At 63.0% G+C, this 56858-nt stretch carries 55 protein-coding genes (2 of these 55 running past the window's edge); 24 read left to right on the top strand and 31 right to left on the bottom strand.

Annotated features, from left to right (window positions below; translation table 11 throughout):
- On the top strand, window positions 1-358 hold the 3' end of the coding sequence (locus tag AC3RCP_RS06620; RefSeq protein ID WP_101336923.1) for a cation:proton antiporter. It extends 1448 nt beyond the left edge of the window; 358 of the gene's 1806 nt are visible here — the last part of the coding sequence; the start codon falls outside the window, past its left edge; it ends in the stop codon at window positions 356-358.
- 69 nt (window positions 359-427) lie between these two features.
- On the opposite strand, the gene AC3RCP_RS06615 is transcribed toward AC3RCP_RS06620, so the two are convergent.
- The 6 genes from AC3RCP_RS06615 to ffh all read right to left on the bottom strand — a co-directional run bounded on the left by AC3RCP_RS06615 (window position 428) and on the right by ffh (window position 4502).
- On the bottom strand, window positions 428-841 hold the full coding sequence (locus AC3RCP_RS06615) for an acyl-CoA thioesterase (protein ID WP_007927676.1): 414 nt from the start codon (window positions 839-841) through the stop codon (window positions 428-430).
- Between the two features lie 91 nt (window positions 842-932).
- Window positions 933-1283 carry a 50S ribosomal protein L19 gene (gene rplS / locus AC3RCP_RS06610; protein WP_009047143.1) on the bottom strand — a complete coding sequence of 117 codons (351 nt, stop codon included), beginning with the start codon at window positions 1281-1283 and terminating at the stop codon, window positions 933-935.
- A gap of 45 nt (window positions 1284-1328) precedes the next feature.
- A complete protein-coding gene (gene trmD, locus AC3RCP_RS06605; protein ID WP_053260045.1) occupies window positions 1329-2081 on the bottom strand; it encodes a tRNA (guanosine(37)-N1)-methyltransferase TrmD in 753 nt (250 codons plus the stop codon).
- Between the two features lie 2 nt (window positions 2082-2083).
- Entirely contained in the window at window positions 2084-2620 is a 537-nt protein-coding gene (rimM, locus tag AC3RCP_RS06600; protein ID WP_007927679.1) for a ribosome maturation factor RimM, read from the bottom strand.
- Window positions 2621-2625: 5 nt separating this feature from the next.
- Window positions 2626-2877 carry a 30S ribosomal protein S16 gene (gene rpsP / locus AC3RCP_RS06595; protein WP_007927680.1) on the bottom strand — a complete coding sequence of 84 codons (252 nt, stop codon included), beginning with the start codon at window positions 2875-2877 and terminating at the stop codon, window positions 2626-2628.
- A gap of 248 nt (window positions 2878-3125) precedes the next feature.
- A complete protein-coding gene (gene ffh / locus AC3RCP_RS06590) occupies window positions 3126-4502 on the bottom strand; it encodes a signal recognition particle protein (protein WP_492569348.1) in 1377 nt (458 codons plus the stop codon).
- 198 nt (window positions 4503-4700) lie between these two features.
- On the opposite strand from ffh, the gene AC3RCP_RS06585 reads away from it, so the two are divergent.
- The 3 genes from AC3RCP_RS06585 (at window position 4701) to AC3RCP_RS06575 (ending at window position 8456) form a co-directional block, all read left to right on the top strand.
- Window positions 4701-5513 (top strand): cytochrome C assembly family protein, encoded by an 813-nt coding sequence (locus AC3RCP_RS06585; RefSeq protein WP_007927682.1) that lies wholly within the window; start codon window positions 4701-4703, stop codon window positions 5511-5513.
- A gap of 12 nt (window positions 5514-5525) precedes the next feature.
- Window positions 5526-6764, top strand: coding sequence for a transporter associated domain-containing protein (locus AC3RCP_RS06580; protein WP_101336922.1), 1239 nt, complete (start codon window positions 5526-5528; stop codon window positions 6762-6764).
- A 375-nt stretch (window positions 6765-7139) separates the two neighbouring features.
- Complete coding sequence (locus AC3RCP_RS06575) at window positions 7140-8456, top strand: MFS transporter (protein WP_101336921.1); 1317 nt, start codon at window positions 7140-7142, stop codon at window positions 8454-8456.
- A 93-nt stretch (window positions 8457-8549) separates the two neighbouring features.
- Here AC3RCP_RS06575 and purT read toward each other — a convergent pair whose 3' ends face one another.
- From purT to AC3RCP_RS06550, 5 genes are all read right to left on the bottom strand, one after another.
- Entirely contained in the window at window positions 8550-9731 is a 1182-nt protein-coding gene (purT, locus tag AC3RCP_RS06570; protein ID WP_101336920.1) for a formate-dependent phosphoribosylglycinamide formyltransferase, read from the bottom strand.
- 103 nt (window positions 9732-9834) lie between these two features.
- Window positions 9835-10302, bottom strand: coding sequence for a VUT family protein (locus AC3RCP_RS06565; protein WP_053259746.1), 468 nt, complete (start codon window positions 10300-10302; stop codon window positions 9835-9837).
- A gap of 86 nt (window positions 10303-10388) precedes the next feature.
- Entirely contained in the window at window positions 10389-10601 is a 213-nt protein-coding gene (locus AC3RCP_RS06560; RefSeq protein WP_007927703.1) for a DUF1289 domain-containing protein, read from the bottom strand.
- Window positions 10598-11122, bottom strand: a complete 525-nt coding sequence (locus AC3RCP_RS06555) for a gamma carbonic anhydrase family protein (RefSeq protein ID WP_007927713.1) — start codon at window positions 11120-11122, stop codon at window positions 10598-10600. Before AC3RCP_RS06555 ends, AC3RCP_RS06560 begins: the two co-directional genes overlap by 4 nt.
- A gap of 66 nt (window positions 11123-11188) precedes the next feature.
- Window positions 11189-11788 (bottom strand): CoA pyrophosphatase, encoded by a 600-nt coding sequence (locus AC3RCP_RS06550; protein WP_492569344.1) that lies wholly within the window; start codon window positions 11786-11788, stop codon window positions 11189-11191.
- A gap of 147 nt (window positions 11789-11935) precedes the next feature.
- Between AC3RCP_RS06550 and AC3RCP_RS06545 the strand changes: the two genes are divergently transcribed.
- From AC3RCP_RS06545 to nagE, 7 genes are all read left to right on the top strand, one after another.
- A complete protein-coding gene (locus AC3RCP_RS06545) occupies window positions 11936-12487 on the top strand; it encodes an NUDIX hydrolase (RefSeq protein ID WP_007927716.1) in 552 nt (183 codons plus the stop codon).
- 47 nt (window positions 12488-12534) lie between these two features.
- The gene (locus tag AC3RCP_RS06540) at window positions 12535-13038 is read left to right on the top strand and encodes a L,D-transpeptidase family protein (RefSeq protein WP_007927719.1); all 504 of its coding nucleotides are present in this window, start codon (window positions 12535-12537) and stop codon (window positions 13036-13038) included.
- Window positions 13039-13333: 295 nt separating this feature from the next.
- Window positions 13334-14065, top strand: coding sequence for a GntR family transcriptional regulator (locus tag AC3RCP_RS06535; RefSeq protein ID WP_009042314.1), 732 nt, complete (start codon window positions 13334-13336; stop codon window positions 14063-14065).
- Between the two features lie 44 nt (window positions 14066-14109).
- The gene (gene nagA / locus AC3RCP_RS06530; protein ID WP_087091336.1) at window positions 14110-15216 is read left to right on the top strand and encodes an N-acetylglucosamine-6-phosphate deacetylase; all 1107 of its coding nucleotides are present in this window, start codon (window positions 14110-14112) and stop codon (window positions 15214-15216) included.
- Complete coding sequence (locus AC3RCP_RS06525) at window positions 15197-16219, top strand: SIS domain-containing protein (RefSeq protein ID WP_101336919.1); 1023 nt, start codon at window positions 15197-15199, stop codon at window positions 16217-16219. Before nagA ends, AC3RCP_RS06525 begins: the two co-directional genes overlap by 20 nt.
- Window positions 16220-16249: 30 nt before the next feature.
- Window positions 16250-18772 (top strand): phosphoenolpyruvate--protein phosphotransferase, encoded by a 2523-nt coding sequence (ptsP, locus tag AC3RCP_RS06520; RefSeq protein ID WP_492569342.1) that lies wholly within the window; start codon window positions 16250-16252, stop codon window positions 18770-18772.
- Window positions 18773-18798: 26 nt separating this feature from the next.
- Window positions 18799-20517 carry an N-acetylglucosamine-specific PTS transporter subunit IIBC gene (nagE, locus tag AC3RCP_RS06515; RefSeq protein WP_101336917.1) on the top strand — a complete coding sequence of 573 codons (1719 nt, stop codon included), beginning with the start codon at window positions 18799-18801 and terminating at the stop codon, window positions 20515-20517.
- 78 nt (window positions 20518-20595) lie between these two features.
- Here nagE and AC3RCP_RS06510 read toward each other — a convergent pair whose 3' ends face one another.
- Window positions 20596-20907, bottom strand: coding sequence for a YqfO family protein (locus AC3RCP_RS06510; RefSeq protein WP_101336916.1), 312 nt, complete (start codon window positions 20905-20907; stop codon window positions 20596-20598).
- A gap of 5 nt (window positions 20908-20912) precedes the next feature.
- Entirely contained in the window at window positions 20913-24809 is a 3897-nt protein-coding gene (gene purL / locus AC3RCP_RS06505; RefSeq protein WP_457275694.1) for a phosphoribosylformylglycinamidine synthase, read from the bottom strand.
- 287 nt (window positions 24810-25096) lie between these two features.
- On the opposite strand from purL, the gene mltF reads away from it, so the two are divergent.
- On the top strand, window positions 25097-26557 hold the full coding sequence (gene mltF, locus AC3RCP_RS06500; protein ID WP_101336914.1) for a membrane-bound lytic murein transglycosylase MltF: 1461 nt from the start codon (window positions 25097-25099) through the stop codon (window positions 26555-26557).
- Between the two features lie 121 nt (window positions 26558-26678).
- On the opposite strand, the gene pdxJ is transcribed toward mltF, so the two are convergent.
- The 8 genes from pdxJ to lptF all read right to left on the bottom strand — a co-directional run bounded on the left by pdxJ (window position 26679) and on the right by lptF (window position 35162).
- Window positions 26679-27422 carry a pyridoxine 5'-phosphate synthase gene (pdxJ, locus tag AC3RCP_RS06495; protein ID WP_492569339.1) on the bottom strand — a complete coding sequence of 248 codons (744 nt, stop codon included), beginning with the start codon at window positions 27420-27422 and terminating at the stop codon, window positions 26679-26681.
- Between the two features lie 127 nt (window positions 27423-27549).
- Complete coding sequence (gene recO, locus AC3RCP_RS06490; protein WP_007932161.1) at window positions 27550-28239, bottom strand: DNA repair protein RecO; 690 nt, start codon at window positions 28237-28239, stop codon at window positions 27550-27552.
- A 124-nt stretch (window positions 28240-28363) separates the two neighbouring features.
- A complete protein-coding gene (gene era, locus AC3RCP_RS06485) occupies window positions 28364-29266 on the bottom strand; it encodes a GTPase Era (RefSeq protein WP_007932155.1) in 903 nt (300 codons plus the stop codon).
- Window positions 29259-29948 carry a ribonuclease III gene (gene rnc / locus AC3RCP_RS06480; protein ID WP_009042306.1) on the bottom strand — a complete coding sequence of 230 codons (690 nt, stop codon included), beginning with the start codon at window positions 29946-29948 and terminating at the stop codon, window positions 29259-29261. Before rnc ends, era begins: the two co-directional genes overlap by 8 nt.
- A gap of 213 nt (window positions 29949-30161) precedes the next feature.
- The gene (lepB, locus tag AC3RCP_RS06475; protein WP_007932153.1) at window positions 30162-31016 is read right to left on the bottom strand and encodes a signal peptidase I; all 855 of its coding nucleotides are present in this window, start codon (window positions 31014-31016) and stop codon (window positions 30162-30164) included.
- Window positions 31017-31021: 5 nt separating this feature from the next.
- Window positions 31022-32821, bottom strand: a complete 1800-nt coding sequence (gene lepA / locus AC3RCP_RS06470) for a translation elongation factor 4 (protein ID WP_007932152.1) — start codon at window positions 32819-32821, stop codon at window positions 31022-31024.
- A 168-nt stretch (window positions 32822-32989) separates the two neighbouring features.
- Window positions 32990-34051, bottom strand: a complete 1062-nt coding sequence (gene lptG, locus AC3RCP_RS06465; protein ID WP_007932151.1) for an LPS export ABC transporter permease LptG — start codon at window positions 34049-34051, stop codon at window positions 32990-32992.
- On the bottom strand, window positions 34044-35162 hold the full coding sequence (gene lptF, locus AC3RCP_RS06460; RefSeq protein WP_101336913.1) for an LPS export ABC transporter permease LptF: 1119 nt from the start codon (window positions 35160-35162) through the stop codon (window positions 34044-34046). The genes lptG and lptF overlap by 8 nt, the downstream gene beginning before the upstream one ends.
- A 311-nt stretch (window positions 35163-35473) precedes the next feature.
- Between lptF and AC3RCP_RS06455 the strand changes: the two genes are divergently transcribed.
- The 5 genes from AC3RCP_RS06455 to rlmF all read left to right on the top strand — a co-directional run bounded on the left by AC3RCP_RS06455 (window position 35474) and on the right by rlmF (window position 42155).
- A complete protein-coding gene (locus tag AC3RCP_RS06455; protein WP_101336912.1) occupies window positions 35474-36964 on the top strand; it encodes a leucyl aminopeptidase in 1491 nt (496 codons plus the stop codon).
- Window positions 36965-37021: 57 nt separating this feature from the next.
- The gene (locus AC3RCP_RS06450; RefSeq protein ID WP_007932146.1) at window positions 37022-37450 is read left to right on the top strand and encodes a DNA polymerase III subunit chi; all 429 of its coding nucleotides are present in this window, start codon (window positions 37022-37024) and stop codon (window positions 37448-37450) included.
- Window positions 37451-37457: 7 nt separating this feature from the next.
- On the top strand, window positions 37458-37928 hold the full coding sequence (locus AC3RCP_RS06445) for a DNA polymerase III subunit chi (RefSeq protein ID WP_492569335.1): 471 nt from the start codon (window positions 37458-37460) through the stop codon (window positions 37926-37928).
- A gap of 124 nt (window positions 37929-38052) precedes the next feature.
- The gene (locus tag AC3RCP_RS06440) at window positions 38053-40899 is read left to right on the top strand and encodes a valine--tRNA ligase (RefSeq protein ID WP_492569334.1); all 2847 of its coding nucleotides are present in this window, start codon (window positions 38053-38055) and stop codon (window positions 40897-40899) included.
- Window positions 40900-41129: 230 nt separating this feature from the next.
- Window positions 41130-42155, top strand: coding sequence for a 23S rRNA (adenine(1618)-N(6))-methyltransferase RlmF (rlmF, locus tag AC3RCP_RS06435; RefSeq protein ID WP_101336909.1), 1026 nt, complete (start codon window positions 41130-41132; stop codon window positions 42153-42155).
- Window positions 42156-42257: 102 nt separating this feature from the next.
- Here rlmF and AC3RCP_RS06430 read toward each other — a convergent pair whose 3' ends face one another.
- Window positions 42258-42539, bottom strand: a complete 282-nt coding sequence (locus AC3RCP_RS06430) for an HU family DNA-binding protein (RefSeq protein ID WP_007932138.1) — start codon at window positions 42537-42539, stop codon at window positions 42258-42260.
- Window positions 42540-42934: 395 nt separating this feature from the next.
- Here AC3RCP_RS06430 and yejK point away from each other — a divergent pair, with 395 nt between their 5' ends.
- Complete coding sequence (gene yejK, locus AC3RCP_RS06425; protein ID WP_007932136.1) at window positions 42935-43939, top strand: nucleoid-associated protein YejK; 1005 nt, start codon at window positions 42935-42937, stop codon at window positions 43937-43939.
- Window positions 43939-44292 carry a glutaredoxin family protein gene (locus tag AC3RCP_RS06420; protein WP_097136958.1) on the top strand — a complete coding sequence of 118 codons (354 nt, stop codon included), beginning with the start codon at window positions 43939-43941 and terminating at the stop codon, window positions 44290-44292. The genes yejK and AC3RCP_RS06420 overlap by 1 nt, the downstream gene beginning before the upstream one ends.
- 80 nt (window positions 44293-44372) lie before the next feature.
- On the opposite strand, the gene AC3RCP_RS06415 is transcribed toward AC3RCP_RS06420, so the two are convergent.
- From AC3RCP_RS06415 to AC3RCP_RS06395, 5 genes are all read right to left on the bottom strand, one after another.
- Window positions 44373-45308 carry a glutathione S-transferase family protein gene (locus AC3RCP_RS06415; RefSeq protein WP_101336908.1) on the bottom strand — a complete coding sequence of 312 codons (936 nt, stop codon included), beginning with the start codon at window positions 45306-45308 and terminating at the stop codon, window positions 44373-44375.
- Between the two features lie 83 nt (window positions 45309-45391).
- Complete coding sequence (locus AC3RCP_RS06410) at window positions 45392-45715, bottom strand: GIY-YIG nuclease family protein (RefSeq protein WP_101336907.1); 324 nt, start codon at window positions 45713-45715, stop codon at window positions 45392-45394.
- Window positions 45716-45766: 51 nt separating this feature from the next.
- Window positions 45767-46237 (bottom strand): nuclear transport factor 2 family protein, encoded by a 471-nt coding sequence (locus AC3RCP_RS06405; RefSeq protein WP_101336906.1) that lies wholly within the window; start codon window positions 46235-46237, stop codon window positions 45767-45769.
- A gap of 99 nt (window positions 46238-46336) precedes the next feature.
- Complete coding sequence (locus AC3RCP_RS06400) at window positions 46337-47656, bottom strand: CynX/NimT family MFS transporter (RefSeq protein ID WP_101336905.1); 1320 nt, start codon at window positions 47654-47656, stop codon at window positions 46337-46339.
- Complete coding sequence (locus AC3RCP_RS06395) at window positions 47646-48305, bottom strand: FadR/GntR family transcriptional regulator (RefSeq protein WP_087091321.1); 660 nt, start codon at window positions 48303-48305, stop codon at window positions 47646-47648. Before AC3RCP_RS06395 ends, AC3RCP_RS06400 begins: the two co-directional genes overlap by 11 nt.
- A 165-nt stretch (window positions 48306-48470) precedes the next feature.
- Here AC3RCP_RS06395 and AC3RCP_RS06390 point away from each other — a divergent pair, with 165 nt between their 5' ends.
- Together AC3RCP_RS06390 and AC3RCP_RS06385 are read left to right on the top strand one after the other, a co-directional pair.
- Window positions 48471-48782, top strand: a complete 312-nt coding sequence (locus tag AC3RCP_RS06390; protein ID WP_009042289.1) for a type II toxin-antitoxin system MqsR family toxin — start codon at window positions 48471-48473, stop codon at window positions 48780-48782.
- Window positions 48779-49252 carry a type II toxin-antitoxin system MqsA family antitoxin gene (locus tag AC3RCP_RS06385; protein WP_101336904.1) on the top strand — a complete coding sequence of 158 codons (474 nt, stop codon included), beginning with the start codon at window positions 48779-48781 and terminating at the stop codon, window positions 49250-49252. The genes AC3RCP_RS06390 and AC3RCP_RS06385 overlap by 4 nt, the downstream gene beginning before the upstream one ends.
- A 60-nt stretch (window positions 49253-49312) precedes the next feature.
- Here the strand turns inward: AC3RCP_RS06385 and AC3RCP_RS06380 are convergent, their stop codons facing one another.
- From AC3RCP_RS06380 to AC3RCP_RS06365, 4 genes are all read right to left on the bottom strand, one after another.
- Window positions 49313-50077 carry an amino acid ABC transporter ATP-binding protein gene (locus AC3RCP_RS06380; protein ID WP_007932116.1) on the bottom strand — a complete coding sequence of 255 codons (765 nt, stop codon included), beginning with the start codon at window positions 50075-50077 and terminating at the stop codon, window positions 49313-49315.
- Window positions 50078-50087: 10 nt separating this feature from the next.
- A complete protein-coding gene (locus tag AC3RCP_RS06375) occupies window positions 50088-51185 on the bottom strand; it encodes an amino acid ABC transporter permease (RefSeq protein ID WP_007932114.1) in 1098 nt (365 codons plus the stop codon).
- 10 nt (window positions 51186-51195) lie between these two features.
- Window positions 51196-52377: an amino acid ABC transporter permease gene (locus AC3RCP_RS06370; RefSeq protein ID WP_492569329.1), complete on the bottom strand. Its 1182-nt coding sequence runs from the start codon at window positions 52375-52377 to the stop codon at window positions 51196-51198.
- A 66-nt stretch (window positions 52378-52443) separates the two neighbouring features.
- On the bottom strand, window positions 52444-53475 hold the full coding sequence (locus AC3RCP_RS06365; RefSeq protein WP_007932108.1) for an amino acid ABC transporter substrate-binding protein: 1032 nt from the start codon (window positions 53473-53475) through the stop codon (window positions 52444-52446).
- 467 nt (window positions 53476-53942) lie between these two features.
- Here AC3RCP_RS06365 and AC3RCP_RS06360 point away from each other — a divergent pair, with 467 nt between their 5' ends.
- From AC3RCP_RS06360 to AC3RCP_RS06350, 3 genes are all read left to right on the top strand, one after another.
- Entirely contained in the window at window positions 53943-54599 is a 657-nt protein-coding gene (locus AC3RCP_RS06360; RefSeq protein WP_087091316.1) for an alpha/beta hydrolase, read from the top strand.
- Between the two features lie 95 nt (window positions 54600-54694).
- Window positions 54695-56173, top strand: a complete 1479-nt coding sequence (gene rhlB, locus AC3RCP_RS06355; RefSeq protein WP_101336901.1) for an ATP-dependent RNA helicase RhlB — start codon at window positions 54695-54697, stop codon at window positions 56171-56173.
- Between the two features lie 216 nt (window positions 56174-56389).
- Window positions 56390-56858: the 5' end (the start) of an ornithine cyclodeaminase family protein gene (locus AC3RCP_RS06350; protein WP_492569326.1), read on the top strand. It continues 485 nt past the right edge of the window; 469 of the gene's 954 nt are visible here — the first part of the coding sequence; it begins with the start codon at window positions 56390-56392; the stop codon falls past the right edge of the window.

Raw genomic sequence — 56858 nt, 5'->3', positions numbered from 1 at the left:
GCGTTTTCGCCACGACTTCGGCCATCAGCGCCTGTTCGGCCTGGCCAACAGCCAGGAAAGCCGGCGCACCGACAAGCACCGGGCCAGCCATGAACATCGCGGGCACCTACTGGGTAACGAGACGCTGTCCTACAGCAAACTGGCCAGCCTGCTGGGACAGGGTGCGGAGCTGTACAGCACCAACCTGACCGAAGGTTTTGGCTGGGAGGATTACCAGGCGCTGCATGGTGAGCGGGCGACCCTGCTGTTCGCTCGCGACAACAGCGGCTGGGTGCATGTGCTGACGCCAGGCAGCGCCCTCAAGCCCTCCGCGGGCTGGACCCTGGTGGCGTTGATTCAGAAGGATACGGCGGCCTGATAGCCCATCGCGGGCAAGCCTCGCTCCTACAGAACGGTGAAATCCCGCAAGAGCGAGGCTTGCTCGCGATCAGTCGACAAACCCCGGCAGCACCGGTACCGGGCGCTTGTCGTCATCGATGGCGACAAAGCTGAACAGGCCGTGGATGGCCTTCTCTCGCCCATCGCAGCTCATGCTCTCGACGAACACCTCAACCTCGACCTTGAGGCTGGTATTGCCGACCTTCACCACCCGTCCCACCAGCTCGACGATGGATCCGGCGGCAATCGGGTGATTGAAGTCGATACGGTCGGTGGACACGGTCACCAGCGGCAGCCGGCAGAAACGGGTCGCGGCGATGAACGACACTTCGTCCATCCAGGCCAGCGCCGTGCCGCCGAACAGGGTGTTGTGGTGGTTGGTGGTCGACGGGAATACCGCCTTGGTCACGCGGGTCACCGACAGCTCGGTCCGGCGTTGGATTTCTTGCTCGCGGGGGCTCATGGTTCTACTGCCTGAAACACAATTTGGGGATAAATGACGGGCAACAAAAAAGCAGCCCGTAGGCTGCTTTTTTCTGCATCGGAAGCTGGACTTAAGCCAGTTTTTCCTTGATGCGAGCTGCTTTACCCGACAGGTCGCGCAGGTAGTACAGCTTGGCTTTACGTACGTCACCGCGACGCTTGACAGCCATGCTGTCGATTTGCGGGCTGTAGGTCTGGAAAGTACGCTCTACGCCAACACCGTTGGAGATTTTACGAACGGTGAATGCACTGTTCACGCCGCGGTTACGCTTGGCGATTACAACGCCTTCGAACGCTTGCAGACGGGAACGATCGCCTTCCTTCACTTTCACCTGAACGACAATGGTGTCGCCCGGGGCAAAGGCTGGGATCTCTTTGGTCATCTGCTCTGCTTCGAGTGCAAGAATGATTTTGTTGGTCATGCTGTGCTCCTAAGGTAAATCGTCAGATCTACCATCGATACGTTGTTAACTATCGTCCCGCTCGCGGATGTATTCCTCGAGCAGCTTCTTCTCTTCTCCAGAAAGCGAGCGGCTTTCCAGAAGATCGGCGCGTCGTTCATAGGTCCGACCAAGGGACTGCTGTAAACGCCAACGCCGGATGTGTGCGTGGTTGCCACTCAGCAACACGTCGGGAACACGCTGATCCGCATACACCTCCGGTCGGGTGTAGTGCGGGCAATCCAGCAGACCATCCGTGAAGGAATCCTCCTCCGCGGAATCCGCATGCCCTAAAGCTCCGGGCAGCAGTCGCGTAACCGCATCAATCAGGACCATCGCCGGCAGCTCGCCACCGGAGAGTACATAGTCGCCAATCGACCACTCTTCATCGACATGAGCTTCAATAAAACGCTCGTCAATGCCTTCATAACGACCGGCAATCAGGATCAATGCATCCTCATTCGCCAACTCGCGTACCGCCGACTGAGTCAGTCTGCGGCCTTGGGGCGACAGGTAAATCACCTTCGCGCCCTCCCCGGCTGCCTGCCTGGCCTGAACCAGAGCATCTTCCAGGGGCTTGATCTTCATCACCATGCCCGGGCCACCGCCAAATGGGCGATCGTCCACAGTGTGATGTCGATCCGTGGTGTAGTCTCGCGGATTCCAACAGGTCAGCTGCAAGAGCCCCTGTTTCACCGCGCGGCTGGTTATGCCGTAGTCGCTGATGGCGGAAAACATCTCGGGAAACAAACTGATCACTTCTACGCGCAGGCTAGCCACGTTCAGAAGTCCGCGTCCCAATCCACCTTCATCTCGCCCGCTGCCAGGTCGACGGCCAACACGCATTGCTCGGTATAGGGCAACAGGCGTTCGCGATCATCCAGGCTGCCAGCGCAAGGCTTGACCACCATTACATCGTTCGAGCCGGTCTCCAGCAGGTGATCGATCTTCCCGAACAGTTGTCCGTGAGTGTCGATGACCTTGAGACCTTGCAGCTGGTACCAGTAGTACTCGCCGTCGGTCAGTTCAGGGAACAGGTTGCGCGGCACGCAGATCTCATAACCAGCCAGAAGACGCGCTTCTTCACGATCATCGAGACCTTTGAGCTTTGCGACCAGGAATTTTTCATTCCCGCGTCCGCTGACCAGCTCAACCTGTTTCACGCTACCTTCGCGCTTGAGCGTCCAGGTTTTGTAATCCAACAGGTTTTTAATCGGATCAGTAAAGGAATAAACCTTCACTTCGCCGCGAACGCCGTGAACAGAGTAGATTTTGCCGATAACGATCAAATCATCAGCAGGAGCAGGCGTCGCGTTCATAGGGTTCAGGCTGCAGCCTTAGCCGATTCCTTCAACAGCTGAGCAACGCGCTCAGACGGTTGTGCACCAACGCTCAGCCAGTAGGCTACGCGCTCTTGGTTCACGGACAGGCGGACTTCTTGACCACGAGCGATCGGGTTGAAGAAGCCAACTTGTTCTTTGTGCGAACCGTCGCGTGGGTTGCGGCTGTCGGTCACGGTCAAGTGGTAAAACGGGCGCTTTTTGGAGCCGCCAAGGGCAAGACGGATTGTTAGCATGTGAACATCGTTCCTGTAGTCGGTGCTGCAAATCTAAATGCACAGCGGGCATGGGTGCCCGAAAGGCCGCATATTCTAAGGAATATCCGGACTTTTGCAAATGACTTTTTCCGGCGCCTACCGGCTGCCATCCAGATTTGCTATAGGGCCGTTGGCAACAACGGCAAGTCAGCTCCCGCCAAGCGCGGGTTTGCTGGAGGTCCCGCGTCCCCGCGGGAAACGCCGGCATGGCTGCCGGCGTGGATTCTTCAGATCTTCGGCATGCCGCCGCCGGGCAACATTCCGCCCATGCCGCGCATCATTTTCGCCATCCCGCCCTTGGCGGAGAATTTCTTCATCATCTTCTGCATCTGCTTGTGCTGCTTGATCAAGCGACCGATGTCCTGCACCTGGGTGCCGGAACCCATGGCGATCCGACGCTTGCGCGAACCGCTGATCAGCTCAGGGTCGCGGCGCTCCGCCGGGGTCATGGAGTTGATGATGGCTTCCATCTGCTTGAACTGCTTCTCGGCCGCGCCCTGGGCATTGCCCATTTGCGCCAGGTTCACGCCACCGATATTCGGCAGCTTGTCCATCAGGCCACCGAGGCCGCCCATGTTCTTCATCTGTTGCAGCTGGTCGCGGAAGTCTTCGAGGTCGAAGCCTTTGCCTTTTTTCAGCTTTTTCGCCAGCTTGTCGGCTTTTTCCTTGTCGAGGGTCTGTTCGGCCTGCTCGATCAGGCTGAGCACGTCGCCCATGCCGAGGATGCGCGAAGCGATACGCTCAGGGTGGAACGGTTCGAGCGCTTCGCTCTTCTCGCCCATACCGATGAACTTGATCGGCTTGCCGGTGATCGCACGCACCGACAGCGCGGCACCGCCACGGGCATCGCCGTCGACCTTGGTCAGGATCACGCCGGTCAGCGGCAGTGCGTCGCCAAAGGCCTTGGCCGTGTTGGCGGCGTCCTGGCCGGTCATGGCGTCGACCACGAACAGGGTTTCCACCGGCTTGACCGCCGCGTGCAACGCTTGGATCTCGTCCATCATGTCGGCGTCGATGTGCAGACGACCGGCGGTGTCGACGATGACCACGTCAATGAACTTGAGCTTGGCTTCTTTAATAGCCGCTTCGGCGATCGCGACCGGCTTCTGGCTCAGGTCGGACGGGAAGAAGGTCACGTCAATGTCGTTGGCCAGGGTCTCGAGCTGCTTGATCGCCGCCGGACGGTAAACGTCGGCGGATACCACCATCACGCTCTTCTTCTTGCGCTCTTTAAGGAAGCGCGCGAGCTTGCCGGCGGTGGTGGTCTTACCGGCGCCCTGCAAACCGGCCATCAGCACGACGGCAGGCGGCACGGCGCTCAGGTTCAAATCTTCGTTGGCCGCGCCCATCAGGCTTTCGAGTTCGGCCTGGACGATCTTCACGAATGCCTGGCCCGGGGTCAGGCTGCGCGACACTTCAGTGCCGACCGCACGTTCCTTCACCGAGTTGACGAAGTCCTTGACCACCGGCAGGGCGACGTCGGCTTCGAGCAACGCCATGCGCACTTCACGCAGGGTGTCTTTAATGTTGTCCTCGGTCAGCTTGGCCTTGCCGGTGACATGGCGCAGCGTCTGCGAGAGACGGTCGGTTAGGTTTTCAAACATGCGCGATCCTTTCAGGCCCTAAGTAGACCGAGGTAATGGCGGCTCGGGGCCCCTATATAAAGAGGTGCTCCGTGGGCAGGTCGCGGATTATAGCGAAGACTGCGTGCGACGCACAGCCGCCGTCTGGTTGCACGGTCTTTCGTGTGATGGCGGTTCTATGCCAAACTCAACGACTTTCGGGCTTGCCTAACAGGATTTATGCTCCCCTTGTCACCCAGCTTGCTAACCACCCTCGCCGCCGCCTGTCTCTATGCCGCTGCGACCCTCTATCAAGGCACTCGTCTGGCTCAAGCCGCCAAGACGAACAAGCGCCTGCTGGTCTCGCTCGGCATCCTTGCCCTGCTCGCCCACAGCGCCAGCCTCCTGACCCACCTGATGACGCCCGTGGGCCTGGGCCTGGACTTCTTCAGCGCCGCCAGCCTGATCGCCGCCGCGGTGATTGCCCTGACCCTGCTGGCCTGCTCGCGCATTCCGGTGGAGAACCTGCTGGTCCTGCTGTTTCCGCTGGGGGCGCTGACCGTGCTGCTGGCGCAGTTCGTGCCCACCGGCACGGTGCCGGTGATCGACGAAGAGCCAGGCATCCTCGCCCATATCCTGCTGTCGATCCTCGCCTACGGCATGTTCACCATCGCCGTGTTCCAGGCCCTGTTGCTGCTGGTGCAGGACCACCAACTCAAGCACAAGCACCCGTCCGGGCTGATCAAGAACTTTCCGCCGCTGCAGACCATGGAAAGCCTGCTGTTCGGCTTCCTCTGGGCCGGCTGGACCCTGCTTTCGCTGTCGCTGATCTCCGGCTGGCTGTTCGTCGAGAACCTGTTCGCCCAGCACCTGGTGCACAAGACCCTGCTGGCCTGCCTGGCCTGGGTGGTGTTCAGCGTGCTGCTGTGGGGCCGCAACCGCCTCGGCTGGCGCGGACACAAGGCGATTCGCTGGACCCTGGCCGGCTTCTGCCTGCTGATGCTGGCGTACTTCGGCAGCAAGCTGGTCCGTGAATACATCCTGCATATCTGACGAGCGGCGATAATGGACAACCTGCCCACAGAGCCGATGCTCGTGGTCCTGGCCTTGCTGGTGCTGTGGTCGGGGCTGTTCACCGCCATCGAAGCCGCCCAGCAACACCTGCTGACCCTGCGCACCGCTTCGCGCTCCGGCGACAAACCGCTGGCGCGCCTGAGCTTCCCGCGCGACAGCCTGATTCTCTGCAACACCCTGTGTCGGGTGCTGGCGGTCATCATCAGTACCTTGCTGGCGCTCCTGCAGTGGGCGGAAAACGGCCCCTGGCTGGCCTGCCTGCTCGCCACCAGCGTGTTGCTGGTACTCGCCGACTACCTCCCGCGCACCCTGGCCACCCGTTATCCGGATGCGATCCTCAGCCTGGGCAATACCCTGCTGGGCGTGCCGCTGAAGATCATCTACCCGGCGGCCTGGCTGCTCCACAGCATCAGCCAGCTGTTGCTGCGCCCCTTCACCCGCAAGGCCGGCGCCGTCAAGCAGAGCGAAGACGAACAGGCTGTCGACCCGGACGACGCCGAAGAACATGCCAACGGCCGGCCGCACCCGGTGTCGGGCATCCATGCCCTGGACAACATCACCGTCAATGACATCCTGGTGCCGCGCAGCGAGGTCGACGGGATCAACCTCGACGACCCCATCGCCGACATCATCGAACAGCTGCGCCTATCCAAGCGCACCCGCCTGCCGGTGTTCCACAGCGATATCAACCAGGTCGAGGCGGTCCTCAACACCCGCCAGATCCGTCACCTGCTGCCGGATGCCAGCCTGACCCAGGAGGCGCTGCTGGCGGCCTGCCACGAACCTTACTTCGTGCCGGAAAGCACCCCGCTGCAGTTGCAACTGCTGAACTTCCACAAGCAGCAGCGCCGCCTGGGCATGGTGGTGGACGAGTACGGCGAAGTGCTGGGCATCGTCACCCTGGAAGACATCCTCGAAGAAATCGTCGGCGAATTCGAAAGCGAGCACAGCCTCGACAACCCACATATCCATCCCCAGGCCGACGGACGTTTCGTGATCGAAGGCGCGGCCTCGATTCGCGAGCTGAACAAGAGCCTGGGCTGGCACCTGCCCTGCGACGGCCCGAAAACCCTCAACGGCCTGGTCACCGAAGCGCTGGAGACTATCCCCGACAGCGCCGTTTGCCTGAAGATCGGCCGCTACCGCCTGGAAATCCTCGAAACCGAGGACAACCGGGTCAGTCGCGTGCTGATCTGGCACACCAAGCCGCTCACCGCGCCCGCCCTGTAGCCCTGTAGCCGCTGCCGAGCCCGCGAGGCTGCGATCGACCGCGAAGCGGTCGCAAACCCTGCATCCACCTTCTGCCTGACACACCGCGCAGGCAGACTTTGCGCCGGCTGCGCCGTCGAACGCAGGCTGCGCCAGCGGCTACAGGGCGGCAAGTCGCGCTTGTTTGATCGTTAGGGGCCTTCCTATAATCGATCCGCTTACCCAAGCCCCGCAGCACCCGCGTGCTACCCGCACCCAGCGGCTTCTGCCCTGCTCCGCCCGCTTCTGGCAGGCCTCGCTCCCACCCCGAGCCGCGCCCGCGCCAAACCCACATCCCTGGGTGTTCGACCATAATAATTCGCTCCCATGGAGCACATGACTGTCAGGGATAACCGCATGACGACCAGCACCACTTACAGCGCCTCCGTGCCTGCCCAGCCGACCAACTCCGCCAGCCGCGTGGCCACCGCCAGCTTTATCGGCACCGCCATCGAGTTCTACGACTTCTACGTGTACGCCACTGCCGCCGCGCTGGTGATCGGCCCGGTATTCTTTCCGCAGACGTCCGGCACCGCCCAGATGCTCTCGGCGTTCCTGACCTTCGGCATCGCTTTTCTCGCCCGCCCCCTGGGCTCGGCGCTGTTCGGCCACTTCGGCGACCGGATCGGCCGTAAGTCGACCCTGGTGGCATCGCTGCTGCTGATGGGCGTGTGTACCACGCTGATCGGCGTGCTGCCCGGCTATGACAGCATTGGCGCCTGGGCGCCGATCCTGCTGTGCCTGCTGCGCTTCGGCCAGGGCCTGGGGCTGGGCGGCGAATGGGGCGGCGCAGCGCTGCTCGCCACGGAAAATGCGCCCAAAGGCAAACGCGCCTGGTTCGGCATGTTCCCGCAGCTGGGACCGTCGATCGGTTTTCTGGCGGCCAACGGCCTGTTCCTGACCCTGGCCATGAGCCTGAGCGACGAACAGTTCCGCTCCTGGGGCTGGCGGATTCCGTTCCTGCTCAGCGCCGCCCTGGTGCTGGTCGGCCTGTATGTGCGCCTGAAACTGCATGAAACCCCGGTATTCGCCAACGCCATCGCCCGCCAGGAGCGGGTCAAGATGCCGCTGGTCGAGCTGTTCAGCCAGTACTGGCTGCCGGTGTTGCTGGGCGCTGCGGCGATGGTGGTGTGCTACGCGCTGTTTTACATCTCGACGGTGTTCTCGTTGAGCTACGGCGTCGCGACCCTCGGCTACAGCCGCGAAACCTTCCTCGGCCTGCTGTGCTTCGCGGTGCTGTTCATGGCCGCGGCCACGCCGCTGTCGGCCTGGGCCAGCGACCGCTATGGACGCAAGCCGGTGCTGATCATCGGCGGCCTGCTGGCGATTCTCTCCGGCTTCACCATGGAACCGCTGCTGACCCAGGGCTCGACCTGGGGCGTGGCGCTGTTCCTGTGCATCGAGCTGTTCCTGATGGGCGTGACCTTCGCCCCGATGGGCGCCCTGCTGCCCGAGCTGTTCCCGACCCACGTGCGTTATACCGGCGCATCGGCGGCCTATAACCTGGGCGGCATTGTCGGCGCCTCGGCGGCACCGTTCTTCGCCCAGAAGCTGGTGGCGATGGGGGGATTGAGTTGGGTTGGCGGCTATGTGTCGGCGGCAGCGGTACTCAGCCTGATCGCTGTGCTGTGCCTGAAGGAAACGCGCAATAACGACCTGAACCAGGTCGCCTGAAAAGAGTGCTTCGCGAGCAAGCTCGCTCCTACAGGTTCAGCGCAACCCTTGTAGGAGCGAGCGGGCGGCGATCCGACTTGCCCGCGATGTTTTTTACAGCTCGACAACGACCGCCTGGGAAGCGCGAGTCGCCTTGGCCCGCGCGGCCTCGATCGACTCGTCGCGCGCCAGGGCCACGCCCATGCGGCGCTGGCCGTTGACTTCGGGCTTGCCGAACAGGCGCAGGGCCGTATCCGGCTCGCTCAGGGCCGCGCCCAGGTTGGCGAAAGCGGTCTGGGTCGACTGGCCTTCCACCAGGATCACCGCCGAAGCCGACGGGCCGAACTGACGGATCAACGGGATCGGCAGGCCGAGAATCGCCCGCGCATGCAGGGCGAACTGCGACAGGTCCTGGGAAATCAGGGTCACCAGGCCGGTGTCATGGGGACGCGGCGACACTTCGCTGAACCAGACCTGGTCGCCCTTGACGAACAGCTCGACGCCGAACAGGCCACGGCCACCCAGGGCCTCGGTCACGGCCCTGGCCACACGCTCGGACTCGGCCAGGGCTTTCGGGCTCATGGCCTGAGGCTGCCAGGACTCCTGATAATCGCCCTTCTCCTGACGGTGGCCGACCGGCGCGCAGAAGGTGGTGCCGCCAACGTGGCGCACGGTCAGCAGAGTGATTTCGTAATCGAAATCGATGAAACCTTCGATGATCACCCGGCCCTTGCCGGCACGCCCGCCTTCCTGGGCGTAGTCCCAGGCCTTCTGCACGTCGTCGACGCTGCGCAGCAGGCTCTGGCCCTTGCCCGAGGAACTCATCACCGGCTTGACCACGCAGGGGAAGCCCAGGTCGTCCACCGCCTTGCGGTAGTCTTCGAAGGTATCGGCGAAGTGGTAAGGCGAGGTCGGCAGGTCCAGTTCTTCGGCGGCCAGGCGACGGATGCCTTCACGGTTCATGGTCAACTGGGCGGCCCGGGCGGTCGGGATCACGGTGAACCCTTCGGACTCCAGCTCCACCAGGGTGGCGGTGGCGATGGCTTCGATCTCCGGCACGATGAAGTGCGGCTTCTCCGCCTCGATCACTGCACGCAGCGCAGCGCCGTCGAGCATGTTGATCACATGGCTGCGATGGGCAACCTGCATCGCCGGCGCATTGGCGTAGCGATCCACGGCAATCACCTCAACGCCCAGGCGTTGCAGCTCGATCACCACTTCCTTGCCCAACTCACCACAGCCACACAGCAAAACGCGGGTCGCGGTTGGCGACAATGGAGTTCCGATACGGGTCATCTGAAAGTCCTCAAAAAGGAGCGGATCATCGAGGGTCGCGCACCAGGCGGGCGGCCCATGGGGAAGAAAGCGCGGCATTTTACATGAACCGCGGGCTTTGGCCTCAGCTGGCGCACGCCGCCTTGCGCAAACGCCAGGCCATGGCCAGCCAGACCACGGTCACGCCGGCGAACTTCGACCCCAGCGCCGTGAGGATCACGCCCGGGGTCAAGGCGTCGATCAGTCCGAAAAAGATAAAGGTGTCCAGGGGAATGCTCAACGCCGAACTTATCCACAGGCGGTCGTGCAGTGGGCGCTTGGTGATGCTGAACACCAGCCAGTCGATGCACTCGGAGACCGCGAACGCCGTGGCGCTGGCCAGGGCGATGGCCGGGTCGGAGGTCACGTAGGACAGCACCAGCGCCACCAGCATGGCGACGAGCGCGCCATGGCCGAAGCGGGTCTGCACCATGTCCCGCAGGACGAACACCAGCCCGCCCCAGGCCGACCAGATGATGTCCAGGTGCGGAGCGGTAGAAAAAGCGTAGTTGATCAGTACGACACTGCCGATATAGGCGATCAGGAAGAGCATGGGGCGAAAAGTACCTGTCAGTAAGGCGCACAGGGTACTTCAGGCGGGTGGGATGGGCCAGACGGGAGCTGGCCCGAGATAGCCGTCTAGCCGGACTGGGTGCCGATCATCCACAGCACCCCGCTGGACTTGGCGCGCTCATGACACAGCGCCAGCACCTCACGGCGCTCGGCGTTGTCCATGCGGCTCCAGCGGGTGATCTCGCTCACCGTGCGCTGGCAACCGGTGCAGATATCGTCATCGTCCAGCGCGCAAATGCTCACGCAGGGCGAACGGACGGGTTTTTCGGGTTCGGTCATTGTTCTTGCTCGGCCAGATCGCGGGCGTAACGCTGGGAATTATGCACATAGTGCGCGGCGCTGGCTTCGAGCATCTTCTTCTGCTGCTCGGTCAGTTCACGGACCACCTTGCCCGGCGAGCCCATCACCAGCGAACCGTCGGGGATCTCCTTGCCTTCGCCGATCAGCGAGTTGGCGCCGATGATGCAGTTCTTGCCGATCTTCGCGCCGTTGAGAATCACCGCATTGATGCCGATCAGGCTGTAGTCGCCGACGGTGCAGCCATGCAGCATGGCGTTGTGGCCAATGGTCACGCCGGTGCCGATGGTCAGCGGAAAGCCCATGTCGGTATGCATCACCGTGCCATCCTGCACGTTGCTGTTCCTGCCGATCAGGATCAGCTCGTTGTCGCCACGCAGCACCGCGTTGAACCAGACGTTGGCCCCCTCCTCCAGCTTGACCTTGCCCACCAGCGTGGCATTGGGTGCGACCCAGCTTTGCGGGTGGGTTTCGACACGGGCGTCGCCCAGGCGGTATTTCATATTGTTGTCCTCAAGGCCAGGCAGGTTCATATACACAGTGGGGTTCAGGCCATACGAGCGATGGCTTCAAATATTGATAAAGCTTTTGGGCGGCTGGTGCAGGCTGATCTGGGCGTCATACAGCAGGTTGATCAGCTCGACGATCATGATCGCCGTCAGGCCCCAGATATTGTACTCGCCGAAGCGGTAGCTCGGCACGTACCAGCTGCGGCCCTGATAATCGATGCGGTGGGTGTGCTCGCGCGGGTCCTGGCGGAAAAACTCCAGCGGCACGCTGAACACCGCGGCGATCTCGGCGTCATTGGCCAGGTATTCGACGTAATCGGGAATCACCCCGACATAGGGCGTGACCTTGATCCCGTGCAGGGAAATCAGCGGGCTCAGGGGGCCGATCACTTCCACCAGCCCCGGGGGCAGGCCGATTTCCTCTTCGGCTTCGCGCAGGGCGGTAAAAACCAGGTCGGGGTCTTCCGGGTCGCGGCGGCCGCCGGGGAAGGCCACTTCGCCGCCGTGGGTGGACAATCCTTTGGCGCGCAGGGTCAGCACCAGCTCGGGCTCGTCACTGCGGGTAATGGGCACCAGTACGGCGGCCTCGGGGAAACGTCGATCCGTCTCCAGCGGTCGCGGCGTATGGTTGCTTACCCGGTGCAGTAGCTCGTCCAGCATGAGTCTTCTCGATCTGTCGACTACCTTGCATCATGCACCAAACAAACCGACCGCCCAAGCCCCGATCCACGCCATGTCGCGTAACGACAACTTGCCGACAAAGCCCCGTGCACGCCAAGATAGGCGCAGCCTTTTCGGATACCCAGCATGAAATTCTGCAGCCAGTGCGGTCACCCGGTCACCCAGCGCATTCCCGAAGGCGATTCACGCCTGCGTTTTGTCTGCGACAACTGCCAGACCATCCATTACCAGAACCCGAACATAGTCGCCGGCTGCCTGCCTACCTGGGGTACCCAGGTGCTGCTGTGCCGACGCGCGATCGAGCCGCGTCGTGGCTACTGGACGCTGCCGGCCGGTTTCATGGAGAACGGCGAGACCGTCGAACAGGCGGCGATTCGCGAGACGTTCGAGGAGGCCTGCGCCCGGGTCCGCAACCTGAGCATCTATACCCTGATCGACGTCCCGCACATCAGCCAGGTGCATGTCTTCTTCCGCGCCGAGCTGGCGGACCTGGATTTCGCCGCTGGCGCAGAGAGCCTGGAAGTTCGGCTTTTCGAAGAAGCCGACATTCCCTGGTCCGAGCTGGCTTTTCGCACGGTCGGGCGTACCTTAGAATGTTTCTTCGCTGACCGGCGGAACGAGGACTACCCCGTGCGTTCCGAGTCCATTCCGCCCCTGGCTCAGCCTGCCCTCACTTAAACAACAAAACGTACGCGGCACCTGTGTACTCTTAGGGATATCGTTTCATGCGCTGGTTGCTCGCTCTTTTCTGCTACTCGGTTATCGCGGTCTCCCACGCCTCCGCGACGGATACCCTGAACGGCAAGGTCATCGAGAAAGTCCTGGTCCTCAAGTCGGCCCATCAGTTGCAACTGATCAACGACGGCAAACCCATCAAGACCTACCGCATTTCCCTGGGTAAACGACCCAAGGGGCCAAAGCTCATGGAAGGCGACAAGCGCACTCCGGAAGGCTTCTACTGGCTGGACTGGCGCAAGACCAGCGACCGCTTCAACCTGGCCATGCATATCTCCTACCCGAACATCAGCGATTCCGCCCGCTCGCGCCGCGAGGGCGTGGAGCCCGGCGGCATGATCATGATCCACGGTACCCCGGACAGCGAAGACTACCCCGAGCAGTACTTCCATACCCTGGACTGGACCGACGGCTGCATCGCCATGCGCAACGTCGACATGCGCGAAGTCTGGGGCCTGGTCCCGGACGGCACGATGATCGAAATCCGCCCCTGATTCCTCGCTGAAACGCCGCTAAAACACCTCCGTTACAAAAAAAATCGCAGGCCGCGCCGGCTTCGAAAGGTGAATACCAATTCCCGTTCGAAAAACCGCCGCCCCTGCGATTTTCGCATTCACGGCCAGACCGCCCTAATACCACTTTCCCAAACCATCCCCGCCAACGCCCATAAAGCGCCTGTTTTCGTGCGTCATCGTCACACTACTGGCGTTGACATGGTATTTAAGTGGTATTAGTTTTTGCCACATTACCGGGCGACAACAAACCAATAACGCATCGGAATCTCGACAGATGAACCACATCCTGGCCCTGCGCCCTGACGATACCCAGCCGACCCCGCTGTACCTGCAACTGGCGCGCAACCTTGAAGCCGCGATCCATGCCGGACAGTGGAAAGCCGAACAGGCCCTGCCCTCGGAACGCAACCTGAGCGAGATGCTCAATATCTCCCGCGTCACCGCGCGCAAGGCCCTGGAAGTGCTGTTCGAACAAGGCCTGATCCGCCGCAGCCAGGGCTCCGGCACCTTCATTACCCCGCGCCTGGAACAACCGCTGTCGCGGCTGTCGGGCTTCAGCGAAATGCTCCGCCTCAAGGGCTTCGTGCCCGGTTCCCAATGGCTGGAGCGGGAAATCACCACGCCGACCCACGAAGAACTGATCCGCCTCGGCCTGTCGCCGAACGACAAGGTGGCGCGCCTCAAGCGCCTGCGCAAAGCCGACGACACGGTGATGGCGATCGAAATGAGCACCCTGCCGGCCACGATCATTGCCCAGCCGGATGCCGTGGGCGACTCGCTCTACGCCTACCTCGATGGCATCGGCCGCCCGGTGGTCCGTGCCCTGCAGCACATCCAGGCGATCAACGCCAGCGCCGAGTTTGCCGCCCTGGTGGGCATCGCCCCCGGCACCGCGATGCTGCTGATGACCCGTGTCGGCTACCTCGAGGACAACACCCCGATCGAAGTCACCGACACCTATTGCCGCAACGACTACTACGACTTCGTCGCCGAGCTGCGTCGCTGAGCCTGGCCGCCGAGTCGCCAAGAATCCGTCCCAGAGAGCTGCCCATGTCCGAACACAACATCCTCACCCCACAAGGCTGGATTCGCGGCCGCCTGAACCACCGGGACGGCAAGGTCACCGGCATCGAAGGCAGCCCCTGCGACCCGGCGGACAACGACCTGCCCTACCTGCTGCCGGGCTTCATCGACCTGCATGTGCACGGCGGCGGAGGCAAGGACATCATGGAAGGCGCCCCGGCGTTCGAGACCATCACCCGCACCCACGTGCGTTTTGGCACCACCTCGCTGCTGGCCACCACCATGACCGCACCGACCGAGGAGATCACCCGGGTCCTGGGCGCCATGGGCGAATACTGCGAACAGCGCCCCAGCGGCAGCGCCCGGGTACTCGGTGTGCATCTGGAGGGCCCGTACATCAACCCGGGCAAGCTCGGTGCCCAGCCCAATTTCGCCCACACCGCACTGATGGCCGAAGTCGAGGCGTACCTGCGCCTGGCGCCGATCCGGGTGATCACCATCGCCCCGGAAATCGCCGGCCATGACGCGTTGATCCGCGCCCTCAGCGCCCGCGGTATCCGCATGCAGATCGGCCACACCCTGGGCAGCTATGAGGAAGGCGTGGCCGCACTCGACGCCGGGGCCACCAGCTTCACCCACCTGTACAACGCCATGAGCCCGCTGCATCACCGCGAGCCGGGCATAGTCGGCGCCGCCCTGGCCCACGCCCAGTACGCGGAACTGATCCCCGACCTGCTGCACGTGCACCCCGGCGCCATGCGCGTGGCCTTGCGCTCGATCCCCTGCCTGTACTGCGTCACCGACTCCACCGCGGCAGCCGGCATGCCGGACGGCGAATACAAGCTCGGCAGCCACACCGTGACCAAATGCCTGGGCGGCGTGCGTCTGCCGGACGGCACCCTGGCCGGCAGCACCCTGACCATGGACCAGGCCTTGCGCAACCTGGTGAAGATCGGCCTGCCCCTGGCCGAGGCTTCGCAACGCTTGTCACAGTTTCCCGCCGATTATCTCGGCCTGGCCGAACGCGGGCGCTTGCAGGTCGGCAGCTGGGCCGACTGCGTGTGCCTGGACCGCTCACTCACACTGACCGCCGTGATGGTCGAAGGAGAAGACATTGACTTCAAAAATGCTTGAAGAGGCGCTGTCCGCCGCCGCGGCCGTCGAAGGCCAGTTGCAGCACCTGGACCCGCAACTGATCGAGGTGGCCGGGCGCCTGAACCGCCAGCCGCCGCAAGTGGTGATGACCGTCGCCCGCGGCAGCTCCGACCATGCCGCCAGCTACTTCGCCTACCTGACCATGCAGCAGCTGGGCTTCCCGGTCGCGTCCCTGCCGATGTCGGTGGTGACCATGCAACAGGCGCCGCTGCGGGTCAGCGGCCAGGCGGCATTCGCCTTTTCCCAGTCCGGGCAGAGCCCCGACCTGGTCAACAGCATGCGCCTGCTGCGCAAACGCGGGGCCTTGAGCGTGGCCATGGTCAACGCCCAGGACACCCCGCTGGAAGCCGCCAGCGAGTTCTGCCTGCCGCTGCACGCCGGCGCCGAACGCAGCGTGGCGGCAACCAAGAGCTTTATCGCCACCCTCAGCGCCAGCGCCCGCCTGATCGCCCACTGGAAACTGGACGCGCAGTTGCTGGAAGCCGGCCTCGCCCTGCCCCAGGGGCTGCGCGAAGCCGCGACCCAGAACTGGAGCCCGGCCGTCGAGGCCTTGCGCGATAGCCAACGGTTGATGGTGATCGGCCGTGGCGCCGGTTTCGCCATCGCCCAGGAAGCGGCGCTGAAACTCAAGGAAACCTCGGCGATCCAGGCCGAAGCCTTCAGCAGCGCGGAAGTTCGCCACGGCCCGATGGCGCTGATCGGCGACAACTACCCGCTGCTGGTGTTCGCCCCACGGGGAGCGGAGCAGGCCGGCCTGATCAGCCTTGCCGCCGACATGCGCCAGCGTGGCGCCCGGGTGCTGCTGGCGGCGCCGGACGACATCGTCGAACGCGACCTGACCCTGGGCCGGGCCGAACACCCGGCCCTCGATCCGATCCTGGCGATCCAGAGTTTCTACGGCATGGCCGCAAGCCTTGCCGAGGCCCGGGGCATGGACCCGGACCAGCCACGGCACCTGAGCAAAGTGACCCGCACCCACTGAGCCTTTCCTTCAACGGATGAGTACTGCGCCATGCACAACAACAATAAAGACCTGACGCTCGGCGCTCCCTTGAGCGGCCCGGTGCTCACCCTCGCCAGGGTGCCCGACCTGGTGTTTTCCAGCGGCGCCATGGGCGACGGGATCGCCATCGACCCGCTGAACAACACCCTGCACGCCCCCTGCGCCGGCGTGGTGGTGCATGCCGCCCGCACCGGCCACGCGGTGACCCTGCGCGCCGACAATGGCGCGGAACTACTGCTGCACCTGGGACTGGACACGGTCCAGCTGCAAGGCGAGGGTTTCTCCATGCTGGTGCAGGAAGGCGCCCGGGTCAGCAGCGGCCAGGCCCTGCTGCGCTTCGATCTCGACCAGGTCGCACGCAACAGCAAAAGCCTGATCAGCCTGATGATCCTGACCAACGGCGAACACTTCCAGACCCTGCCCATCACCCTGAAATCGGTGAAAGTCGGCGAACCGCTGCTGCACATCGTGCCGCGCGCGGCCAATACGGCCCAGGCGGAAGCGGGTGACTCCTCGACCGACGAGGTGGAAGGCCAGACCCGGGTCAATCATCGCGGCGGCCTGCATGCCCGGCCGGCCGCGCTGATCCGCCAGACCGCCCAGGGCTTCAGCAGCAAGGCGCACCTGCATTTCAACGGCAAGTCGGCGTCCTGCGACAGCCTGGTCAGCCTGATGGGGCTGGGGGTCGGCGAGCAGGACGAGGTGCGGGTCAGTTGCCAGGGCAAGGACTGCAAGGCCGCCCTGCTGGCGCTGCTGGACGCCCTCGCCACCCCGCTGGCCGAAGACGGCCATGCCGCGGCGCCAGCGGTGAAGGCCGTCGCGCCCCAGCACCCCGCCGAAGCCGGGGTGATCCAGGGGGTCTGCGCCGCCCCCGGGCTGGTCTGCGGGCCGCTGTTTCACCTGACCGCCATGACCCTGCCCGAAGACAGCGGCGATCACCCGCCCCAGGAACAACTGCAGGCGCTGGACCTGGCCCTGGACAAGGTTCGTAGCGACATCCGCGGCACCCTCGACCATGCCCGGCAGCGCAAGGACAATCAGGAAGAAGCGATCTTCGCCGCCCATCTGGCCCTGCTCGAAGACCCGGCGCTGCTGGACGCCGCCCGCCAGAGCATCGGCCAGGGACGCGCCGCCACCCACGCCTGGAGCGACGCCATCGGCGAACAGTGCGAGATCCTGCTGCAACTGGGCAATGCCCTGCTCGCCGAACGCGCCAACGACCTGCGCGACCTGCAACAGCGGGTCCTGCGCGCCCTGCTCGGCGAGGCCTGGCATTATCAGTTGCCGGCCGGCGCCATAGTCGCGGCCCACGAGCTGACCCCGTCCGATCTGCTGCAACTGAGCGAGCAAGGCGCTGCCGGCCTGTGCATGGCGGCCGGCGGCGCCACCTCCCACGTGGCGATCCTGGCACGCGGCAAGGGCCTGCCCTGCCTGGTGGCCCTGGGCTCGGAGCTGCTCGATGTGCCGCAAGGCCAGCAAGTGGTGCTGAATGCCGACCACGGTCGCCTGGAACTGACGCCGGACAGCGCGCGTATCGAACAGGTCCGGCAGAGCCATCTGCTCCGCCAGCAGCGGCGCGAGCAACAACAGCAACAGGCCCAGCTGCCGGCCAGGACCCTCGACGGCCAGGCGATCGAGGTCGCCGCCAATGTCGCCTCCAGCCAGGAAGCCCAGGACGCCCATGCCAACGGTGCCGATGGCGTCGGCCTGCTGCGTACCGAGTTTCTGTTTGTCGACCGGCATACCGCCCCCGACGAACAGGAGCAGCGTCTGGCTTATCAGGCCGTGCTCGACGCCATGGGCGACAAGTCGGTGATCATCCGCACCATAGACGTGGGCGGCGACAAGCAACTGGACTACCTGCCGCTGCCGGTGGAAGCCAACCCGGTGCTGGGCCTGCGCGGCATTCGCCTGGCCCAGGCCCGCCCGGAACTGCTCGACCAGCAACTGCGGGCCCTGCTGCAGGTCAACCCGCTGCAACGCTGCCGCATCCTGCTGCCGATGGTCAGCGAGCTCGACGAACTGCTGCATATCCGCGAACGCATCGATTGCCTGTGCGCCGAGCTGGGGATCAGCCAGCGCCCGGAGCTGGGGGTGATGATCGAAGTCCCGGCCGCCGCCCTGCTCGCCGAGCAACTGGCCGAATACGCCGACTTCCTCTCCATCGGCACCAACGATCTGTCGCAATACACCCTGGCCATGGACCGTGACCATGCCGGCCTGGCCGCGCGGGTCGATGCGTTGCACCCGGCGCTGCTGCGGCTGATCGCCCAGACCTGCACCGGCGCGGCCAGGCATGGGCGCTGGGTCGGCGTGTGCGGTGCACTGGCCTCCGACCCGCTGGCGACGCCGGTGCTGATCGGCCTGGGGGTCAGCGAGCTGTCGGTGAGCCCACCGCAAGTGGGCGAAATCAAGGAGCGGGTCCACCAACTGGACGCTGCGCAATGCCGACGCCTCAGCCATGAGCTGCTGAACCTGAGCAGTGCCTCGGCGGTGCGTCATGCCTGCCACCAACACTGGCCCCTGAGCTGAATAACAAGAACACCGGGAGACACGCCATGTACCAATTATTCATCGAAGGCCTGCAGCGCCTGGGCCGCGCCCTGATGCTGCCGATCGCGATCCTGCCGATCGCCGGCCTGCTGCTGCGCCTGGGCGACACCGACCTGCTGAACATCGCGATCATCCACGATGCCGGCCAGACCATCTTCGCCAACCTGGCGCTGATCTTCGCCATCGGCATCGCCGTGGGCTTCGCCAAGGACAACAACGGCACCGCCGGCCTGGCCGGGGCCATCGGCTACCTGGTGATGGTCGCGACCCTCAAGGTGCTCGATGCCAGCATCAACATGGGCATGCTCGCCGGGATCATCAGCGGCCTGCTGGCCGGAGCCCTGTACAACCGCTTCAAGGACATCAAGCTGCCGGAATACCTGGCGTTCTTCGGCGGGCGGCGCTTCGTGCCGATTGTCACCGGTTTCAGCGCCGTCGGCCTGGGGGTGGTGTTCGGCCTGATCTGGCCGCCGATCCAGCACGGCATCAACAGCTTCGGCCAGTTGCTGATGGAAAGCGGCAGCCTCGGTGCCTTCGTGTTCGGTGTGTTCAACCGCCTGCTGATCATCACCGGCCTGCACCACATCCTGAACAACATGGCCTGGTTCATTTTCGGCAGTTTCACCGACCCGGCCACCGGCGCCGTGGTCACCGGCGACCTGACCCGCTACTTCGCCGGCGACCCCAAGGGCGGCCAGTTCATGACCGGCATGTTCCCGATGATGCTGTTCGGCCTGCCGGCGGCGTGCCTGGCCATGTACCGCAATGCGCTGCCGGAGCGGCGCAAGGTGATGGGCGGGATTTTCCTGTCGATGGCCCTGACCTCGTTCCTCACCGGGGTCACCGAGCCGATCGAATTCGCCTTCATGTTCCTCGCCCCCATGTTGTATCTGGTGCATGCCCTGCTGACCGGCCTGTCCATGGCCCTGACCAACCTGTTGAACATCCACCTGGGCTTCACCTTCTCCGGCGGCGCCATCGACATGGCCCTCGGCTGGGGCCGCTCCACCAACGGCTGGCTGGTATTCCCGGTGGGCCTGCTGTACGCGGTGATCTACTACCTGGTGTTCGACTTCTGCATCAAACGCTTCAACCTGAAAACCCCGGGCCGCGAAGACACCCCGGGCAGCGAAAAAGCCGCCATGACCAACAATCAGCGCGCCGGTGCCTATATCCAGGCCCTGGGCGGAGCGGACAACCTGATAACCGTCGGCGCCTGCACCACCCGCCTGCGCCTGGAACTGGCCGACCGCAGCAAAGCATCGGACAGCGACCTCAAGGCCCTTGGCGCCATGGCCGTGGTGCGTCCCGGCAAGGGCGGCAGCCTGCAGGTGGTGGTCGGCCCGCTGGCCGACAGCATCGCCGATGAAATCCGCCTGGCCATGCCCAGCGGCGGCAAGCCACTGGAACAGCCAGGCCCTGCCGCCGCCTTCGAAGCACCGCCAGCGGTGAGCATTGCGCCCCAGGAAGCCGTGAAATGGCTGGACGCCTTCGGTGGCAGCGACAATGTGCTGCAACTGGACTGCGTGGCCATGACCCGCCTGCGGGTGCAACTGGGCGACAACAAGGCGCTGTCGGAATGCCAGCTGAAGAACCTCGGCTGCCAGGGTTCCAGCCAGCTCGACGATGGTGTCTGGCACCTGCTGATCGGGGAAAAGGCCGCGAGCCTGAGCCAAGCCCTGGATAGCCTGATCAACCGCAGCGAGGTCAGCGCCAAGGTCTGACCCTCTCCTGCCGGAGAGCAGGCACAAAAAAGCCCGCTGACCGTTACCGGTTCAGCGGGCTTTTTCATGGGCGGGACCTTAGAAGTCTTCCAGACGCCAGACTTCATAAGCCGGTGTCTCGTAGGGATGGCTCTGCTTGAGGGCCATCACCACGCTATGGATCAACTCGTCGGCCACCACCAGCTCGACTTTCCATTCCTGCACCTGCTCGACCAGGCCGGTCTGCCCGAGAAACGGCTGGCTACCGTCCAACGGGCGAAACTGGCCCTGGCCCAGCACCTGCCACGCGCACTGGTCGTAAGCGCCGATCCGTCCGCCACCGGCGGCGAATACGGCGTTCTTGACCACATCCACGTGGCTGGGCGGGACGAAAAAGCTGAGCTTGTACACGGGCCTTAGTTCACCCACACGCGAGCGTTACGGAACATGCGCATCCACGCCGCATCTTCGTTCCACTCTTCCGGACGCCAGGAGTTCTGCACGGCACGGAATACCCGCTCAGGGTGCGGCATCATGATGGTGACGCGGCCGTCGCGGCTGGTCAGGCCGGTAATCCCGCGCGGCGAGCCGTTCGGGTTGGCCGGGTAGCTTTCGGTGACCTTGCCGTGGTTGTCGACGAAACGCAGGGCCACGCAACCGGACAGGTCGGCTTCAAGCAGCGCTTCTGCGCTTTCGAATTCCGCATGGCCTTCGCCGTGGGCGATGGCGATCGGCATACGCGAACCGGCCATGCCCTGCAGGAAGATCGAGTTCGACTCCTGGACCTGGACCATCGCCACACGGGCCTCGAACTGCTCGGACCGGTTGCGCACGAAGTGCGGCCAGAACTCGCTGCCCGGGATCAGCTCGTGCAGGTTGGACATCATCTGGCAACCGTTGCACACGCCGAGGGTGAAGGTGTCGCTGCGCTCGAAGAAGCCCTGGAAGGCGTCGCGGGCACGGCTGTTGAACAGTGCCGACTTGGCCCAGCCCTCGCCGGCGCCGAGTACGTCGCCGTAGGAGAAGCCGCCGCAGGCGACCATGCCCTTGAAGTCGTTCAGGTCGACGCGACCGGCGAGGATGTCGCTCATGTGCACGTCGATCGCGTTGAAGCCGGCACGGTCGAACGCCGCGGCCATTTCCACCTGGCCGTTGACGCCCTGCTCGCGCAGCACGGCAACCTGGGGACGCACACCTTTCTTGATGTAAGGCGCGGCGATGTCCTGGTTGACGTCGAAGCTCAGCTTGACGCTCAGGCCCGGGTTGTCTTCTTCCAGCAGGACGTCGAATTCCTGCTCGGCGCAGTCGGCGTTGTCCCGCAGGCGCTGGATCTGGTAGCTGGTTTCAGCCCACTGGCGCTGCAACAGGCGACGCTCGCCGGCGAAGATATTCTCGCCGTTGAAGGTGATGTTGATATGGCCGTTGTTGACCGGCTGGCCGATCACCGCCACGCAGTCGCCCAGGCCGGCGGCGCTGAACTGCGCCAGCACATCCGGGGTCGCGTCCTGGCGCACCTGGATCACCGCACCCAGTTCTTCGTTGAACAGGATGGCGGCGATCTCGGCCGAGCTCTCGGCCAGGGCGTCGAGGTTCAGGTTCAGGCCGCAGTGACCGGCGAAGGCCATTTCCACCACGCTGGTCAGCAGACCACCGTCGGAACGGTCGTGGTAAGCCAGCAGGTGACCGTCGGCGTTGAGGCCCTGGATCACCGCGAAGAAGGCTTTCAGGTCTTCGGCGTCATCGACGTCCGGGGCCTGCTTGCCGAGCTTGCCGTGCACCTGGGCGAGGATCGAGGCGCCCATGCGGTTCTGGCCACGACCGAGGTCGATCAGGACCAGGTCGGTGGTGCCCTTGTCCATGCGCAGTTGCGGGGTCAGGGTCTGGCGGATGTCCGCCACAGGCGCGAAACCGGTCACGATCAGCGACATCGGCGAGGTCACGGTTTTTTCTTCGCCGTTGTCGTTCCAGCGCGTGGCCATGGACATCGAGTCCTTGCCCACTGGAATGGTGATGCCCAGCTCAGGGCACAGTTCCATGCCGACCGCTTTCACGGTGTCGTACAGCCGTGCGTCTTCGCCCGGGTGGCCGGCGGCGGACATCCAGTTCGCCGACAGCTTGATGTCGGAGATCTTGTTGATGCGCGACGCGGCAATGTTGGTCAGGGTTTCGCCGATGGCCATGCGGCCCGACGCCGGGGCGTCCAGCAGCGCCAGCGGAGTACGCTCGCCCATGGCCATGGCTTCACCGGTGTAGACGTCGAAACTGGTGGCGGTGACGGCCACGTCGGCCACCGGAACCTGCCATGGGCCGACCATTTGGTCACGGGCCACCAGGCCGGTGATGGTGCGGTCGCCGATGGTGATCAGGAAGCTTTTGCTCGCGACGGCCGGGTGATGCAGGACGCGCTCGATGCTTTCGCCGATGTCGAGGTTCGACGGGTCGAAATCGTCGCCCAGCTCGGCTTCACGAACCACCGAACGGTGCATGCGCGGCGCCTTGCCCAGCAGCACTTCCAGTGGCATGTCCACCGGGCTGTTGCCGAAGTGGCTGTCCGTGACCGTCAGATGCGGTTCGGCGGTGGCTTCACCGACGACGGCAAACGGGCAACGCTCACGTTCGCAGATGGCCTGGAAGCGCTCGAAGTCGGCCGGGCCGACGGCCAGAACGTAGCGTTCCTGGGATTCGTTGCTCCAGATTTCGTGCGGGGCCATGCCCGGCTCGTCGTTTGGAATGTTGCGCAGTTCGAAACGGCCACCGCGGTCGCCGTCGTTGACCAGTTCCGGGAAGGCGTTGGACAGACCGCCCGCGCCGACGTCGTGGATGAAGCTGATCGGGTTCTTGTCGCCCAGCTGCCAGCAACGGTCGATGACTTCCTGGCAACGACGCTCCATTTCCGGGTTTTCACGCTGAACGGAAGCGAAGTCCAGATCCGCCGAGCTGGTGCCGGTGGCCATGGAGGAAGCGGCGCCGCCACCCAGGCCGATGAGCATCGCCGGGCCGCCGAGGACGATCAGCTTGGAGCCGACGACGATCTCGCCTTTCTTGACGTGCTCTTCGCGAATGTTGCCCATGCCGCCGGCCAGCATGATCGGCTTGTGGTAACCACGCACTTCATCACCGTGCGGGGTGGCGATCGACTGTTCGAAGGTACGGAAGTAGCCGGTCAGGGCCGGACGACCGAATTCGTTGTTGAACGCGGCGCCGCCCAGCGGGCCTTCGATCATGATGTCCAGCGCGGTGACAATGCGCTCAGGCTTGCCGTACGGCACTTCCCACGGCTGTTCGAAGCCCGGGATCTGCAGGTTGGATACGGTAAAACCGGTCAGGCCGGCCTTTGGCTTGGCGCCACGCCCGGTTGCACCTTCATCGCGGATCTCGCCACCGGAACCGGTGGATGCGCCCGGGAACGGGGCGATGGCGGTCGGGTGGTTGTGAGTCTCGACCTTCATCAGGATGTGCACCGGCTCCTGCACCGCGCCGTACTGGCGGGTTTCAGGGTTCGGGAAGAAACGGCCGGCGACATTGCCGACGATCACCGAGGCGTTGTCCTTGTAAGCCGACAGCACACCTTCGTTGTGCATCTGATAGGTGTTCTTGATCATGCCGAACAGGCTTTTTTCCTGGCTCTGGCCGTCGATGTCCCAACTGGCGTTGAAGATCTTGTGACGGCAGTGCTCGGAGTTGGCCTGGGCGAACATCATCAGTTCGATGTCATGCGGGTTGCGCTTGAGGCCCTGGAAGGCGTTGACCAGGTAATCGATTTCGTCTTCGGCCAGGGCCAGGCCCAGTTCGGTGTTGGCCTGTTCCAGCGCGGCGCGGCCACCACCGAGGATATCGATGGCGGTCAGCGGCTTCGGCGTGGCATGGCTGAACAGGCCGGCAGCCTGCTCCAGGTTGCCCAGCACGATCTGGGTCATGCGGTCGTGCAGGGTGTCGGCGATCAACTGCGCTTGCGCGTCGCTGAATTCACCGGCCACATAGAAGGCAATGCCGCGCTCCAGGCGCTGGATCTTGCTCAGGCCACAGTTGCGGGCGATATCGCTGGCCTTGCTCGACCATGGCGAGATGGTGCCGAAACGCGGCAGCACCAGGAACAGACGACCGGTAGGTTCTTGCACCGGTACGCTTGGGCCGTACTTCAGAAGGCGCGCAAGCACCTGCTGTTCGTCGCCGGTCAGGACGCCGGTAACTTCGGCGAAGTGAGCGAATTCAGCATACAGGCCACTGACAGCTGGAACCTTCTGGCTCAGTTGCTCAAGGAGTTTGCTGTGGCGAAAGGCAGAAAGGGCAGGAGCGCCGCGCAGGATCAACATCTTCGGGACAGCCTCGGGAAGGGGGTGTGCTTTGAGGCCGTGCATTCTAGCCTAAACCGCCCGCGACGGCACCCGAAACGGCACGCCCGAGCGCGGCCAGACGTCGGCCCGCGCGCAGCACCCTGTGACAAAGGCTCGTCAGGACCATTCAGCAGGGTTATTTCACCCCTCTCCACGGGCCCCGAAGGCCCATTCCCGAGGGCTCTGGCCGGGGGCTGGAACCTCTAGCAGACAAGCCCTTCGCTGTCGAGATATGGCGGTTGTTGTCCTTTGCGTATACTGCGCAGATGTTTTCCCCTATGGCTTTACGTCCGCGCTGTGCCCGATGGCTCATCGCAACCGGACTCTTCCTGATGCTCAGTGCCTGCGTTGAGAAACCCAGCACGCTCGAGCGAGTAAAGGAGGATGGCGTGCTGCGGGTGGTCACCCGTAACAGCCCGGCCACCTATTTTCAGGATCGCAACGGTGAAACCGGCTTCGAATACGAGCTGGTGAAACGTTTCGCCGACGACCTGGGGGTGACGCTGAAGATCGAAACCGCGGACAACCTCGACGACCTCTTCGACCAGCTGGGTAAACCTAACGGCCCGGTGCTGGCTGCTGCCGGTCTGGTCAGCAGCGAGAAACGCAAGCAGCAAGTCCGGTTTTCCCACACTTATCTGGAAGTCACCCCGCAGATCATCTACCGCAACGGCCAGTCCCGCCCCACCGATGCGGGCGACCTGGTCGGCAAGAAGATCATGGTGCTCAAGGGCAGCACCCACGCCGAGCAACTGGCCGCACTCAAGCTGAAATACCCCGGCATTCAATACGAAGAGTCCGACGAGGTTGAAGTGGTCGACCTGCTGCGCATGGTCGACGAGGGGCAGATCGACCTGACCCTGGTGGATTCCAACGAAGTGGCGATGAACCAGGTGTATTTCGCCAATATCCGCGTGGCCTTCGACCTTGGCGATGCCAGCAACCAGAGCTGGGCCGTGGCCGCCGGCGAAGACAACAGCCTGCTCAACGAAATCAACGCCTTCCTCGACAAGGTGCAGAAGAATGGCACCCTGCAGCGCCTGAAGGACCGTTATTACGGGCATGTGGACGTCCTGGGTTATGTCGGCGCCTACACCTTTGCCCAGCACCTGCAGCAGCGCCTGCCCAAATACGAGAAGCACTTCAAGGCCTCGGCCAAGGAAGAAAAGGTCGACTGGCGCCTGCTGGCGGCCATCGGCTACCAGGAATCCTTGTGGCAACCGAGCGTCACCTCCAAGACCGGCGTGCGCGGCCTGATGATGCTGACCCAGAACACCGCCCAGGCCATGGGCGTGTCCAACCGCCTGGACGCCAAGCAAAGCATCCAGGGCGGCGCCAAGTACCTGGCGTACATGAAGGATCAGCTGGACGACAAGATCGAAGAGCCGGACCGCACCTGGTTCGCCCTCGCCGCCTATAACGTCGGCAGCGGCCACCTGGACGACGCCCGCAAGCTGGCGCAAAAGGAAGGGCTGAACCCGAACAAGTGGCTAGACGTAAAGAAGATGCTGCCGCGTCTCTCGCAGAAGCAGTGGTACAGCAAGACCCGCTATGGCTACGCGCGGGGCGGCGAGCCGGTGCATTTCGTTGCCAACATCCGTCGCTACTACGACATCCTGACCTGGGTCACGCAGCCGCAGCTGGAAGGCGACCAGGTGGCCGAGGGCAACCTGCACGTGCCGGGCGTGGACAAGACCAGGCCGACCCAGGAAACCCCGCCGCTTTAAACCCTCTGCGTAGAAAGCCGCTGCCGACGATTGCGACAAGTCCACAGGACTTGAACAACCGTAAAATCGCCACGACCGTTCCAGTCGATCGCAGCCTGCGGCAGCGGCTACAGAGTTTCCGTCAGGCCTTGGCCGCCGCCAGGATCAGCGCCTTCATCTCCACCACTGCACCTTTGAAACCGACGAACAGCGCATGGGCCACCAGCGCATGGCCAATGTTCAACTCGTTGATGCCCTTGATCGCCGCGACCGCCTCGACGTTGTGGTAATGCAGGCCGTGGCCGGCATTGACGATCAGGCCCTGGCCCAGGCCGAAAGCCACGCCGTCGGCCACGCGCCGCAGTTCCTCGGCCACCTCGCTCGGCGTTTCGGCATCGGCATAACGCCCGGTGTGCAGCTCGATGGCTGGCGCGCCCACGCGGCGGGAGGCAGCGATCTGCCGCTCATCGGCGTCGATGAACAGCGACACTTCGGCGCCGATCTTCGACAGCCGCTCTACGGCCGCCTTGATCCGCGCTTCCTGCCCGGCGACATCCAGGCCGCCCTCGGTGGTCAGCTCCTGGCGGGTTTCCGGAACCAGGCAGATGTGCGCCGGACGGATGCGCTCGGCGAACGCCATCATTTCCTCGGTGACGCCCATCTCGAAGTTCATGCGGGTTTGCAGCACGTCCTTGAGCAGCAGCACATCGCGTTCCTGGATATGCCGGCGGTCCTCGCGCAGGTGCACGGTGATGCCGTCGGCCCCCGCCTCTTCCGCGTCCAGCGCCGCCTTGACCGGGTCAGGGTAACGGGTGCCCCGGGCCTGACGCAGGGTGGCTACGTGGTCGATGTTCACGCCAAGAAGAATGCGATTGCTGGTGGTCACGGAAGCGCTCCTGAGGAGTTAGAGATTCGGTGCACAGCATATAGTGTCCGCTGGCGAAAATAACTGCCGGCTTTCGGTCGCACGAGCAAGCCAGGCAGGATTCGAGCGTATTGGCGTAATGGGACGACTAGGGCTTGCGAAACAATTCGCGACTGACCAAGGGACGACCGCCCAGGTGCACCGCCAGTGCCTGGCGCATCAGGCGCTTGGCCGCCGCCAGCGCGCCGGGGGCGCTCCAGTCGGCTTGCGCCATGGCCAGCAGCTCGGTGCCGTTGAACAGGCCCGGTTGCAACAGGTGAACCTGCTCCAGGCCGGCATCCACCTGCAGGCGATACATGCCCTGCGCCTCAATCGGCGCGCCGTGGATATCCATGTCCAGGGCGAAGCCATAGCCCAGGTCGTCCAGCAGGCGCCATTCGAACGCACGCAGCAAGGGTTCGAGGGCGCGACCTTCGGCCAAAGCCAGCAAGGTTGCCGCATAGTGCTCGAAGATCGCCGGATGCGGGTCTTCGGCGGGCAGCAGGCGGATCAGCAGCTCATTGAGGTAGAGGCCGCTGAACAGCGCCTCGCCGTTGAGCCAGGTGGAGGTTCCCGCGCTTTCCATGCGCCCGACGTTTTTCAGCTCGCCGCGCCCACGAAATTCGACTTCCAGCGGCACGAACGGCCGCGCCAGGGTCCCGGCCTTGCCCCGCGCGCCGCGCAACACCGCGCGCAGCCGCCCCTGGGGCGTGAGGAAGTCCACCAATGCACTGCTCTCGCGATAGGCGCGACTGTGCAGGACATAAGCGGGCTGGCCGATGGGAGCGTTACTGGACATAGGTGTCGGGGGGATCTCAAGGCTTGAGAAAGTGACAGGTCCACGGGGAGGTTCGTTGAACCTTTATCGCCAGCGGCTCGCCCCCTGCACGTTGCAGAAACGAGGCGCCGGCGACGGGGCAGGATTACAGGTCGCCGTAGCCCAGCGAACGCAGGGCACGCTCGTCGTCGGACCAACCACCCTTGACCTTGACCCACAGGTTGAGCATGACCTTGGAGTCGAACAGCAGCTCCATGTCCTTGCGCGCTTCCATGCCGATGCGCTTGATGCGCTCACCCTTGTCGCCAATGATGATTTTCTTCTGGCCGTCGCGTTCGACGAGGATCAAGGCATGAATGTGCAGGGTCTTGCCCTGCTGCTTGAACTCTTCGATTTCCACGGTGATCTGGTACGGCAGCTCGGCACCCAGCTGGCGCATGATCTTCTCGCGCACCAGTTCGGCGGCGAGGAAACGGCTGCTGCGGTCGGTGATCTGGTCTTCCGGGAAGAAGTGATCGTTTTCCGGCAGGTGCTTGGCGATCAGGCCTTCCAGGGCTTCCAGGTTGTGGCCTTGCTGGGCCGATACCGGGACGATCTCGGCATTCGGCAACTGCTCCTGCAACCAGGTCAGGTGCGGCATCAGCTCGGCCTTGTCCTCGATACGGTCGGTCTTGTTGATCGCCAGGATCACCGGGCCCTGCACGTACTGCACACGCTCCAGCACCAGCTGGTCTTCGTCGGTCCACTTGGTGCGGTCAACGACGAAAATCACCACGTCGACGTCTTTCAAGGCCGCCGAGGCGGTCTTGTTCATGTAGCGGTTCAGCGCCTTCTCGTTGCTCTTGTGCATACCCGGGGTGTCGACGTAGATCGCCTGGATGGCGCCTTCGGTCTTGATGCCGAGCATGTTGTGCCGAGTGGTCTGCGGCTTGCGCGAGGTAATGGCCAGCTTCTGCCCCAGGATATGGTTCAGCAGCGTGGACTTGCCCACGTTCGGACGGCCGACGATGGCGACATAGCCACAGCGTGTTGCGGTTGTATCAGTCATGGCCATTCTCCACGCCCAGGGCAATCAGTGCTGCGGCGGCCGCTACCTGTTCGGCAATGCGACGGCTCACACCCTGACCTCGGCTTTTTTCGTTCAGTAGGGTGATTTCACATTCGACGAAGAACGTCCGGCAATGGGGCTCACCCTGGATATCCACCACTTCGTAGCGGGGCAGTTCACAGGCACGCGACTGCAGGAATTCCTGCAGGCGGGTCTTGGGGTCCTTGTTGGTGTCGACCAGCGTCAGGCTGTCGAACTCGGACGTCAGCCAGGACAGCACGCGCTCACGCGCGACCTCCATGCCGGCATCCAGGTAGATCGCACCAATCAGCGCTTCCAGGGCATCGGCGAGGATCGACTCACGACGGAAGCCGCCGCTTTTCAACTCACCGGAGCCCAGGCGCAGGTATTCGCCCAGATCGAAACCACGGGCCAGTACGGCCAGGGTTTCACCCTTCACCAGGCGCGCGCGCAGACGCGACAGCTGGCCTTCGCGAGCCTGGGGAAAACGCTCGAACAGCGCTTCGCCGGCGACGAAGTTGAGAATGGCATCACCGAGGAATTCCAGGCGTTCGTTGTTGCGCCCGGCAAAACTGCGGTGAGTGAGGGCCAGGACCATCAGTTCCTGGTCCTTGAAGGTGTAACCGAGCTGACGCTCGAGACGGCTCAAAGAAACGCTCACGGTTTACCCACGCTGAGTTCGTGGTTGAATTTCACCACCTTGGAGACAAGGCACGAGGTGCCTGTGGCAATTAACGCTGTGTTCAAATCCACATCCTGAATATCGTTGACTGCTGCTTCTGGTGACGCCTGGGAGGCTGCCGAGCCTGGCGGGCCGGTGTTCTACAAGATCCAGAAAAGCATTCGGCGCTGTGTTCAACAGCGCCGTGTTTGATTACTTGATCAGGCCAACCCGCGAGAAATTCGGCAGGTGGCTGAGTTTCGGTTCGGGCCAGCTCATCCAGACTGCGAAGGCCTTGCCGACGATATTCTTGTCGGGAACCATGCCCAGCAGGTCCTTGGGAATGCTTGGGTCATCCCAGTAGCGGCTGTCGTTCGAGTTGTCGCGGTTGTCGCCCATCATGAAGTAGTGCCCGGCAGGCACGGTCCATTGACGATCCGGGGTGGCCCGGTAGCGGCTCATTTCCTTGCGGATCAGGTGCTCGGCGGCGCCGAGTTTTTCCTTGTAGAGCTCCGCGCTGCCCAGGGTACCCGGCTCGGAGCCGACCAGTTGCTCGGCGACCGACTGGCCGTTGACCAGCAGGCGCTTGTCGCTGGTGTAGCGCACTTCGTCGCCCGGCAGGCCGACCACACGCTTGATGTAGTTGACGTTCGGATCGCTCGGGTAGCGGAACACCATCACATCGCCGCGCTGCGGATCACCGACCTCGATGATTTTCTTGTCGATCACCGGCAGGCGGATCCCGTAAGAAAACTTGTTCACCAGGATGAAGTCGCCCACATCCAGGGTCGGTTTCATCGATCCCGAAGGAATCTGAAACGGTTCCACCAGGAACGAACGCAGCACCAGCACGATGAACAGCACCGGAAAGAACGATTTGCCGTACTCGACCAGCATCGGCTCCTTGTTCAGTTTCTCGATGACCAGTCCATCCGGCTGGCTGACGCTGCCCTGATAGTTGGTAATGGCGGCACGCCGACGCGGCGCCAGAAAGACCAGATCGAGCAACGCCAACAGACCGCAGACGGCGACGGCGATGACCAGCAACAGCGGGAAATTTAGCGACATAGGACCTAACTATCCAACCTGAGCACAGCAAGGAAGGCTTCTTGTGGAATCTCCACGTTACCCACTTGCTTCATGCGTTTCTTACCGGCCTTCTGCTTTTCCAACAGCTTGCGCTTACGGCTAACGTCACCACCGTAGCATTTGGCCAGTACGTTCTTTCTGAGCGCCTTGACGGTTGTCCGCGCCACAATCTGCCCACCAATGGCGGCCTGGATTGCCACGTCGAACATCTGCCGAGGAATCAGTTCCTTCATCTTTTCGGTCAACGCACGCCCTTTGTAGTGCGCGTTATCACGGTGCACGATCAATGCCAGGGCGTCGACCTTCTCACCGTTGATCAGCACATCCAGCTTGACCAGATTAGCCGATTGGTAGCGATCGAAATGATAATCCAGCGAAGCATAGCCACGACTGGTGGATTTGAGGCGGTCGAAGAAGTCCAGGACCACTTCGTTCATCGGCAGGTCGTAGGTCACCTGGACCTGGCTGCCGAGGAACAGCATGTCGTGCTGTATGCCGCGCTTCTCGATGCACAGGGTAATGACGTTACCCAGGTGCTCCTGCGGCACCAGGATATTGGCCCGCACGATCGGCTCGCGCATGTCTTCGATGGATGACAGATCCGGCAACTTCGATGGGTTATCGACGTAGATCGTCTCACCATTCTTCAGTTGCAGTTCGAAAATCACCGTCGGCGCCGTGGTGATCAGGTCCAGGTCGTATTCGCGCTCCAGGCGCTCCTGGATGATTTCCATGTGCAGCATGCCGAGGAAGCCGCAACGGAAGCCGAAGCCCAGTGCGTCGGAGCTTTCCGGGGTGTATTGCAGCGACGAGTCGTTCAGCGTGAGCTTTTGCAGGGCTTCGCGGAAGTCTTCGAAGTCGTCGGAGCTGACCGGGAACAAGCCAGCGTAGACCTGCGGCTGAATGCGCTTGAAGCCGGGCAGCACTTCGACGTCGGGGGTCGAGCTCAGGGTCAGGGTGTCACCTACCGGCGCACCGTGAATGTCCTTGATACCGGCGATGATGAAGCCTACTTCACCGGCCTTCAGGTCGGTGGTGGCGGTGTGTTTCGGGTTGAATACACCGACGCTGTCCACCAGGTGGATCTTGCCGGTGGATTTCACCAGGATCTTGTCGCCCTTCTTCACGCGGCCATGGCGCACGCGAACCAGGGACACGACGCCCAGGTAGTTGTCGAACCAGGAGTCGATGATCAACGCTTGCAGCGGATCTTCGATGTTGCCGGTCGGCGCGGGAATGGTGGTGACCAGGCGCTCCAGCACCTCGTCGACACCCAGGCCGGTCTTGGCGCTGCAGGTCACGGCGTCGGTAGCATCGATACCGATGATCTTCTCGATCTCTTCCTTGACCCGGTCCGGATCGGCCTGTGGCAGGTCGATCTTGTTCAGCACCGGCATGACCTCCAGGCCCTGCTCGATGGCGGTGTAGCAGTTGGCGACCGACTGCGCTTCCACGCCCTGGCCGGCGTCGACCACCAGCAAGGCGCCTTCACAGGCGGCCAGCGACCGGCTGACTTCATAGGTGAAGTCCACGTGGCCAGGGGTGTCGATGAAGTTCAGCTGGTAGGTGATGCCGTCGCGGGCTTTGTAATAGAGGGTAACGCTGTGGGCCTTGATGGTGATCCCGCGTTCCCGCTCAAGGTCCATGGAGTCCAGGACCTGGGCTTCCATTTCACGCTCGGCCAGGCCGCCGCACATCTGGATGAAGCGATCGGCCAGAGTCGACTTGCCATGGTCAATGTGGGCGATGATGGAGAAATTGCGGATATGACTCAAATCACTCACGGATCAACACTCAAAAAGGCTGCAGGCATAGCCCGCCGAAAAATAGCCGGGAATTGTACCTGATAGACGACGCAAGCGTCACGTTCGCCTGTCAGGGGCGCGCAAACGCAAAACGCCCCGGTCTTTCGACAGGGGCGTTTTGCGTAAGAGTGGCGGCATTGGCGCCGGTCAGCCGGCCCGGCGCAACAGCCAGACCCCGGCCAGGGCACAGATCCCGGCGGGAACCAGCACCGCGAACAGCGGCGAGAAACCGAATACCAGGCTCGACGGCCCCAGCAGGTCCTGGGCGATGCGGAAGGTGAACCCCACCAGCACGCCGGTGAACACCCGCTGGCCGAGCGTCACGGAACGCAGCGGACCGAAAATGAACGAGATCGCCATCAATACCAGGGCCGCGGTGACCAGCGGTTGCAGCACCTTGACCCAGAACGCCAGCCAGTAACGACCGTTGTTCAGGCCCTGGTCGGCCAGGTAATGGATATACCCCCACAGACCGCTGATCGACAGCGACTCCGGCGCCATCACCACAGTACTCAGCAATTGCGGGCTCAAGGCCACGTCCCAACGTTCCTGCGGGACGTTGATGACTTCGGTGCTGCCCTCGCGGAAATAGGTGGTGGTGACGTCGCTCAGCTGCCAGTAGTTTTCTTCGAAACGGGCCTGGCGAGCAAAGCTCGAGGACAGCATATGCCGCTGATCGTCGAAGTGATAACGGGTCACGCCATACAGCAGGCCGTTGGGTTGCACGGCGTTGATGTGGATGAACTCCTCACCCTGGCGGTGCCACAGGCCGCGCTTGGAACTTTGCGCGTCGCCCGAACCCTGGGCCAGCGCACGACTGGCCTGCGCCTGGCTTTCCGTGGCAGGAGCGACGTACTCGCCGATCAGCACACCCGCCACCATCAGGAACAGCATCGGCTTCATCACCGCCCAGACGATCCGCCCGATGGACACGCCAGCGGCCCGCATGATGGTCAGCTCACTGTTGCTGGCCAGGCTGCCCAGGCCGATCAGGCAGCCGATCAGGGCCGCCATCGGCAGCATTTCGTAAAGCCGGCGAGGCGCCGTCATGACCACGAAACTCAACACATCCATCACGGTGTAGTTGTCACTGACACTGCCCATCTCGTCGATGAAGGCGAACAGCGACGCCAGGCCGAGAATGATCCCCAGTACCGCCAGGATGGCCAGCAGGACACTGTTACCGATGTAGCGATCGAGCTTAACCACGAGCCACCTCCTTCATGCTGCGGCGGCTCGCCAGTTTCAGGCGCAAGGGTTCCCAGTACAGCAACCCGAGGCCAATCAATAGAAACAGTCCGTGTACCCACCACAGGCCCAGCGCCTGCGGCAGCTTGCCTTTTTCCAGCGAGCCACGGGCCGCGATCAGGATGGTCAGGTAAGCCATATAAAGAAGAATCGCCGGCAGCAGTTTGAGGAAGCGGCCCTGGCGCGGGTTGACCCGGGACAGCGGCACCGCCATCAAGGTCACGACAAACACCAGAAGCGGCAGGGAAATACGCCATTGCAGCTCGGCATGGGCGCGCAGGTCCGGGTTGCCGATCAGGTCGCGGGTCGGCATGGCGTCACGGTCGGTAACTTCTTCACTGACATCCGGCTTGGCCAGCAATACGCCGTAGGTGTCGTACTTGATGACCCGGTAATCGGCCTGGCCCGGGTTACCGTCGTAGCGATAGCCATTCTCCAGGATCAGGTAGCGGTTGCCGTCCGGACGAATGTCCTGGTGCCCCTTCTCCGCCACCAGCACCGAGATGCCTTGGTCCTTCTTGTCCTGGCTCAGGCGCTTTTCCGAGATGAACACGCCACCCAGGTTGGCCCGGTCATCGGACAAGTGTTCGGTATAGGTCACCCGGGTACCGTCGTTGAGCGCCTGGAAGCGGCCCGGCACCAGGGTGTCGAACTCGGTCATGGCGTCCTGCTTGTTCAGCAGCAACTGGAACTGATTGGCCCCCTGCGGCGCCAGGCTCAGACTCAGCCATGCCACCAGCAGGGCCACCAGCGCGGCCGGGATCATGGTCATGCCCAGCAGGCGCTGCTGGCTCATGCCGGTGGCCGACAGCACAGTCATTTCGCTTTCGAGGTACAGCCGGCCGTAGGCCAGGAGAATGCCGAGGAACAACCCCAGCGGCAGGATCAGTTGCAAAAAGCCCGGCAGGCGAAAGCCCATGATCAGGAACAGCGAGCCCGGGTCCAGTGCGCCCGAGGCCGCTTGCGCGAGGTATTTGACGAAACGTCCGCTCATGATGATGACCAGCAGTACAGCGCTCACGGCGCTCAGGGTCAGCAACACTTCGCGGGATAGATAACGGAAGACGATCAAACCAGACACTCCAGGGTTGTCAGGCTAAGGCGGCCAAACAAGCAAACACGGCCCGTGAAGCCGAGCCGCCGAAAAAGATGGCGCATTATCCTGTGATTGCATGCGCCTGTCACTGCGCACGCTCACGCCGGCCTCTAAAGCGGCGAAGTTCACTCATGGGAGGGTTGTCAGCCTCGACCGCCCGGGTTCAAACTGGCGGCCCTGTCGTTGGCCGCTGCCGACGCCTCTCCTTAATAAAAGCTACAGACATGACAAGCCTGGCGCACGGCATTGGCCCTGCGCTCTTTGACCATTAATTCAGGGACCCGGACATGGAACTGGTTGTAAAAAGCGTTAGCCCGGAAACGTTGAAGACCGCCACCCTGGTGGTCGCCGTCGGCGAAGGCCGCAAGCTCGGCAGCGTTGCCAAACAACTCGACGAGCTCAGTGGCGGCGCCATCGGCGCGGTACTCAAGCGCGGCGACCTGGACGGCAAGGTCGGCCAGAGCCTGCTGCTGCACGCCCTGCCGAACCTGAAGGCCGAACGTGTCCTGCTGGTCGGTACCGGCAAGGACGCCGAACTGGGCGACCGCCCGTTCCGCAAGATCGTCAGTGGCATCCTCAATACCCTCAAGGGCCTGGGCGGCAGCGATGCCGTGCTGGCGCTGGACGAAGTGGTGGTCAAGGGCCGCGACAGCTACGGCAAGACCCGCCTGCTGGCGGAAACCCTGGTGGACGGCGAATACAGCTTCGACCAGTTCAAGAGCCAGAAGGCCGAACCGCGCGCCCTGAAGAAAATCACCCTGCTGACCATCAAGGCCGCGCTGGCCGAAGTCGAGCGCGCTGTGGCCCACGCCAAGGCGATCGCCAACGGCATGGCCTTCACCCGCAACCTGGGCAACCTGCCGCCGAACATCTGCCACCCGACCTTCCTCGGCGAACAGGCCAAGGCCCTGGGCAAGGAATTCAAGGCCCTGAAAGTCGAAGTCCTCGACGAGAAGAAGATCAAGGAACTGGGCATGGGCTCGTTCTATGCCGTGGGCCAGGGCAGCGCCCAGCCGCCGCGCCTGATCGTCATGCAATACAACGGCGGCAAGAAGTCCGAGAAGCCGTACACCCTGGTCGGCAAGGGCATCACCTTCGACACCGGCGGCATCAGCCTCAAGCCTGGCGCCGGCATGGATGAAATGAAGTACGACATGGGTGGCGCCGCCAGCGTGTTCGGCACCCTGCGCGCCGTACTGGAACTCAAGCTGCCGATCAACCTGGTGTGCATCCTGGCCTGCGCCGAGAACATGCCGAGCGGCACCGCTTCGCGTCCGGGCGACATCGTCACCACCATGAGCGGCCAGACCGTGGAAATCCTCAACACCGACGCCGAAGGCCGCCTGGTGCTGTGCGATGCACTGACCTACGCCGAGCGCTTCAAGCCACAGGCGGTGATCGATATCGCCACCCTGACCGGCGCCTGCGTGGTCGCCCTCGGCTCCCACACCTCGGGCCTCCTGGGCAACAACGACGAACTGATCGGCCAGTTGCTGAGCGCCGGCGTTCAGGCTGACGACCGTGCCTGGCAACTGCCGCTGTTCGACGAGTACCAGGAACAGCTGGACAGCCCGTTCGCCGACATCGCCAACATCGGCGGGCCGAAAGCCGGCACCATTACCGCTGCCTGCTTCCTGTCGCGCTTCACCAAGCAGTACAACTGGGCGCACCTGGATATCGCCGGTACCGCCTGGACCAGCGGCGGCAAGGACAAGGGCGCCACTGGCCGTCCGGTTCCCCTGCTGACCCAGTACCTGCTGGACCGCGCCAAAGCCTGAAACCTATGACCTCGGGGTGCGCCCACACGCGGCGCACTCCCGGGTTCAGGAACCGCAATGACCAAAGTCGACTTCTATATCCTTCCCAGCGCGGATCCTTCGGCGCGCCTGGATTTCGCCTGCAAGCTCACCGACAAGGCCTGGCGCATGGGGCACCGCATCTACCTGCATTGCAGCGACGCGGCCCAGCGCGATGAACTCGATGCCCGATTGTGGCGCTTCAAGGGCGAAACCTTCGTGCCCCACGGCCCCGCCGAAAGCGAACCGGATGGCCTGATCGTTCTCGGCCTGGGCGATGACCCCGGCGAGCACCATGACCTGCTGGTCAACCTGGACCTGAAAGTCCCGGCATTTGCCCAGCGTTTCGCCCGCATCGCCGAAGTGGTGGTGGAAGACCCGACTATCCGCCAGGCCGCTCGCGAGAGTTTCCGTTTCTACCGCGAACAGGGCTATCCTCTGCAAGATCACCGTTTACAGCGACTCTGAGCCATCGATGGACACTCCCAAACCGCTGCAAAAGTCCGCGCACCTGCTGGATGACCTCGAGTCCATCCGCCAACTGCTCGGCGATGACGACCTGCAACCTCCGCTGCTGACCGAGACCGTCGACGGCGAAGTGCAGATTCCGCTGCTGTTCGACATGGTCGGCGGCAAGCCTGCCGTCGAAACCCACGAACAGGCGCCGGCAGAACCACAACCGGCTTCCGCTCCGGTGGTCGAACCGCAACCTGCCCCCGTAGTTGCCGCGCCAGCCCCTACACCGGCACCGACACCGAAACCCGCGCCAGCACCCAAGAGCCAGGATGCCCTGCTGCACCTGGACAGCGAACTGCGCGCCGCCGCGCAACTGATCATGCAAGATGTGATCGACGACTTCGCCCCGCACATCGAAACCGAGATCAAGCGCCGCCTCGATGCGCGGATGGAACGGCTGCTCGCCGCAGCTTCAAGCGGCAAGCTATAAGCAGCAAGTAAAAGCCAGGAAGGACGCCCACCTCTTGCAGCTTGCGGCTTGTAGCTTGCAACTGCCCCCCTCCGCTATACTTCCCGGCTTTTCCTGAATAAATGCCAATAGGGTCCCGCCGCGCATGGATAAGACCTACCAGCCGCACGCCATTGAAACTTCCTGGTACCAGACCTGGGAGTCAGAGAATTACTTCGCCCCGCAAGGCGCGGGCGACTCGTACACCATCATGATTCCGCCACCGAACGTCACTGGCAGCCTGCACATGGGCCATGGCTTCAACAACGCGATCATGGATGCCTTGATCCGCTTCCGCCGCATGCAGGGCCGCAACACCCTGTGGCAGCCGGGTACCGACCACGCCGGTATCGCCACCCAGATGCTGGTGGAGCGTCAGATCGAAGCCCAGGGCCAGAATCGTCACGATCTGGGTCGGGAAAAATTCCTCGAGAAAGTCTGGGAGTGGAAGGATCAGTCCGGCGGCAACATCAGCCGTCAGATCCGCCGCCTGGGCTCGTCCGTCGACTGGAGCCGCGAGCGCTTCACCATGGACGACGGTCTTTCCGAAGCCGTCAAGGAAGCCTTCGTGCGCCTGCATGAAGACGGCCTGATCTACCGCGGCAAGCGTCTGGTCAACTGGGACACCAAGCTGCACACCGCGATCTCCGACCTCGAAGTGGAAAACCACGACGAGAAAGGCTCGCTGTGGAACCTGCGCTACCCGCTGGCCGACGGCGCCAAGACCGCTGAAGGCCTGGACTACCTGATCGTTGCCACCACCCGTCCGGAAACCATGCTCGGCGACTCCGCCGTGGCCGTTAACCCGAACGATGAACGCTACAAGGCGCTGATCGGCAAATTCGTCGAGCTGCCGCTGGTGGGTCGTCGCATCCCGATCATCGGCGACGACTACTGCGACCCTGAATTCGGCACCGGCTGCGTGAAGATCACCCCGGCCCACGACTTCAACGACTATGAAGTCGGCAAGCGCCACAACCTGCCGCTGCTGAACATCTTCGACAAGAACGCCGAAGTACTGCCAGCCGCCCAGGTGTTCAACCTGGACGGCACGCTGAACGAAAGCATCGACGGCAAGATCCCGGCCGAGTTCGCCGGTCTCAACCGCTTTCAGGCGCGCAAGGAAATCGTTGCTGCGTTCGACGCCGCCGGCCTGCTGGTCAGCGTCGACGACCACGCCCTGAAAGTGCCGAAAGGCGACCGCTCCGGCACCATCATCGAGCCGTGGCTGACCGACCAGTGGTACGTCTCCACCAAGCCGCTGGCCGAGCCGGCCATTGCCGCCGTGGAAGACGGCCGCATCGCCTTCGTGCCAAAACAGTACGAAAACATGTACTTCTCCTGGATGCGCGATATCCAGGACTGGTGCATCAGCCGCCAACTGTGGTGGGGCCACCGCATCCCGGCCTGGTACGACGAGTCGGGCAAGGTCTATGTAGGCCGCGACGAAGCCGAGGTGCGCGCCAAGCACAACCTCGGGCCTGAGGTTGCACTGCAACAGGACAACGACGTCCTCGACACCTGGTTCAGTTCGGGCCTGTGGACCTTCTCCACCCTGGGCTGGCCGGAGCAGACCGAGTTCCTCAAGACCTTCCACCCGACCGACGTGCTGGTGACCGGTTTCGACATCATTTTCTTCTGGGTCGCCCGGATGATCATGCTCACCATGCACCTGGTGAAGAACGAAGACGGCACACCGCAGGTTCCGTTCAAGACCGTGTACGTACACGGCCTGGTACGCGACGGCCAGGGCCAGAAGATGTCCAAGTCCAAGGGCAACGTCCTTGACCCACTGGACATCATCGACGGCATCGAGCTCGAAGCCCTGGTGCAGAAACGCACCACCGGCATGATGCAGCCGCAACTGGCGAAGAAGATCGAGAAGCAGACCCGCCAGGAGTTCGCCGACGGCATCGCCAGCTACGGCACCGACGCCCTGCGCTTCACCTTCTGCTCGCTGGCGTCCACCGGCCGCGACATCAAGTTCGACATGGGCCGCGTCGAAGGCTATCGCAACTTCTGCAACAAGATCTGGAACGCCGCGCGCTACGTGCTGGACAAGGGCGAAGACTGCGGTCAGAACGGCGAAGCCTACGAGCTGTCGCTGGCCGACCGCTGGATCATCTCCCAGTTGCAGCGCACCGAAGCCGAAGTGACCCGCCAGCTGGACCAGTTCCGCTTCGACCTGGCGGCCCAGGCGCTGTACGAGTTCATCTGGAACCAGTACTGCGACTGGTACCTGGAATTGTCCAAGCCGGTACTGTGGGACGAAAACGCGCCGGTCGAGCGCCAGCGCGGCACCCGCCGCACCCTGGTGCGCGTACTGGAAGTGGCGCTGCGCCTGGCCCACCCGTTCATGCCGTTCATCACCGAAGAAATCTGGCAGCGCCTGGCGCCGCTGGCCGGGGCCGAAGGCAAGACCATCATGCTGCAGCCTTGGCCGGTGGCCAATGAAGCACGCATCGACCAGGCTGCCGAAGACGACATCGAATGGCTCAAGGGCCTGATGCTCGGCACCCGTAACATCCGTGCCGAAATGAACATCGGTCCGGGCAAGCCACTGGCGTTGTTCCTGAAGAACGTCAACCCCGAAGACCAGCGTCGCCTGAGCGAAAACGAGACCCTGCTGAAGAAGCTGGCCAAACTCGAATCGATCACCGTGCTGAAGGCCGGCGACGAAGCACCGCTGTCCGCCACCGCCCTGGTCGGCGAGATGGAAGTGCTGGTGCCGATGGCCGGGCTGATCGACAAGGGTGCCGAACTGGCGCGCCTGGACAAGGAAATCCAGCGTCTGCAGGGCGAAGTCCAGCGGGTCGGCGGCAAGCTGTCCAACGCCGCCTTCGTCGACAAGGCCCCGGCCGAAGTCATCGACAAGGAACGCGCCAAACTGGCCGAGGCCGAACAGGCCCTGGGCAAGCTGGCCGAGCAGCACGCACGGATTTCCAGCCTGTAACGGCGACCCGAGCGGTAAAAAAGGGAGCCCTGCAAAGGGGCTCCCTTTTTTGTGCCCGGCCGACAGGCTTGGCACTTCTGTAGGAGCGCAGCTTGCTGGCGATAAAGGAAAACGCGGTGTGCCTGGGATAACGCTTCGCGGGCAAGCCTCGCTCCTACAGAAGCCACGCGGCTTGGGCAGATATGGGACAATGCACGCCACTTTGAGCCATACCCGAACCGATTTCGCCCATGACTGCCCCCCGCCCTCCCAAAGCTTCGCGCACCAAGCCTCAACCTGCAGCTCCGGCCAAGGCCGTCGCGCCACGGGAAAAGGCCAGCCTGCACCCGCGCAATCGCCATCAAGGCCGCTATGACTTTCCCCAGTTGATCAAGAGCACCCCGGAGCTGGGGGCTTTCGTGATCATCAATCCCTATGGCAAGGAGAGCATCGACTTCGCCAACCCGGCGGCAGTGCGGGTGTTCAACCGGGCATTGCTCAAGGCGTTCTATGGCATCGCCCATTGGGATATTCCGGCCGACTTCCTCTGCCCTCCGGTCCCCGGTCGTGCCGACTATGTGCATTTCCTGGCCGACCTGCTGGCCGAGCGTAACGAAGGCGTAATTCCCCGCGGCGCGGCGGTGCGGGTGCTGGACATCGGGGTCGGCGCCAACTGCATCTACCCGCTGATCGGCCACTGCGATTACCGCTGGCAGTTCCTCGGTTCCGACATCGACACCACCGCTCTCGCCGCCGCCAAGGCGATCGTCCAGGCCAACGGCCTGAACAAGGCCATCGGCCTGCGCCAGCAGAGCAACCGCAAGCAGATCCTGCTGGGGCTGCTGGAAAGCGACGAACGCTTCGACCTGACCCTGTGCAACCCGCCCTTCCATGCCTCCCTGGAGGAAGCCACGCGCGGCAGCCAGCGCAAATGGCGAGCGCTGGGCAAGGCCGATCCCAAGCGCAAGCTGCCGGTGCTGAACTTTGGCGGCCAGGCGGCGGAGTTGTGGTGCGAAGGTGGCGAAGCGCGCTTCGTGACCCAGCTGATCGGCGAAAGCGCCCAGGTGGCGCAACAGGTGTTGTGGTTCAGCACCCTGGTGTCGAAAGCCTCGAACCTGCCGGCGATTCAGGCCGCGCTGAAAAAGGCCGGAGCCCTGGAGAGCCAGGTGGTGGAGATGTCACAGGGACAGAAACAGAGCCGCTTCGTCGCCTGGACCTTCAAGGACAAGGCACAGCAACAGGCCTGGCGCCAGGAGCGTTGGGTTCAAAAGGGATAGATACGAGGGGCAAAACGGCGATTTACCTTGCGTAAATCGTTGCGGCCTTAGAGCCTGAAAACCGTGCCTGGAAGTGTTCCGAGGCACGGTCTTACTGCAGTCTTACTTGTTGATCGAGTCGGTCAGGCCTTTAGCCACAACCAGCTTGATAACTTTCTTGGCAGCGATTTCGATGGCAGCGCCAGTCGATGGGTTACGGCCAGTACGGGCAGGACGCTCGGTCACTTTCAGTTTGCCGATACCTGGCAGAGTGATTTCGCCGCCATTTTCCAATTGATCAGCAACGATCTGGGCCAGTTGGTCCAGAGCGTTACGCGCGGTGGTTTTCGGCGCGTCGATAGCTTCAGCGATATCAGCGATCAGTTGGTCTTTAGTAATAGCCATTGTGGTGTTCCTTCCCTATCAAATTCATTTGGATTGCAGAGTGCAGTGTCAGCCATCGAGCCAGATCTTGTGGATCTGGCACCCCGGTCACAACCACGAAAGATCGGGGTTATAGATACCGAAATCAGGGTTTGGTTCGACCTGACAAATGCTGAATGCACGCTTAACGCCGAGACATCGCGTAAGACGGGGCAAAACTAGCACAGAGACGGGGAAATATCCGCCTCTACCTAGCCATTTGGTCAGCTTTATTGCTCTAAATCCGTAAAAAAATGCATAAGCTTGACCCAGGCCGCCTTCCGCCCCCTTCAAACAGCGCCAAAACCAGCGGGTGCGGTACACTGGGCACTTTTTCGGGGAGTCACGCCCTCTCCCGCCAACCAGCCGAGAAGCCCATGCCGATCCGCCATTGCATCGTCCACCTGATCGACAAAAAACCCGACGGCACACCCGCAGTTCTGCACGCCCGCGATTCCGAACTGGCTGAATCCGCGGCCATCGAGAACATGCTCGCCGATCTCAACGAAAGCTATAACGCCAAACAGGGCAAAGCCTGGGGTCTGTTCCACCCGGAGTCCGGCGCTTTTCCCTTCAGCGGCTGGCTGAAGGAATACCTCGATGGCGGCCAGGACTTCACCGCCTTCAGCCGCGTCGCGGTCGAGCACCTGCAAAAGCTGATGGAAGAATCCAACCTGTCGGTCGGCGGCCACGTGCTGTTCGCCCACTACCAGCAAGGCATGACCGACTACCTGGCCATCGCCCTGCTGCACCACAGCGAAGGCGTGGCGGTGACCGACGAGCTGGACGTGACCCCGTCGCGCCACCTGGACCTGGGCCAACTGCACCTGGCCGCGCGGATCAACGTCTCCGAGTGGCAGAACAACAAACAGTCGAAACAGTACATCTCGTTCATCAAGGGCAAGAACGGCAAGAAAGTCTCGGAGTACTTCCGCGACTTCATCGGCTGCCAGGAAGGCGTCGATGGCCCGGGCGAGACCCGTACCCTGCTCAAGGCGTTCAGCGACTTCGTCGAAAGCGAAGACCTGCCGGAAGAGTCCGCCCGGGAAAAGACCAAGGCCCTGGTGGACTACGCCAGCAGCCAGGCCAAGCTCGGCGAACCCGTGGGCCTGGAAGAACTCTCGGAGCTGATCGACGAGGACCGCCCCAAGGCGTTCTACGATCACATCCGCAACAAGGACTACGGCCTGTCGCCGGAAATCCCGGCGGATAAACGCACCCTCAACCAGTTCCGCCGCTTCACCGGCCGCGCCGAAGGCTTGTCCATCAGCTTCGAGGCGCACCTGCTGGGCTCGAAGATCGAGTATGACGAAGAAGCCGGGACCCTGATCATCAAGGGCCTGCCGACCCAACTGACCGATCAGCTCAAGCGCCGCAACTGATGCTGCAGGGCGTGCTGAAGAAATTCCTGCTGATCCTGCTGGTGGTCGTGGCGTACCAGAACTGGGGCAAGCTCGAACACCTGTTCAACCCCTCGCAGGCCGCCTCCGAGCAGGTCCGGGCCAATGCCCGGGTGGTGCTCTACGCCACCGACTGGTGCGGCTACTGCAAGGCCACCCGGCGCTTTCTCGATCAGAAGGGCATTGCCTTTCGCGAGTTCGATATCGAGAAGGATGCCGAGGCGCGCAAGGCTTATGAAGCCCTGGGTGGACGAGGGATTCCGATCCTCGATGTAAATGGCACGCTGATCCGCAACTACGACCCGGACCAGATCATGGCGGCGTTGCAGCGCTAAACGCATCGCGAGCAAGCTCGCTCCTACAAGGGCCGAACAACCTCTGTCGGAACGAGCTTGCTTGCGATAGACCTGCCGCCTTATAGCGCCTCGATACGGAACCCGAAACGCGGGAAGTGCACATGCACCAATCCGCCGCGTGGGTCTTCGCGGCGCAGGATCAGCTCCTCGCGCCCGGCAAACAGCAACTCCCCTTCCACCGGATCGACGCCATAGTCGGTCGCCGCGATCCGCACCTGCTGGCCAGCCTGGAAACCGTTCGGATCGATGAAGGCTTCATCCGGCAAGGCTGCCGGTGTAGCCCTGCGCGCCACTTCGAGTGCCTCTTCGGAAGTCATGGCACTCGAAGCACCATGACCGAACCCCAGTACCCGGGCCAGCCACGCCGACACCGCCGGATAGGCGTCCACCAGCGGCGCAGTCACCGGCGTGCCCTTGAGGAACCACAGGGGGTGGGCCATGGCAAAGTCGGCAATCGACGGCTCGCCGAACAGGAAGTCGCCCTCCTCACGCTGCAACTGCAGCTCCAGGCGCGCCATGAGCGTCGGCCATTGATGCTTGGCCAACTCCAGCGGCACGCGGCTGGAACTGCCGCCGCTGAACAGCCCGGCGCGGTCGGTCATGAAAGCCTTGACCGCTTCCGGCGGCAAATGGCCGAAACGCACGGCCGCCGACTCCGGCTGGAACACCAGGCTCACCGTATGCTGGAACACCACCGCATCGGCCCAGGCCGCGAAGGTCGCGCTGACCATTTCCCGGCCCTCGGGAAACAGTGCCGGCGAGGCCTTTTCCTGCTCCAGCCGCCGGGCGATCAGCGCCGTGTCGCAATAGATATCGGCACCGACCTGCAACACCGGGGTCTTGCGATAACCACCCGTCAGCGCGGTGAGATCGGGTTTGGGCATCACCGGCGAGATCTTCACCGAGCGCCAGGACAAGCCCTTGAAGCCTAGCAACAGCCGGGCTTTTTCCGCGAAAGGCGAGGTCGGGTAATGATGCAGAATCAACTCTGACATGCTGGGGTCCACCGGATAAGTAGGAAGAACCAGCTTAGCGTGCAAACGCCTGGCAGCCCACCGCTCTGCCTGATGGCAACGTATCAGTCAGTTTGATAAGCCACGACGGCCGAGGCCACCAGGCATTCCTTGGCGCTTTTCCGGAGTTTCTTGATCAGCCGTTCCTGGCGCAGGGCTTCGCTCTTGTCGCGACAGGCTTCGGTGTAGACCAGCGCGATGGCCGGGCTGGAGAGGAAGAAGCGCGCGCCCTTGCCGCTCTGATGCTTGGCGAAACGCTTGACCGGGTCGTCGCTGATGCCGCAGTACAGGGCGCCGTTGGCGGCACGTACCAGGTAGACAAACCAGGGTTTGCTCACCACGGGTACAGATTCTGCGTCGTTGACGGGGGATGGGCTGGGGCGGGTCACGGTGATCGCGGCGTGTGGATAACAAGCCGCGATCTTACCAGAGGCGAAGATTCAGCGGCCGGCCTGGAAGGCTTTCAGGCCTTTGCGGGCCTGGGCGCGCACGGCGTTTTTCAGCAGCGGGGTCCAGCCGAGGACCAGGCCCTTGGTCCCCAGGGCCTGGCGGGCCCAGCGCCACATATTGAAATGATCGTGGTGCTCGCAGATCTTGCCGTCACGGAACACGAAACGCGCCTGGATATCGTTGACCACAGTATTGCCGGTCTGGCTGAACAGGTAAGTCGCCACCCAGTGGGCTTCGCCGCTGCGCTCGTCGGCGCGGACATTGTCGAAGACCAGGGAGAAGTCCTTGGCCCGGGTGGTGAGCATGCGCCACATGTCAGCGGCATCGCGGCCGCGCAGTTCGCCGAACGCCGGATCACTGAACAGCACATCCTCGGTGTAGCAGGCGGCCATGGCCTCGGCATCCAGGCGCTGGAAGGCGCTATAGAACTCAGTGATCAAGGCGCGGTGGGCGTCACTCATGAAACAGGCTCCGACTCGGGGAAAGATGCCTGCACGATAGTCTGCAAACCCGGGAAACACTATCGGCATTCGCCGCGCAAATACCGACAGTGGGTTGGCTCAGATTTTTTCGCTTTCGACCTGCACATAGAGCGAGCGCCCGGCCCCCAGGCCGGCGACTATGGCCCCCAGGCCGATCACCGCGAAAATCCAGCCCAGGGCCGTCCAGCCACCGGTCCAGTCGTGCACCAGGCCGACCGCGAACGGCCCCATGGAGGCCAGGGTGTAGCCAAAGCCCTGGGCCATGCTCGACAGATTGGCGGCCACATGGGCGTCCTTCGAACGCAGGACTATCAGGGTCAGCGCCAGGCTGAAAGTACCGCCCTGCCCCACGCCCAGCAGGATCGCCCAGCCCCACAGGCCATCGAGCGGGGCATACAGGCAGCCGAACAGGCCGCCGAGGGTAAGCAGCATCACGACTACGATCGCCAGGCGCTGGTCCTTGCCCCGCGTTGCCAGCCAGGGCGCGGCCAGCGAACTGGCGAGCTGGACGATCACCGAGCCGGACAGCACCAGCCCCGCCTGGGTCGGGCTCAGGCCGCGACCGATAAGGATCGACGGCAACCAGCCGAATACGATGTAGGCCAGCGAGGATTGCAGGCCCATATACAGCGTCACTTGCCAGGCCAGCGGGTCGCGCAGCAACCCGCGCACCCGATAGGCCACATGGTGCGCGCCCTGCCGCTTGCCGACCTGGGGCAGCCAGAACAGCGCCGCTACCAGCGCCGGCAGCACCCAGAAGCCGAGGCCCAGCGCCCAGCTGTTATCGAAGTGCTGGCTCAAGGGCACGGTCGCCCCCGCGGCCATCGCCGCGCCCAGGCACAGGGCCATGGTGTAGACGCCGGTCATGGTGCCCGCGTGTTTGGCGAAATCGCGCTTGACGATGCCCGGCAACAACACCCCGATCACGCCGATGCTGGCGCCACCGAGGATGCTACCGGCGAACAGCCCGACATCCCCCAGGGAACTGCGCAGGATGATCCCGCCCGCCAGCGTCAGCAGGATGCCAAGCACCACGCGCTCGGCGCCGAAGCGCCGCGCCAGCACCGGGGCCAGGGGGGCGAACAGGCCCAGGCAGAGCACCGGCAAGGTGGTCAGCAGGCCGGCCTGGGCCGCCGACAGCCCGAGGCTGCGCGACACCTCGCTGAGCAGCGGTGCCATGCTCGACAGTGCCGGGCGCAGGTTCAGCGCCACCAGGATCAGCCCCAGCAGCAACAGCCACGGGCGACTTGGGGCCGGGTGGCTCTGCTGGACCTCGGCATCGTCGGCTTCGGCGTCGATCAACAACTCTTCGAGCTCGGCCTCGCGTCGAGGGACAGCAATAGGTGGTGGGTTATTGGCCTGGTGGCTGGACATGGTGCTCTCGGTCTCAAGGTTCATTGATCAGCTGCCTGGAAATGGCCTTGGCCCGCTCCGGGTCGCGCTGCTCGACGGCGTCCAGCAGGTCGATGTGCAGATCGAACACCGCCTGGCGCCGGGGATGGATGTTCAGGGTCTGGCGCAGTTGCGCGCCGACCACACTGGAGAAATAGCGGTACAGCTCGCTGAGGGTGGGGTTATGCGCGGCGTCCACCAGGCGCCCGTGAAACACCAGGTCGCAGGCGATGTAACTCTCCAGATCGCCGTGATAGTGATCGCCACTGAGAGCCAGGGCTTCGCGCAACGCCAGCAGGTCCTGGTCGGTACGCCGCAGGGCCGCCAGGCCGATGGCCTCCGTCTCGATGATCTGCCGGGTTTCGCGCGCCTGCTCCAGGGAGCACTGGGACAGGGCCTTGAGGGTGTCCAGCGGATCGACCACCGCACGCAGGTAACTACCGTCGCCCTGGCGAATCTCCACCAGACCGGAAAACGCCAGGACCCGCATGGCCTCGCGCACGGTATTGCGGCTGATGCCCAGTTCCGCCGCCAGCTCCGGCTCGGTCGGCAGGCGCTGGCCGATGCTCCATGCACCGTCATTGATGCGTTGGCGCAGCTGTTCCAGGGCCTGATCGACCAGGGAACGTTTAATCAAAGGAGAATTTTCTGTCATGTGCTGTCGCCTTTTCATCCAATCATCGGATGAATTTTTTTGGCATATTAGTCAGCTTCGCATGGGTGAACAACAAAGCCGATGCATGCATGTAGCAAGCGGAAAGGAAATCCGATTGCTAAAAAAACCCTTTAAGGGTAATTTCATCTCGACTCCAGGTGTCTTATGGAAAAGCACACACCTCATTACGACCTGTCGGTGATCAAGGCGGATGTCGCCCGGCTGGGGGCAGCCGCCTTTACCCGGACCGCCCTGGTCAGCGGTCGACACCTCGGCCTGACCTGCCGGGACATGCAGCAGGTGATTGCCGGGCTGCAGGGGAAAATGCTCTACAAGTCGATGACCAGCTATCTCGATCATCGAATCTGGCAGGACGTGTATTACACGCACATCGATTCCGTGGAGCTGTACATCAAAGTCACTTACCGCCCCGGCGGCGGTCCCCCAGTGATCTCCTTCAAGGAGAAACACCCATGAAACAAAGACAATGCGTCAGCTGCGGTGCCCCGGCCGGCATGCAGCCGTTCAACAATCGCAGCGAGCTGATCGATTACAAGCACCTGCTGCGGCAAATCGACGGCCTGGATGGCTGGGAATGCCAGGCCTGTGGGGAAGTCGAATTCGACCCGACCAGCGCCGAACGCTACGCCAGCGCCGGCGACCAATTGCTGGAAGATTGCCGGCAGTTCATGGCCAGCGAGATGAAACGCATCCGCCGCAAGCTGCACCTCTCGCAGAAGGATGCGGTAAAGCTGCTCTCCGGCGGCGGGCACAACGCCTTCTCCCGCTACGAACGCGGCGAGGTCGCCCCGCCCCAGCCGCTGTTCATGTTGATGCGCCTGCTCGATCGTCATCCGCAGCTGATGGCCGACGTGCAGGCACTCAGCGAACAACAAGCGCCCGCGGCCGACAACGATCCGCACCAGGCACGCGTCGCGACGTCGTGAAATCCCAGGCAAAAATAAACCCGGCGCCAGGCCGGGTTCATTTTCAAGACGGTACCTGGATCAGTGCAGGATCTGGCTCAGGAACAGCTTGGTCCGCTCGTTCTGCGGGTTGTCGAAGAAGTCGTTAGGCGCGGCCTGTTCGACGATTTCACCCTTGTCCATGAAGATCACCCGGTTGGCCACGGTGCGCGCAAAACCCATTTCGTGGGTCACGCAGAGCATGGTCATGCCGTCTTCGGCCAGACCGATCATGGTGTCCAGAACCTCTTTCACCATTTCTGGGTCGAGGGCCGACGTCGGCTCGTCGAACAGCATGATCTTCGGCTTCATGCACAGCGCCCGGGCAATTGCCACGCGCTGCTGCTGACCGCCGGAGAGCTGGCCCGGGTACTTGTTCGCCTGCTCCGGAATGCGTACGCGCTCCAGGTAATGCATGGCGATTTCCTCGGCCTTGCGCTTGGGCATCTTGCGCACCCACATCGGCGCCAGGGTGCAGTTCTGCAGGATGGTCAGGTGCGGGAACAGGTTGAAGTGCTGGAACACCATGCCGACTTCACGGCGGATCGCCTCGATCTGCTTGAGGTCGTTGGTCAGTTCCACACCATCGACCACGATGCGGCCCTGCTGGTGTTCTTCCAGGCGGTTCAGGCAGCGGATGGTGGTGGACTTGCCCGAGCCCGAAGGCCCGCACAGGACGATGCGCTCGCCCTGCTTGACGTTGAGGTTGATGTCCTTGAGCACGTGGAACTGGCCGTACCACTTGTTCACGCCCTGCATCTGAATAATGCCTTCAGGGCTCACAGGCTTTTTGATCGCTTCACTCATGGAGATACTCCTAACGCTTGTGGCCTGTGTCCAACTTACGCTCCAGATGCATGGAGTAGCGGGACATACCAAAACAGAAAATCCAGAACACCAGGGCCGCGAAGACATAGCCTTCGGTGGCCATGCCCAGCCATTTCGGGTCGGCGGCGGCTTGTTTCACGCTGTTGAGCAGGTCGAACAGGCCGATGATGATCACCAGGCTAGTGTCCTTGAACAGGGCGATGAAGGTGTTGACGATGCCGGGGATCACCAGCTTCAGGGCTTGCGGCAGGATCACCAGGCCCATGCTGCGCCAGTAGCCCAGGCCCATGGCCGCGGCCGCTTCGTACTGCCCCTTGGGAATCGCCTGCAACCCGCCGCGCACCACTTCGGCGATGTAGGCCGACTGGAACAGGATCACCCCGATCAGCGCCCGCAGCAGCTTGTCGAAATTCATGCCTTCGGGCAGGAACAGCGGCAGCATCACCGAGGACATGAACAGCACGGTGATCAGCGGCACGCCACGCCAGAACTCGATGAAGGTCACGCAGACCACACGAATCGCCGGCATGTTCGAGCGTCGCCCCAAGGCCAGCACGATGCCCAGCGGCAAGGCGCCGGCGATGCCGACGGTGGCAATCACCAGGGTCAGCATCAGGCCGCCCCACTGGCTGGTGGCGACGTTGGCCATGCCAAACAGGCCGCCATGCAGCAGGAAGTAGGCAATAATCGGGTACAGCACCAGGAAGCTCAGGCCATAAATGGCCTTGTGCGGAACCCGGGCGATGAACAAGGGCGCCACGCCAATCACCGCCAGCCACACGGTCAGGTCCACGCGCCAGCGCAGGTCCGCCGGGTAGTAGCCGTACATGAACTGGCCGAAGCGCTGCTGGATGAACACCCAGCAGGCGCCCTCCTTGGTGCAGTCGGCGCGGGTGGTGCCCACCCAGTTGGCGTCGAAAATCGCCCAGCTGAGGATCGGCGGCACCACCAGGTAGATCAGGTAGAAGGCAAACAGGGTCAGCAGGGTGTTGATCCAGCTGGAGAACATGTGTGCCCGCATCCACGCCACGATCCCGATGCTGCTGCTCGGTGGTGGCATGTCGGGTTTGAAAGTATGAGTGCTCATGCGCGTTTCCTCACCGCTCGATCAGCGCAATGCGCTTGTTGTACCAGTTCATCAGCAGGGAAATGCTGATGCTGATCGCCAGGTACACGCTCATGGTGATGGCAATGACTTCGATGGCCTGGCCGGTCTGGTTGAGCACGGTACCGGCGAACAGCGAAACCATTTCCGGATAACCGATACCGGCCGCCAGGGACGAGTTCTTCGCCAGGTTCAGGTATTGGCTGGTCAGCGGCGGAATGATCACCCGCAGGGCTTGCGGGATGATCACCTTGCGCAGGGTCGGACCGTTGCGCAGGCCGAGGGAACGGGCCGCCTCGGTCTGGCCGTGGCTCACCGACTTGATCCCCGAACGCACGATCTCAGCGATGAACGCCGCGGTGTAGACGGTCAGGGCCAGGGTCAGGGCCAGCAGTTCCGGGATCAGCACCCAGCCGCCGACGAAGTTGAAGCCCTTGAGCTCCGGCATTTCCCAATGCAGCGGGGCGCCGAACACCAGCGTGCACAGCGCCGGGATCGCCAGGAACAGCGCCAGGCCGGTCCAGAACTTGTGGAACGGTACGCCGGTGTCTTCGAAGCGCTTGTTGGCCCAGCGGCACATCAGCACGATGGCGACAATCGCCACCACCAGGCTGATCACGAACGCCCAGAAGCCGTCGGCCACCAGTGCCGCCGGCATGTTCAGGCCACGGCTGCTGACGAAGAAGGTGTCGCCGAAGTTGTGGCTGTTGCGCGGCCCCGGCATGGTCAGGAACACCGCGAAATACCAGAACAGGATTTGCAGCAGCGGCGGAATGTTGCGGAACACTTCCACATACACGGTCGCCAGTTTGCTGATGATCCAGTTCTGCGACAGGCGCGCCACACCGACGATGAAACCGAGGATGGTCGCCAGGATCACGCCGATGAACGTCACCAGCAGGGTGTTGAGCAGGCCGATCACGAACACCCGGGCATAGCTGTCCGCTTCGGTGTAGGAGATCAGGTGCTGAGCGATGCCGAAGCCGGCGCTGCGCTCGAGAAAGTCGAAGCCGGAGGTAATCCCCCGGTGCTGAAGGTTGGTTTGCGTGTTATCGAACAAGTACCAGCCAAGCGAGATCACGGCCACAACGGTGATGATCTGGAATAGCCACGCACGCACTCGTGGATCGCTGAGACTGAGCCTCTGCTTAGGTGCGCCGATTGAGTTTTGCATGAAGTGCCCCGGAAATAATGGAACAAGAACATCACCCGGCGGTTGGCCCGCCGGGCGATAGAACCATCAGCGCACTGGTGGTGCGTATTGAATGCCGCCGTTGTTCCATAGCGCGTTCAGGCCGCGATCGATCTCCAGCGGAGTGCTCTTGCCGAGGTTCTTCTCGAACACTTCGCCGTAGTTGCCGACTTGCTTGACGATCTGTACCACCCAGTCCTTGCGCAGCTTCAGGTCCTTGCCGTATTCGCCGTCGGCACCCAGCAGACGCGCAACGTCAGGGTTCTTGGTGGACTTGGCTTCGGCTTCGACGTTCTTCGACGTGATGCCGGCCTCTTCGGCGTTGAGCATGGCGTAGCCCGTCCAGCGGATGATGGCCAGCCACTCGTCGTCGCCGTTACGCACGACCGGGCCCAGCGGTTCCTTGGAAATGGTTTCCGGCAGAACCACATAGTCCTTCGGCGAAGCCAGCTTGCTGCGCTGGGCGAACAGCTGGGACTTGTCGGAGGTCAGCACGTCGCAACGCCCGGACTCCAGCGACTTGGCGCTTTCATCGGAGGTGTCGAAGGTGATCGGGGTGTATTTCAGGCCGTTGCCGCGGAAGTAGTCGGACACGTTCAGCTCGGTGGTGGTGCCGGCCTGGATGCAGATGGTCGCGCCGTCCAGTTCCTTGGCGCTCTTGACGCCCAGCTTGTTGTTCACCAGGAAACCGATGCCGTCGTAGTAGGTGATGAAGCCCGGGAATTTCAGGCCCATGCCCGCGTCGCGGGAACTGGTCATGGTGGTGTTGCGCGACAGGATGTCGATTTCGCCCGATTGCAGCGCGGTGAAACGCTCCTTGGCGTTCAACTGGCTGAATTTCACTTTGGTCGCGTCGCCGAATACCGCGGCGGCCACGGCGCGGCAGATATCGGCGTCGATGCCGAGGATCTTGCCGGTGGCGTCCGGTACCGAGAAGCCCGGCAGACCGTCGCTCACACCGCACTGCACAAAGCCTTTCTTCTGCACCGCATCCAGGGTCGCACCCGCCTGCGCGAAGCCGCTCATACCCAGTACCGCGGCGGCCGTGACCACAGCCAGGGTGGATTTCAACATCTTCATTCAAACCTCCAGTTTTGCTCTTGTTGTGTCGGAGCTTGAGTCCTGCCGCACCCTTATGAGGCACTGTTGACCCGTGTTGGCTTTTTATAGGGTCAAGCGGCGTAGGACTTTAGCTATGAGTCTAGTAGGAGAAAATCCATTTAAGAGAAAACCCATACTCACCAAGCGACCGAACGGGCTGTAGCCCTTGCATGTTCGCGAAGCCCGTAGCGGCCACTGGCGAACGTCCATCATCGGATCTTTGCTATCCCACACCCGCCAGTAGCCTGATAGTGTTACCGGCAGGGTGAACGTAATCACTTCACGCAACGGCTATAGCAAAGCCCGTACCAGAGTGCCGGCTAAAGCGGTTCAGCCCGGGGTCAAGAGCAAAACTTGCAGCCTTGCGACATCTTCTTCACTGATCAACCGACCGCGCACCTCGATCACGCCCCGCTTGGGCGCGTGCGCACATATTTGGAGCAACCATGACCGAGCCCTTGATTCTTCAGCCCAGCAAGCCCGTCGACGCCTGTGTGATCTGGCTCCATGGCCTGGGCGCCGACCGCTACGACTTCCTGCCGGTGGCCGAAGCGCTGCAGGAAAGCCTGTTGACCACCCGCTTCGTCCTGCCCCAGGCACCGACCCGCGCCGTGACCATCAATGGCGGTTATGCCATGCCCAGCTGGTACGACATTCTGGCCATGAGCCCGGCGCGCGCGATCAACCGCGAACAGCTGGACGAGTCGGCCAAACGCCTGAGCGACCTGATCGAAGAACAGCGCGCCAGCGGAATAGACCCTTCGCGGATTTTCCTCGCCGGTTTTTCCCAGGGTGGCGCGGTCGTCCTGCACACCGCCTTCCTTAAATGGCAGGGCCCGCTGGGTGGCGTGCTTGCCCTCTCCACCTATGCCCCGACCTTCAGCGATGAACTGGAACTGTCGGCCAGCCAGCAGCGGATTCCGACCCTGTGCCTGCACGGCCAGTACGACGAAGTGGTGCAGAACGCCATGGGCCGCACCGCCTACGAGTACCTGAAACACCATGGTGTCACCGTGACATGGCAGGAATACCCAATGGGCCACGAAGTGTTACCCGAAGAAATTCGCGATATCGGCGCCTGGCTCGGCGAGCGTTTGCGCTGAATCGATAAGTTAGGTAGCCCGTTGAGCAATCCACTACGCCGCGCCCGATTCTTGCATTACACTGCCCGGCGTACATTCCTTAACCAATTGATGAGATGACCGTGCTCAAAGCACTCAAGAAAATCTTCGGTAAAAGCGAGGCTGAGCAGCTCGCGCCAGGCTCCAGCCCATCTTCCTCCAGCCCCAGCAGCCGTACCGACGGCCATCAGCCGGAACGGACCGCGCCCGCCTCCGTGGCCAGGCAAGAGCCGGTGGCCCCAGCCGCCCCGACGGCCCAGACCGCGCCGCGCAGCGACAAACCCAAGGCCGAACAGCCGCGCCGCCCACGCGCGCCGAAACCACCGGTGAGCACCTGGAACCTGGAAGACTTCGTCGTCGAACCGCAGGAAGGCAAGACCCGCTTCCACGACTTCAAACTCGCGCCGGAACTGATGCACGCGATCCACGACCTGGGTTTCCCCTACTGCACGCCGATCCAGGCGCAGGTACTGGGGTTCACCCTGGCCGGCAAAGACGCCATCGGCCGCGCCCAGACCGGTACCGGCAAGACCGCCGCGTTCCTGATCTCGATCATCACCCAGCTGCTGCAGACCCCACCGCCGAAAGAGCGCTACATGGGCGAGCCGCGGGCGCTGATCATCGCGCCGACCCGCGAACTGGTGGTACAGATCGCCAAGGATGCGGCCAGCCTGACCAAATATACCGGTCTCAACGTGATGACCTTTGTCGGCGGCATGGACTTCGACAAACAGCTCAAGCACCTCGAAGCCCGGCATTGCGACATTCTGGTGGCCACCCCGGGCCGCCTGCTGGACTTCAACCAGCGCGGCGACGTGCACCTGGACATGGTCGAAGTGATGGTGCTGGACGAAGCCGACCGCATGCTCGACATGGGCTTCATCCCCCAGGTACGCCAGATCATTCGCCAGACCCCGCCGAAAAGCGAACGCCAGACCCTGCTGTTCTCCGCCACCTTCACCGACGACGTGATGAACCTGGCCAAGCAATGGACCACCGACCCGGCGATCGTCGAGATCGAAGCCGAGAACGTGGCCAACGCCAACGTCGAACAGCATATCTACGCGGTGGCCGGCGCCGACAAGTACAAGCTGCTGTACAACCTGGTCAACGACAACGGCTGGGAACGGGTCATGGTCTTCGCCAACCGCAAGGATGAAGTGCGGCGCATCGAGGAACGCCTGGTACGCGACGGCGTGAACGCCGCCCAGTTGTCCGGCGACGTGCCGCAGCACAAGCGCATCAAGACCCTGGAAGGCTTCCGCGAAGGCAAGATCCGCGTGCTGGTGGCCACCGATGTCGCCGGGCGTGGCATCCACATCGACGGCATCAGCCACGTGATCAACTTCACCCTGCCGGAAGTGCCGGATGACTACGTGCACCGTATCGGCCGCACTGGCCGGGCGGGCGCCGACGGCGTGTCCATCAGCTTCGCCGGCGAGGACGACTCCTATCAGTTGCCGTCGATCGAGGCGCTGCTGGGTCGCAAGATCAGCTGCGAAATGCCGCCGACCGAGCTGCTGCGCCCCGTGGAGCGCAAACGCCCGAAAGCCTGAGCAGCATCGTTGTAGGAGCGAAGCTTGCTCGCGATGAACGATAACGCGCAGTGTCAGCAATGACGCCTCGCGGGCAAGCCTCGCTCCTACAGATACAAGCCTGCCCGCAAAAAAACGCAGCCCGACCACAGGCTGCGTTTTTTTTCGCCTGGATATTGCCCGACAAAACTAAAAGTCCATAATGGACAAATTAGTTTATTTCTTGGGAGCACCCGCATGTCCAGCACGCCTTGCGTGATTACCCAGCCTCAAGCCCGCCAGTTGCTGGCGCAGGTCGACGTGCCGCAGATCCTGCGCAAGCTGTTCCACGACCTGGCCGCCGGGCTTGCCGTGCAGCCGGCGCAACAGCTGGTGGAGTTTCCCCAGGGCGCCGGGGACTTTATCAACTACCTGGGCGTGCTGGCCGAAGAGCGGGTCTATGGGGTCAAGACCTCGCCCTATATCGTCCGCGCCGAAGGTCCGCTGGTCACCGCCTGGACCCTGCTGATGTCCATGGACAGCGGCCAGCCGCTGCTGCTCTGTGACGCTGGCGAACTGACCACCGCGCGCACCGCGGCCACCACCGCCGTGGCCGTCGACGCCCTGGCGCCGGCCGACGCCAGGCACCTGGCGATCATTGGCAGCGGCCCGGTGGCCCAGGCCCATCTGCATTACGTGAAAGCCCTGCGCGAGTGGCAATCCATCC

The organism is Pseudomonas sp. GW822-FHT05A08 (assembly GCF_058800485.1).
Note: the sequence above shows the minus strand (reverse complement) of the source record. Positions and strands in the feature narration are given on the sequence as shown.

Coding starts and splice junctions, on each gene's coding strand:
- AC3RCP_RS06615 (WP_007927676.1), bottom strand. CDS start 841: ATGAGCCCCCGCGAGCAAGAAATCCAACGCCGGACCGAGCTGTCGGTG.
- rplS (WP_009047143.1), bottom strand. CDS start 1,283: ATGACCAACAAAATCATTCTTGCACTCGAAGCAGAGCAGATGACCAAA.
- rimM (WP_007927679.1), bottom strand. CDS start 2,620: ATGAACGCGACGCCTGCTCCTGCTGATGATTTGATCGTTATCGGCAAA.
- rpsP (WP_007927680.1), bottom strand. CDS start 2,877: ATGCTAACAATCCGTCTTGCCCTTGGCGGCTCCAAAAAGCGCCCGTTT.
- ffh (WP_492569348.1), bottom strand. CDS start 4,502: ATGTTTGAAAACCTAACCGACCGTCTCTCGCAGACGCTGCGCCATGTC.
- AC3RCP_RS06585 (WP_007927682.1), top strand. CDS start 4,701: ATGCTCCCCTTGTCACCCAGCTTGCTAACCACCCTCGCCGCCGCCTGT.
- AC3RCP_RS06580 (WP_101336922.1), top strand. CDS start 5,526: ATGGACAACCTGCCCACAGAGCCGATGCTCGTGGTCCTGGCCTTGCTG.
- AC3RCP_RS06575 (WP_101336921.1), top strand. CDS start 7,140: ATGACGACCAGCACCACTTACAGCGCCTCCGTGCCTGCCCAGCCGACC.
- purT (WP_101336920.1), bottom strand. CDS start 9,731: ATGACCCGTATCGGAACTCCATTGTCGCCAACCGCGACCCGCGTTTTG.
- AC3RCP_RS06565 (WP_053259746.1), bottom strand. CDS start 10,302: ATGCTCTTCCTGATCGCCTATATCGGCAGTGTCGTACTGATCAACTAC.
- AC3RCP_RS06560 (WP_007927703.1), bottom strand. CDS start 10,601: ATGACCGAACCCGAAAAACCCGTCCGTTCGCCCTGCGTGAGCATTTGC.
- AC3RCP_RS06555 (WP_007927713.1), bottom strand. CDS start 11,122: ATGAAATACCGCCTGGGCGACGCCCGTGTCGAAACCCACCCGCAAAGC.
- AC3RCP_RS06550 (WP_492569344.1), bottom strand. CDS start 11,788: ATGCTGGACGAGCTACTGCACCGGGTAAGCAACCATACGCCGCGACCG.
- AC3RCP_RS06545 (WP_007927716.1), top strand. CDS start 11,936: ATGAAATTCTGCAGCCAGTGCGGTCACCCGGTCACCCAGCGCATTCCC.
- AC3RCP_RS06540 (WP_007927719.1), top strand. CDS start 12,535: ATGCGCTGGTTGCTCGCTCTTTTCTGCTACTCGGTTATCGCGGTCTCC.
- AC3RCP_RS06535 (WP_009042314.1), top strand. CDS start 13,334: ATGAACCACATCCTGGCCCTGCGCCCTGACGATACCCAGCCGACCCCG.
- nagA (WP_087091336.1), top strand. CDS start 14,110: ATGTCCGAACACAACATCCTCACCCCACAAGGCTGGATTCGCGGCCGC.
- ptsP (WP_492569342.1), top strand. CDS start 16,250: ATGCACAACAACAATAAAGACCTGACGCTCGGCGCTCCCTTGAGCGGC.
- nagE (WP_101336917.1), top strand. CDS start 18,799: ATGTACCAATTATTCATCGAAGGCCTGCAGCGCCTGGGCCGCGCCCTG.
- purL (WP_457275694.1), bottom strand. CDS start 24,809: ATGTTGATCCTGCGCGGCGCTCCTGCCCTTTCTGCCTTTCGCCACAGC.
- mltF (WP_101336914.1), top strand. CDS start 25,097: ATGTTTTCCCCTATGGCTTTACGTCCGCGCTGTGCCCGATGGCTCATC.
- recO (WP_007932161.1), bottom strand. CDS start 28,239: ATGTCCAGTAACGCTCCCATCGGCCAGCCCGCTTATGTCCTGCACAGT.
- era (WP_007932155.1), bottom strand. CDS start 29,266: ATGACTGATACAACCGCAACACGCTGTGGCTATGTCGCCATCGTCGGC.
- lepB (WP_007932153.1), bottom strand. CDS start 31,016: ATGTCGCTAAATTTCCCGCTGTTGCTGGTCATCGCCGTCGCCGTCTGC.
- AC3RCP_RS06455 (WP_101336912.1), top strand. CDS start 35,474: ATGGAACTGGTTGTAAAAAGCGTTAGCCCGGAAACGTTGAAGACCGCC.
- AC3RCP_RS06450 (WP_007932146.1), top strand. CDS start 37,022: ATGACCAAAGTCGACTTCTATATCCTTCCCAGCGCGGATCCTTCGGCG.
- AC3RCP_RS06445 (WP_492569335.1), top strand. CDS start 37,458: ATGGACACTCCCAAACCGCTGCAAAAGTCCGCGCACCTGCTGGATGAC.
- AC3RCP_RS06440 (WP_492569334.1), top strand. CDS start 38,053: ATGGATAAGACCTACCAGCCGCACGCCATTGAAACTTCCTGGTACCAG.
- rlmF (WP_101336909.1), top strand. CDS start 41,130: ATGACTGCCCCCCGCCCTCCCAAAGCTTCGCGCACCAAGCCTCAACCT.
- AC3RCP_RS06430 (WP_007932138.1), bottom strand. CDS start 42,539: ATGGCTATTACTAAAGACCAACTGATCGCTGATATCGCTGAAGCTATC.
- yejK (WP_007932136.1), top strand. CDS start 42,935: ATGCCGATCCGCCATTGCATCGTCCACCTGATCGACAAAAAACCCGAC.
- AC3RCP_RS06420 (WP_097136958.1), top strand. CDS start 43,939: ATGCTGCAGGGCGTGCTGAAGAAATTCCTGCTGATCCTGCTGGTGGTC.
- AC3RCP_RS06415 (WP_101336908.1), bottom strand. CDS start 45,308: ATGTCAGAGTTGATTCTGCATCATTACCCGACCTCGCCTTTCGCGGAA.
- AC3RCP_RS06405 (WP_101336906.1), bottom strand. CDS start 46,237: ATGAGTGACGCCCACCGCGCCTTGATCACTGAGTTCTATAGCGCCTTC.
- AC3RCP_RS06400 (WP_101336905.1), bottom strand. CDS start 47,656: ATGAACCTTGAGACCGAGAGCACCATGTCCAGCCACCAGGCCAATAAC.
- AC3RCP_RS06395 (WP_087091321.1), bottom strand. CDS start 48,305: ATGACAGAAAATTCTCCTTTGATTAAACGTTCCCTGGTCGATCAGGCC.
- AC3RCP_RS06390 (WP_009042289.1), top strand. CDS start 48,471: ATGGAAAAGCACACACCTCATTACGACCTGTCGGTGATCAAGGCGGAT.
- AC3RCP_RS06385 (WP_101336904.1), top strand. CDS start 48,779: ATGAAACAAAGACAATGCGTCAGCTGCGGTGCCCCGGCCGGCATGCAG.
- AC3RCP_RS06380 (WP_007932116.1), bottom strand. CDS start 50,077: ATGAGTGAAGCGATCAAAAAGCCTGTGAGCCCTGAAGGCATTATTCAG.
- AC3RCP_RS06375 (WP_007932114.1), bottom strand. CDS start 51,185: ATGAGCACTCATACTTTCAAACCCGACATGCCACCACCGAGCAGCAGC.
- AC3RCP_RS06370 (WP_492569329.1), bottom strand. CDS start 52,377: ATGCAAAACTCAATCGGCGCACCTAAGCAGAGGCTCAGTCTCAGCGAT.
- AC3RCP_RS06365 (WP_007932108.1), bottom strand. CDS start 53,475: ATGAAGATGTTGAAATCCACCCTGGCTGTGGTCACGGCCGCCGCGGTA.
- AC3RCP_RS06360 (WP_087091316.1), top strand. CDS start 53,943: ATGACCGAGCCCTTGATTCTTCAGCCCAGCAAGCCCGTCGACGCCTGT.
- rhlB (WP_101336901.1), top strand. CDS start 54,695: ATGACCGTGCTCAAAGCACTCAAGAAAATCTTCGGTAAAAGCGAGGCT.